A 57,671-nucleotide genomic window follows, 5' to 3' on the forward strand; every position below is an offset into this window, starting at 1 on the left:
CTGATGGGGATCCCGGTGACCTTCACCGGCGAGCTGACCATGCAGCAGGAGCGGCTGGCGAAAGCCGCGTCGATGACCGACTATCTGCTGCTGGCGCTGCCCTGCCATGCCCAGCTTAATGCGGAAGAGTTGAAAAACGACGGTGCGGCCGCGTGCCTGCTTAAACCACTCACCGCGACCCGCCTGCTGCCCGCCCTTACGGAGTATTGCCGTCTTAGCCAGCACGCACTGCCGTTGATTAACGACGAGCAAAAACTGCCCATGAGCGTGATGGCGGTGGATGATAATCCGGCAAACCTGAAGCTAATCGGCGTATTGCTGGAAGACCAGGTTCAGCATGTTGAGCTGTGTACCAGCGGCGCCCAGGCGGTTGAACTGGCTAAACAGATGCAGTTCGACTTAATTCTGATGGATATTCAGATGCCGGGCATGGATGGCATTCGTGCCTGCGAGCTGATCCACCAGCTCCCGCATCAGCAGCAAACCCCGGTGATTGCGGTCACAGCGCATGCGATGGCCGGTCAGAAAGAGAAGCTGCTGAGCGCCGGGATGAATGATTACCTGGCGAAACCTATTGACGAAGAGAAGCTTCATAACCTGCTGTTACGCTATAAGCCGGGGCACATTGGCGGAACATATACGGTTTTCAGCGAGCCGGTTGAGGTAAGCGTTAATCAAAATGCGACCTTTGACTGGCAGCTGGCGCTGCGCCAGGCGGCAGGGAAACCCGATTTAGCGCGAGAGATGCTGCAAATGCTGGTCGCGTTTCTGCCGGAGATCCGTAATAAGGTTGAAGAACAGCTGGTGGGCGAGAACCCGGAAGAGCTGCTGGAAGCGATCCACAAGCTGCATGGCAGCTGCGGCTACAGCGGCGTACCGCGGCTGAAAAACCTCTGCCAGCTGCTAGAGCAGCAGCTGCGCGCGGGTACGCCGGAATCGGAGCTTGAACCGGAGTTCCTGGAACTGCTGGATGAGATGGATAACGTGACGCGGGAAGCGATGAAGGTGTTGGGGAGCTGAGGTAAAAGCCCGGTGGCGCTACGCTTACCGGGCCTACAGGTGCGCTAACGTAGGCCGGGTAAGGCGAAGCCACCACCCGGCAATCACAGTTAAAATGCCTGCCCTACTTTCAGCACCGCCGCGATATTCCTTGCGGCCATCTGTACATTCGCGCTGGCATTTTCCAGCGCGTCCTCCAGCGAGCAGATGGTGTAGATCACGCTAAACACCGCGTCTAAGCCGTGATCGTGTACCACGCCAACATCCGCCGTCAGGCTACCTGCAATGCCGATAACGGGCTTATTAAAGCGTTTCGCCACTTTCGCCACCCCTACCGGCACTTTGCCGTGGATCGTCTGGCTGTCGATACGGCCTTCCCCGGTGATCACCAGATCCGCATCGGCCACCTGGTCGGCCAGGTGTAGCGCATCGGTCACAATCTCAATGCCCTGGCGCAACTGCGCGCCACAAAAAGCGTACAGCGCCGCGCCCATGCCACCCGCCGCACCGCCGCCAGCAAGGTTGAGCACATCAATGTCCAGATCCCGGGCAATGACTCTCGCATAGTGCGCAAGCGCGTTGTCCAGGGTGACGATCATCTCGGGTGTGGCCCCCTTTTGCGGGCCAAATACCGCTGACGCGCCATCCTTACCGGTGAGCGGATTCGTCACATCGCAGGCGACTTCTATCCGGCACTCCGCCAGACGCTGGTCGAGGCCGCTCAGGTCAATCCGCGCAAGCTTATCCAGCTCGCCCCCGCCTTGCCCCAGCGGCTGTTCATTGTCGTCCAGCAGCTTCGCCCCCAGCGCCTGAACCATCCCGGCGCCGCCGTCATTGGTGGCGCTGCCGCCGATACCGATGATGATATGCTTAACGCCCGCATCCAGCGCGTGCCGGATAAGTTCCCCCGTGCCCCAGGAGGTCGTTTTCAGAGGGTCACGCAGTGAAGGGGCTACCAGTTCCAGACCGCTTGCCGCCGCCATTTCAATAAAGGCGCTCTGCTCGTCACCGGATATTCCATAAAATCCGTCCACGCGCTCGCCCAGCGGACCGGTCACCGGAACGTGCACAATGCGTCCCCGGGTTGCCGCGATCATCGCCTCAACCGTGCCTTCACCGCCATCAGCGACTGGCAGTTTGACGTACTCCGCCTCAGGGAAAATCTCGCGAAAACCGCGCTCGATCGCTGTCGCAACCTCAAGCGCACTCAAACTTTCCTTATACGAGTCCGGTGCGATAACAATTTTCATAAGCCATCCTTACGCATAGTCGTTACGTTAAGCATACACCACGTAGGAAACCGCTCATGGGAGCGGTCCCAATGCGTTTATCGTACCATGCACGGACGTTTATTGTCGAATGTCCAGTCAGGGATCAGATACTGCATCGCCATCGCGTCGTCGCGCGCGCCCAGACCGTGTTTTTGATACAGCTCGTGTGCTTTCATTACCTGATCCATATCCAGCTCGACGCCCAACCCCGGCGTGGACGGCACCTGCACCATGCCACCTTTGATCTCAAACGGCTCTTTGGTGAGGCGCTGATTACCCTCCTGCCAGATCCAGTGGGTGTCGATAGCGGTAATAGTGCCCGGCGCGGCGGCGGCAACGTGGGTAAACATCGCCAGCGACACGTCAAAATGGTTGTTGGAGTGCGAGCCCCAGGTCAGGCCAAACTCGTGGCACATCTGCGCCACGCGAACCGAGCCCTGCATTGTCCAGAAGTGCGGGTCCGCCAGCGGGATATCCACCGATTGCAGAGAGAGCGTGTGCCCCATCTGACGCCAGTCGGTGGCGATCATATTGGTCGCGGTCGGTAGCCCCGTAGCGCGACGGAATTCCGCCATGACTTCGCGGCCCGAAAAGCCTTGCTCAGCCCCGCACGGATCTTCCGCGTACGCCAGCACGCCTTTCAGCCGCTTGCCAATATCGATCGCTTCATCAAGCGACCACGCGCCGTTCGGATCCAGCGTCACGCGCGCCTGCGGGAAACGTTTTGCCAGCGCGGTAATGGCTTCCGCCTCCTCTTCCCCCGCCAGCACGCCGCCTTTCAGTTTGAAATCATTGAAGCCATATTTTTCATACGCGGCTTCTGCCAGCCGCACCACCGCATCCGGGGTCATCGCTACTTCGTGACGTACGCGGTACCAGTCGCATTGCTCATCTGGCTGGCTCTGATACGGCAGCGGCGTCAGCTTGCGGTCGCCGACAAAGAACAGATAGCCGAGCATCTCCACTTCACTGCGCTGCTGGCCCTCGCCCAGCAGCGACGCGACGTTAACGCCCAGGTGCTGGCCCAGCAGATCCAGCATCGCGGCTTCAATGCCGGTCACCACGTGGATAGTGGTACGCAAATCGAAGGTTTGCAGACCGCGGCCGCCGGCATCGCGATCGGCAAAGGTGTTGCGCACGGTGTTGAGGACATTTTTGTACTCACCCAGCGTTTTGCCCACCACCAGCGGAATGGCATCCTCCAGCGTTTTGCGGATCTTCTCCCCGCCCGGAATTTCACCCACGCCGGTATGGCCGGCATTGTCTTTGATAATGACAATATTGCGCGTGAAGAACGGCGCATGCGCCCCGCTCAGGTTCATCAGCATGCTGTCATGACCTGCGACCGGAATGATATGCATGGAGGTGACGACAGGGGTCGTAAAAGTACTCATCGTGTAATCCTTTTATCAGTGACGTCCAAAAACAGGGCGCTTACGGTCAAATGTCCAGCCGGGGATAAGGTACTGCATCGGGCCCGCGTCGTTACGCGCGCCGCCCGGTAGCTTTTTATACGCCTCATGGGCTTTATGAACCTGATCCCAGTCAAGCTCCACGCCCAGCCCCGGCGCATCGGGTACGGCAATTTTACCGTTTTTGATCTCCAGCGGATTTTTCGTCAGGCGAGCTTCGCCTTCCTGCCAAATCCAGTGGGTGTCGATGGCGGTCGGGTTACCCGGCGCCGCCGCGCCAACGTGGGTAAACATTGCCAGCGAGATATCGAAATGGTTGTTGGAGTGGCAGCCCCAGGTCAGGCCCCAGTCATCGCACAGCTGCGCCACGCGCACCGCGCCGGAGAGCGTCCAGAAGTGCGGGTCTGCCAGCGGAATGTCGACGGCGTTTAGCATCACCGCGTGGCCCATTTCGCGCCAGTTGGTGGCGATCATATTGGTCGCAACCGGCAGCCCGGTTGCGCGGCGGAATTCGGCCATCACCTCGCGGCCTGAGAAGCCCTGCTCGGCGCCGCACGGGTCTTCCGCGTAGGTCAGCACGTCCCCGAGACCTTTACACAGCCTAATCGCCTCATCCAGCAGCCAGGCGCCGTTCGGGTCAACGGTGATGCGCGCCTCCGGGAAGCGTTTTTTCAGCGCCCGGGCCGTTTCAATCTCCTGCTCGCCGGGCAGCACGCCGCCTTTTAGCTTGAAATCCTTAAAGCCGTAGCGATCCTGAGCAGCTTCAGCCAGCCGGACCACCGCCTCGCCGGAGAGCGCTTCCTGATGGCGCAGCTGATACCAGTCGTGGTCACCCGGTGAACGAGCCAGATAGGGGAGATCGGTTTTATTGCGATCGCCAACGTAGAACAGATAGCCCAGCACGGTGACCGCATCGCGCTGTTTGCCCGGCCCCAGCAGTTCGCAGACCGGAACGTTAAGGGCTTTACCGAGTAAATCCAGCAGTGCCGCTTCCAGGGCGGCGACCGCATTGACGCGCAGTTCAAACGTCCACGCGCCCTTGCCGAAGGTATCAAAGTCCGCCGACTGATTGCCCTTATGCACCCGCTGAACCACCTTGTTCAGACGAGCCACTTCCTGGCCCACGACCTGTGGAATAGCCTCTACCAGGGTCTGGTAGATCACTTCCCCGCCGGGGGCTTCACCTACCCCGGTGTTGCCTGCGCTATCGGTCAGCACCACGATATTGCGGGTAAACCATGCGTTATGCGCGCCGCCAATATTGAGCAGCATGCTGTCCTGACCGGCCACCGGGATAACTTTCATTTCCGTGACGATAGGGCTTGATTGTGTTGTCATCATCCGCGCTCCACAACAGGTTTAAGTTCGACGCGTTTAATATCCCCCACCAGCACCAGGTAACTCAGCACCGCCACCAGGGCATGCACACCAACGTAGATTAGCGCGCCGTTGAAAGACCCCGTGGTGCCGACGATGTAACCGATAGCGATAGGCGTGACAATCCCGGAAACGTTGCCGAACATATTGAACAGACCGCCGCTCAGGCCGCTGATCTCTTTCGGTGCCGTATCCGCCATCACCGCCCAGCCCAGCGCGCCAATCCCTTTGCCGAAGAAGGCCATCGCCATAAAGCCGATAATCATCCACTCGGCACTGACGTAGTTACAGAACACCATGGTCATGGAGAGCAGCATGCCGAGCACAATCGGCGTTTTACGCGCGATGTTCAGCGAACCCGTGCGGCGCATCAGCCAGTCGGAAATGACCCCGCCAAGCACGCCGCCGATGAAGCCGCAGATTGCCGGGACCGAGGCAACAAACCCCGCTTTGAGGATCGACATGCCGCGCGCCTGCACCAGATAAACCGGGAACCAGGTGATAAAGAAGTAAGTTAAGGCGTTGATACAGTACTGACCGAGATAGATACCGATCATCATGCGCGAGCCGACGAGCTGCTTGATCTGCGCCCATTTCTGGCTGAAGGGGACTTTTGCTTTGTCAGATTTCTGATCCATATTGATCAGCGCCCCGCCCTCAGCAATGTATTCCAGCTCCTTCTTGTTCACGCCAGGGTGCTGATTCGGTTCGTGGATCACTTTCAGCCAGATAAAGCTGATGACGATCCCAAGCCCGCCCATAAAGAAGAAGACGTGCGACCAGCCCACCTCATGCGTCAGCCAGCCCATAATGGGTGCAAAGATCACCGTTGCGAAATACTGGGCGGAGTTAAAAATTGCCACCGCTGTTCCCCTCTCCTGCGCAGGAAACCAGGCCGCGACAATGCGGCTGTTGCCCGGGAAGGAAGGGGCTTCCGCCAGGCCTACCAGAAAGCGCAGCGTAAAGAGCGCCACGATAATGCCAAAGCCGCTGAAGATATCGACGAAACCCTGCAAAAGGGTAAAAGCAGACCAGATAAAGATGGACCAGAAATAGACGCGTTTAGAGCCAAAACGGTCCAGCAGCCAGCCGCCAGGAATTTGGCCGATGACGTAGGCCCACGAGAATGCAGAGAAAACGTAACCCATGCCCACCGGATCAAGGCCGATGTCTTTTGCCATCTCCGAGCCGGCAATCGACAGCGTGGCGCGGTCACCATAGTTAAAGGACGTGACGATAAACAGCATCACCACTATCCAGTAGCGGGCATTAGTGCGCTTTTCAGCGCTGCTCGCTGCGTGGCTTAATGTACTCATTGTTGCACTCCTGAAACATAGCTTTCGCCTGTTCATTCTGTACAGCACCGGTAGGGTAATCAGAATGAGATAAGTTTTTGTCGTTTTAGTACGGCCTGAAGCCGTTTTATTGTGACCGGAAAAGTATATGAAGGAGTGACAGGTTCGCTCACCGTGCAGAAACACAACATTGAGGAGTGTGGGGAACGTGGTTTGAGGCATAAGCCCAAAGCAGTGGAAGATACTTCACGGAATTGAGGATTTGATGCGGCTTTGTTGCCGGGTGGCGGCTACGCCTTACCCGGCCTACGAAACTATTTAAGAAGCGTTGCCCAGTGTTCAACCCACGGGTTCGACTCGCTTTCGGGTTCAGGATGCTCGCCGGCATCAATCAACAGCATCTCGCCGACGCGCTTGGCGCTCTGTTCCTGAAGAAGCGCATCGAACTGCTTGCCGCCGCCGCAGAAGTTGGCGTAAGAGCTATCGCCGAGGGCAATAATGCCGTAGTGAACGTTCGGCTGGTAGCCAAGCCGATCTTTAATGCCCTGGAAAAGCGGCACGATGCTGTCCGGGAGATCGCCCTGACCGGTGGTGGAGGTCACTACCAGAATGTATTTATCTTTATACTTTTCCCAGTCCGCCAGTTCCGGGTCTTCATAGACCGTGGCTTTATGGCCCTGGCTTGTCAAAATCGCCTCAGCCTCTTCCGCTACCAACAGCGAGTTGCCGTACATCGTGCCGACAAAAATGCCTACTTCAGCCATGCTTTGCTCCCGTAATTATTGCGCTTACCGTTCATCCTGAACGTTGCCTGATACAAACTCAACCCTTTCATTTTCGGGGAGTTGTCCCCGCCAGCCAAACTGTGACAGCGCCTGCATCCAGACGTCGTCCAGCCCGGCACGAATAATCAGTGGTTCACCGGTAAACGGGTGAGTCAGGCTAAGCTCGCTGGCGTGCAGCATCAGTCTGTTACAGCCAAAATGCTCTGCCGCGCTGCGGTTCTGGCGCAGATCGCCGTGCTTGCTGTCGCCAATTATCGGGTGGCGCAGGTGCGCAAGATGACGGCGAAGCTGGTGCTTGCGTCCGGTTTTGGGCAAAAGCTCAACCAGGCTGTAGCGTGTGGTGGGGAATTTGCTGGTTGCTACCGGCATTTCCGTTGTCGCCATGCCGCGATAATCCGTCACCGCGGGCTGCGGGCCTTTGTCATCGCGGGCAAATTTATCGGCGATTTTGTCCAGCTCCTCCACCAGCGGATAGTCCAGCGTGGCGGATTCGGTCAGCCAGCCACGAACGATCGCGTGGTAGCGCTTCTGGATCTGGTGCTGTTCAAACTGCTGCGCCAGCAGGCGGCCCGCCTCGCTGGAAAGCCCCATCAGCAGCACGCCAGAAGTCGGTCTGTCGAGGCGGTGCGCGGTAAACACATGCTGACCAATCTGGTCGCGCACGGTTTGCATCACCACCACTTTCTCATCGCGATCCAGCCAGCTGCGGTGCACCAGCCAGCCAGACGGTTTATTCACCGCCACCAGCCACTCGTCCTGATAGAGGATTTCCAGCGTCATGCCTCTTCACCGGCAAACAGGGCGTCCAGTTTTTCCAGCTCAACCAGCATCACATCGCGCGCAGGGTGCGTCGCCTCAAGCGCCATTTCATAGTAGGGAGAAACGGCGAACGCCTGTGGCAAAGGGTGGCCGCCTTCCAGCAGCGCGTGCATGCGCGGGATTAATACCCACTGGAGCCACTCGAACGGTGCCAGCGTATCCAGGCAGAATGGCTGGGTACTGGCAAACGCTTCCGGATTCGGCGCGGTCTCCTGCCACAGCTGATGCTGGCGCAAAAGGGCTTCGATGGCGTGCAACTGAGCACGAACGCTATCGTGTTGCGTCATAGTAACCTCAACTGAAAAAGTGAACGGCGCGCAGCATAGCATTGCGGAAGACAGAAATAAAAAAGGGAGCACTGTAAAAACAGTGCTCCCGGTTCGTTTCGCAGCATTCCAGCTACAATTCGTGCTCCCTGCTCTTCCGTGACAACTTTTCCTGATGCCCGAAGGCCTGGTCATCCTTATACCTTTTGCATCCTGCACACATCTTCCTGACGTGTTTGTTTCATCCTGAAACGTCCTGGCCTTCCTGACCCACCGACCATCCTGTTCGGTTCTCGTTCTCCTTCCTGGAGGTGTCCCTTACGCGTCCTGCGTTATCCTTTTGCTTCATCCTGAAGCCTTCCTGCAGCGCCATCCTGACGTGTCCTGAGTAAGAAACGCCATCATCCTGATGTTCGTTTCTCGTGTCGGCGTCCTGTCGACGGAGATAGAATCCGCTATTCCGCTTCGTCTTACAACCCACCCTTGCAGCACTGTAAGCCGTAAGAAATCCCTAAAAAAGATGCGATGAACAACTAATTCTTTGAAAAACAGAGTGATATTAATCTGAATTAAATAAGGCAATACTGAATGATCCAGCGATCTCTCACAAACCTTGTAAGAGATCTCTCACACGCGTCGTAGCATCATGGATTACAGAAGTGGCTCAAGACGGGTAAGGAAATCCGCAAGAGAGGGGGCGAGCGTTTCGCGATTGCGGGTACCGATGGTCTCTTTAATCACTTCCCCGGACAGGTTGCAGACGGATATCACATCCAGTTCGCTGTCCAGCGTGGCAATAAAGAGCGTCGGAGAAAGCTTAAGGCGTTTTTGCGTGACCAGATGACCAATCAGGTTTTCCTGAACACGCTGCAGATCGTCTTCGCTCCAGGTCTGCAACAGCGTCAGCGTCAAATCACCCAAGTGCGCGGGCATATCCCCTGCAAACTGCGTGGCATAAAACGCGTGAACCGCTGGTTGTACCACAAGGTCCATAGCCCGTTCAACCGCATTTACATTTTGCTCAGCGGTATTGGGCTTCGGCTGCCAGATAACATAGTCATCCTGCGAAGAGATAATGCACGGCGACGGCACGCCATATAAATCAGCGCTTTGCGGCCATGTTCCGTGCTTTTCATGCCACGCGTCGCAATAGCGGGTTGTGAAGGTAGTAAGGGCATTTGCAGTTTCGATGTCCACCGATTTCTCTCTTCTTGTAAGACAGGATAAACTCTGCCCATAAGTGTACCTGTAAAGTGGCTATGAAACATGTCTTACGAAAATCATCAGGCGTTAACCGGCCTAACGCTGGGTAAATCGACCGATTACCGCGATACCTACGATGCAAGCCTGCTGCAGGGCGTGCCGCGCAGCCTGAACCGCGATCCTCTTGGACTGCATGCGGACGCATTGCCGTTTGTCGGCGGCGATATCTGGACGCTGTACGAACTCTCCTGGCTTAACGCGCGCGGTCTGCCGCAGGTGGCCGTGGGCCACGTTGAGCTGGACTATGCCAGCGTGAACCTGGTCGAGTCCAAAAGCTTTAAGCTCTATCTCAACAGCTTCAACCAGACCCGATTCAACAGCTGGGACGAGGTTCAGCAAACGCTGGAGCGGGATTTAGCCGCCTGCGCGCAGGGGAACGTGTCCGTCTCGTTATACCGCCTGCACGAGCTGGAAGGACAGCCCATTGCCCACTTCCACGGAACCTGCATCGACGAGCAGGACATCGAGGTGGAGAATTATGAATTCAGCGCCGATTACCTCGAAAACGTGGCGGGCGGAAAAGTGGTTGAAGAGACGCTGGTCAGCCATTTGCTGAAGTCCAACTGCCTGATTACCCACCAGCCGGACTGGGGTTCGGTGCAGATCCAGTACCGAGGCCCGAAAATTGACCGGGAAAAACTGCTGCGCTATCTGGTGTCGTTCCGCCATCACAACGAATTTCACGAGCAGTGCGTGGAGCGTATTTTTAACGATATTCAGCGTTTCTGCCAGCCGGAGAAACTGAGCGTTTACGCGCGCTATACCCGCCGTGGCGGGCTGGACATTAACCCGTGGCGCACCAACACCGATTTTGTGCCAGCAACGGGCCGGCTGGTGCGTCAATAATATAAATATTTTCACAATATGCGTGCGGTATTCCGCCGAAGTGTTGTGAAACGTCACGCGCCAGGGCTATTGTAATCAAAGGGAATGACGATAATCGTCCCATAAGGAGCTCACTTGATTACACATATTAGCCCGCTTGGCTCAATGGATATGTTGTCGCAGCTGGAGGTGGACATGCTTAAACGCACGGCCAGCAGCGATCTTTATCAACTGTTTCGTAACTGTTCACTTGCCGTACTGAACTCCGGAAGCCTGACAGATAACAGTAAAGAACTGCTGTCCCGCTTCGAAAGCTTTGATATTAACGTGCTGCGCCGCGAGCGTGGCGTGAAACTGGAAGTGATCAACCCGCCGGAAGAGGCCTTTGTCGACGGGCGTATCATTCGTTCCCTTCAGGCCAACCTGTTTGCCGTCCTGCGCGACATCCTGTTTGTTAACGGGCAGATTCACAACGCGGGCCGCTTCCAGCATCTCGACCTGGAAAGCTCCGTTCATATCACCAACCTGGTGTTCTCTATTCTGCGCAACGCCCGCGCCCTGCACGTTGGCGAAGCACCAAACATGGTCGTCTGCTGGGGCGGCCACTCGATTAACGAAACCGAATATCTCTATGCCCGTCGGGTCGGAACGCAGCTTGGCCTGCGCGAGCTGAATATCTGTACCGGCTGTGGTCCGGGTGCAATGGAAGCACCAATGAAAGGTGCAGCCGTGGGTCATGCGCAGCAGCGTTACAAAGAGGGGCGGTTTATCGGCATGACCGAGCCGTCAATCATCGCCGCTGAGCCGCCTAACCCGCTGGTCAATGAGCTGATTATCATGCCGGATATCGAGAAGCGTCTTGAGGCGTTTGTTCGTATCGCTCACGGGATTATCATCTTCCCGGGCGGCGTGGGAACGGCGGAAGAGCTGCTCTATCTGCTGGGGATTCTGATGAACCCGGCCAACAAAGATCAGGTTCTGCCGCTGATCCTGACCGGCCCGAAAGAGAGCGCCGACTACTTCCGCGTGCTGGACGAGTTTATCGTGCATACGCTGGGAGAAGCCGCGCGTCGTCACTATCGCATCATCATTGATGACGCGGCGGAAGTGGCGCGCCAGATGAAAAAAGCGATGCCGCTGGTGAAAGAGAATCGTCGTGATACCGGTGATGCGTACAGCTTTAACTGGTCAATCCGTATTGCGCCTGACCTGCAGATCCCGTTCGAGCCGACCCATGAAAATATGGCGAACCTGAAACTCTACCCGGACCAGCCGGTGGAAGTGCTGGCCGCCGACCTGCGTCGCGCCTTCTCCGGGATTGTGGCGGGCAACGTGAAGGAGATGGGCATCCGCGCGATTGAGCAGTATGGTCCGTACAAGATCCACGGCGACCCGGAGATGATGCGCCGTATGGACGACATGCTTCAGGGCTTTGTGGCTCAACACCGCATGAAGTTGCCGGGTTCAGCCTACATTCCGTGCTACGAAATCTGCACGTAACGCTCAGTTTCTTCTTCTCAAAGCCGGGGCACCCTGTAGCGGGTCTCGGCTTTTTTATTAGCGAATCACTTCATAGGCCTCACTTATAACTTTAACAAACTTACGGCGAACGCAATCGATTACCTCCATTTAACAACCGTAATTTATCAGCCTTAAACTAAATTACCCGCAAGAAAATCCTAAAAAGCTATATCTTTACAGCGGAAGACACCTATATTGCGGGCCGCTCTTTTAGCCCACATGTCGTTGGTGGTAGCCTTCGCGCCCGTAAATTCTATTTGATGTTTTTTTAACAGATAAATGGTCTAAAGATGCCCACATCATAAGTGGATTATTGCATTTGGGATCGCGATCACTGATAGATTCATAACGAGAATGTATCTTTCCGCCCGCCAACAGTTACGGGCGAAAATTATTAAAAAACCGTCACTGAACGAATTTCATATTACCGTCAGGCACTTTTTCATCGGATTTGACTAAAAACCTGACAATTTGCTTCCTCCAGGAGATATAGATGGAAACCACTCAAACCAGCACCGTTGCTTCGATTGAATCCCGAAGTGGTTGGCGCAAAACGGATACCATGTGGATGCTGGGCCTTTACGGCACGGCAATCGGCGCTGGTGTACTGTTCCTTCCTATCAACGCAGGCGTCGGCGGTCTGATTCCGCTGATCATCATGGCCATCATCGCCTTCCCGATGACCTACTTCGCACACCGCGGTCTTACCCGCTTCGTGCTGTCCGGTAAAAACCCGGGCGAAGACATCACCGAAGTGGTTGAAGAACATTTCGGCGTTGGCGCAGGTAAACTGATTACCCTGCTCTATTTCTTCGCGATTTACCCAATCCTGCTCGTCTACAGCGTGGCGATCACCAACACCGTTGAAAGCTTCATGACGCACCAGCTGCACATGACGCCGCCACCGCGTGCCATTCTGTCTCTGATCCTGATCGTCGGCATGATGACCATCGTGCGCTTCGGCGAGCAGATGATTGTTAAGGCCATGAGCGTGCTGGTCTTCCCGTTTGTGGCTGCGCTGATGCTGCTGGCCTGCTACCTGATCCCACAGTGGAACGGTGCAGCGCTGGAAACCCTGTCCCTGAGCAGCGCGTCTGCGACCGGTAACGGCCTGCTGATGACCCTGTGGCTGGCGATCCCGGTAATGGTCTTCTCCTTCAACCACTCCCCAATCATCTCCTCTTTCGCCGTGGCGAAACGCGAAGAGTACGGTAATGGTGCAGAGAAGAAGTGCTCCAGCATCCTGGCCCGCGCTCACGTGATGATGGTGCTGACCGTGATGTTCTTCGTCTTCAGCTGCGTACTGAGCCTCTCCCCGGCGGACCTGGCGGCAGCGAAAGAACAGAACATCTCTATTCTGTCTTACCTGGCGAACCACTTTAACGCACCGCTGATTGCGTGGATGGCACCGATCATCGCGATGATCGCCATCACCAAATCCTTCCTGGGCCACTACCTGGGCGCGCGTGAAGGCTTCAACGGTATGGTGATTAAATCTCTGCGCGGTAAAGGCAAGAGCATTGAAATCAACAAGCTGAACAAAATCACTGCACTGTTCATGCTGCTCACCACCTGGGCGGTAGCGACCCTGAACCCAAGCATCCTGGGCATGATTGAAACCCTGGGTGGCCCGGTTATCGCGATGATTCTGTTCCTGATGCCGATGTACGCTATTCAGAAAGTGCCTGCCATGCGCAAGTACAGCGGCCAGGTCAGCAACGTGTTTGTGGTTATCATGGGCCTTATCGCTATCTCTGCGATCTTCTACTCCCTGTACACCATGTTCTGATGAACGCCCGCGCCGCCTTCGGGCGGCGCACTCCTCCCCCTCTGACTGAAAGCAATGGACGCATCATGATTAGCGTATTCGATATTTTCAAAATCGGTATTGGTCCTTCCAGCTCTCACACCGTCGGACCAATGAAAGCCGGTAAGCAGTTCACGGATGACTTGATTGCACGCGGCATTCTGCACGACATCACCCGCGTGGTTGTCGATGTGTACGGCTCGCTTTCCCTGACCGGGAAAGGCCACCATACCGATATCGCCATTATCATGGGCCTGGCGGGAAATCTGCCGGATACCGTTGATATAGACGCGATCCCTGGCTTCATCCAGGACGTGAACACCCACGGTCGTTTGCTGCTGGCAAACGGTGAGCATGAGGTTGAATTCCCGGTTGACCACTGCATGAATTTCCATGCGGACAACCTGTCGCTGCACGAAAACGGCATGCGCATTACCGCGCTGGCCGGCGACAAAGCGGTTTACAGCCAGACGTATTACTCCATCGGCGGCGGCTTTATCGTCGACGAAGATCACTTTGGTCAAACCACCACCTCTTCTGTTGAGGTGCCGTATCCGTACAAAACCGCGGCAGATCTCCAGCGCCACTGCCAGGAGACGGGGCTTTCCCTCTCTGGCCTGATGATGAAAAACGAGCTGGCCCTTCACAGCAAAGAGGAGCTGGAACAGCACTTCGCTAGCGTCTGGGAAGTGATGCGCGGCGGCATTGAGCGCGGGATCACCACCGAAGGCGTTCTGCCGGGCAAGCTTCGCGTACCGCGTCGTGCGGCGGCGCTGCGTCGTATGCTGGTGAGCACCGACAAAACGACAACGGACCCGATGGCCGTCGTCGACTGGATCAACATGTTCGCCCTGGCGGTGAACGAAGAGAACGCCGCAGGGGGCCGCGTCGTCACGGCACCAACCAACGGTGCCTGCGGTATCGTTCCGGCCGTGCTGGCGTACTACGACAAGTTTATCCGTGAAGTGAACGCTAACTCCCTGGCGCGCTACCTGCTGGTCGCCAGCGCGATTGGTTCTCTGTATAAAATGAACGCCTCCATTTCCGGTGCGGAAGTAGGCTGTCAGGGCGAAGTCGGCGTGGCATGCTCCATGGCGGCGGCGGGCCTGGCGGAACTGTTGGGCGCAAGCCCGGCGCAGGTCTGCATCGCTGCGGAAATCGGCATGGAACATAACCTGGGGCTAACCTGCGATCCGGTTGCCGGACAGGTACAGGTGCCGTGCATCGAGCGTAACGCCATCGCCTCCGTCAAGGCGGTGAACGCGGCGCGTATGGCGCTGCGCCGCACCAGTGAGCCGCGCGTCTGTCTCGATAAAGTTATCGAAACCATGTACGAAACCGGTAAAGATATGAACGCCAAATACCGCGAAACCTCTCGCGGCGGCCTGGCGATGAAGATCGTAACCTGCGATTAAGCCTCTCAGGAAGCCTCGTTTTGCGAGGCTTCTTCCTGTTTTCCCTCACGCTATTCGTTTCATCCTGCCGACAGTGATACCCTTTACCCATTAGATTTAAGGGAGAATATCTGTGGCTGTTCATTTGCTTATCGTCGACGCGCTCAATCTGATTCGCCGAATCCATGCGGTACAAGGCACGCCCTGCAAGGACACCTGCCTGCACGCGCTGGAGCAGCTTATTCGCCACAGCGAGCCGACGCACGTCGTGGCCGTGTTTGATGACGAAGCGCGCAACAGCGGCTGGCGACATCAGCGCTTGCCCGACTACAAAGCCGGACGCGCACCGATGCCGGACGATCTGCATGCCGAAATGCCCGCTCTGCGTGCCGCCTTTGAGCAGCGTGGCGTCCCCTGCTGGGGTGCACAGGGCAATGAAGCCGACGATCTCGCGGCCACCCTGGCCGTAAAAGTGGCAAGTGCCGGGCATCAGGCCACTATCGTTTCAACTGACAAAGGCTACTGCCAGCTGCTCTCCCCCACGATCCGCATTCGCGACTATTTTCAAAAACGCTGGCTGGACGCGCCGTTTATTGCCAGCGAGTTCGGCGTCTTGCCTGAGCAACTGCCGGATTATTGGGGTCTGGCAGGCATCAGCAGCTCTAAGGTTCCGGGTGTCGCCGGTATTGGACCAAAGAGCGCCGCCCAGTTGCTGACCGATTTTCAGAGTCTGGAAGGGATTTACGCCCGTCTGGATGAGGTGCCAGAAAAGTGGCGCAAGAAGCTGGAGGCGCATAAAGAGATGGCGTTTATCTGCCGCGAGGTGGCGACGCTACAGACAGATTTACAGCTGGACGGGAATTTACAGCAGTTGCGGTTAGAACGTTAAAACGTCAACACGGTTTTGTAGGCCCGGTAAGCGCAGCGCCACCGGGCAAAACAAAGCACGCACTATCGCTCGTCGCGACGTCCGCCTACAGCCGCCCACCAGCGACGGATGTGTACCGTCACCTCTTCGCGGTCGTGGTACAACTGACGCGCCTGGATCTCCACGTTAATACCGTGCTCATCCAGCTGTGCCTGAATATAGGCCAGGTTCTGGGATACCTCCTCGTAGCGCTTTTTCATCGGCAGCTTGAGGTTGAAAATGGTCTCACGGCACCAGCCGTTCACCAGCCAGGAGGCCATCAGCGCGGCCACTTTTGCCGGCTTCTCCACCATGTCGCACACCATCCACGAGATGTTGTTGCGGGTTGGGCGATAGCGGAAACCGTCTTCTCGCAGCCAGGTGACCTGTCCTGTGTCCATCAGGCTTTGCGCCATTGGGCCGTTATCCACAGACGACACCCACATGTTGCGTTTCACCAGCTGATAGGTCCAGCCGCCCGGACACGCGCCAAGGTCGACGGCATACATGCCGTTAGCCAGACGCTCGTCCCACTCATCTGCCGGGATAAAGACGTGAAACGCCTCTTCCAGCTTCAGGGTTGAACGGCTCGGCGCATCTGCCGGGAACTTCAGGCGCGGGATGCCCATAAAGAATGGCGAATTGTTATTGGTGTACGAATAGCCCGCATAGCAGCAGCCCGGTGCGATAAAGAAGATATGCACCACCGGACGCTTCGGCGTTTCGTAGTTTGTCAGTATGCCCGCGTCACGCAGCGCTGCGCGCAGCGGCACGGTGAACTTACGGCAAAACTTCATCAGCTCTTTGCTTTCGTTGGTATCGGCAACCTCAACGCGCAGGTCGCCGCCCTTCTCCACCACGCCCTGCAGCATGCCCACAATCGGCGTGATGCGATCTTCCGGCGGAAGATCTTTCAGCAACTCACCCGCGACGAACATCTGGCGGGCGAAGATCAGCGAGCTGAACGGCAGCTCGCGCGCCAGCTTGTCGGCGTCTTCAGGCTGATAACACTCGAATACCACATAGCCCGCATTTTCTTTTACGCGAGCAAAGCCGAAGACTTCGCGCTTCGCCGCTTTATCGGTAATTTCCGCGGCGCACTCTTTCTCAAACCCCGGGCGACAATATAAAACAACCTTATTCATGAACAACGCCCTTGCGTTTCAGACGGATAGCTCCGATAAACATTAATACCCAACCCGCCAGGAAGCTCACGCCGCCGACAGGTGTAACAAACGCCCACAGGCGCAAATGCGAGAGGGCCAGACAGTAAAGGCTGCCGCTAAACAGCACGGTACCCAGCGCCATAAATACGCTACTCCAGTAAAACCAGATGCTTATCCGGCGCTGCATCGCCACCGCCAGCCCAAAAATAGCCAGCGTATGAAACGCCTGGTATTCAAGGCCGGTCTGGATCCAGCCCATCTCGACGGCGCCCAAAGACTTGCTCAATACGTGCGCGCCAAAGGCGCCCAGTGCAACAAAAATAAAGCCACTCACCGCGGCAAAAATCAGCATGAATCGGCTGGTCATGTTTAAGTCCTGAATTAATGCGTGCCCGGCACACAAACGTTATTGTTCATACCTGAAGCGGAATTTTTCTTGCTCGCTTGCCGCTTTCGCCAGTATCCACTGCCGGAAGGCGGCTATTTTACCCAGTTCTGCCTGACTGTCATGACAAACCAGATAAAATGCATTCTTGCTGACCAGTACATCATTAAAAGGGCAAACCAGACGGCCTGCCTCAATTTCGGACTGCGCCATCACGTTGTTCGCCAACGCCACGCCCTGTCCGTGAATGGCAGCCTGTAGCACCATCGCACTATGGCTAAAAATGGGGCCCTGCTGCACGTTTATATGACTAAGACCTAATTGACGGGTATAAGTTTGCCAGTCGCGGCGAGAGGCATCATGTAAAAGCGTATGCTGCGCCAGGTCAGCGGGTGTTTTCAGCGCCTTGTCGCCTGTTAAAAGCAGAGGCGAACAGACCGGCAGCAGATATTCTGCGTATAATTTCTCGACACGCAAGCCCGGCCAGTTGCCGCGACCATAAAAAATGGCGACATCCACATCATCGGCCAGCTTGTCTTCCTGACGATCCACCGCCTGGATTCGAACGTCGATCCCCGGATAAGCTGAGTTAAAGCTTGAGAGTCTTGGCACCAACCACTGAATGGCAAAACTGGGCAATAAACTAACAGTCAGGGCACCTTTTGCACTGCGGGCCTGCAGCTTACGCGTGGCTTCCGTGAGCTGGGAAAAAATCTCTTTAATATCCTGAAAATAGCTCTGCCCCTCTTCGGTCAACAGCAAGGAACGATTGCGTCGGCGGAATAGCTTAAGGCCCAGGAAATCCTCCAGGGACTTGATTTGGTGACTTACTGCGGCCTGTGTCACAAAAAGCTCATCTGCCGCACGGGTGAAGCTCAGGTGACGTGCTGCTGCATCAAAAACGCGTAATGCATTAAGGGGTGGCAATCGCTTTGACATGGTTATCTGGCTTAGATGTTAACGGAATTTAACAAACAGGAAACAACGTTTAACCTATTAGTTTTTTTTATCTGAGCCATTATAATTTGTCCGTTGAGGAACTACCAGCAAATACCTATAGTGGCGGCACTTCCTGAGCCGGAACGAAGAGCTTTTTTCGGAATGCGTGTTCTGAAGGGCTTTTGGCTTACGGTTGTGATGTTGTGTTGTTGTGTTTGCAATTGGTCTGCGATTCAGACCACGGTAGCAACGCTACCAATTTTTCACTTCCTGTACATTTACCCTGTCTGTCCATAGTGATTAATGTAGCACCGCCAATTTGCGGTGCTTTTTTTTCCCCTGCGATCGGTTAATGCTCGATCTCTTTCATCTCTTTCACGTCCGTGCGGTTGATCTGCTGCTTGTTCCCGTTAGCATCTTTGTACGAAATCATCCCGGTATCGTTATCGGTAGTCGGTTTCCCTTCCGAAACGATAGAACGACCATCGTTTGTGTGCATCACGTAGTTGTTACCAGAACAGGCGCTCAGGGCAAAAGTAAACGCACAGGCAGAAATGATTGCAGCTGTCTTATTCATGATTATTCTCCTTTAGCAATTAATGCTATTCAAACCTCGATTTATAACAGGCTAAAACATCCGCCTAACACTATTTAGCATAACCTGCTTTTTCGAGGTCGCCAGGATAAGCAGACAAATCTGATAGATATCAACCTCCTTGCCCTGCCGCTGAAATTGCGCGACGATCTCTCTATCGACACGAGGAATTCCATGAACGCTTTCAGTCCTGCGCAGTTTCGCGCACAGTTTCCGGCGCTGGCCGATGCCGGTATTTATCTTGATAGCGCCGCCACGGCCCTGAAGCCCAAGGCGGTGATCGAGGCCACGCAGCAGTTCTACAGCCTGAGCGCCGGCAACGTACATCGCAGCCAGTTTGCCGAAGCGCAGCGCCTGACCGCGCGCTATGAAGCCGCACGCGATCAGGTTGCACGCCTGATCAATGCCGAAAGCGGGAAAAATATCGTCTGGACGCGCGGTACGACTGAAGCCATCAATATGGTGGCCCAGAGCTATGCCCGCCCGCTGCTGCAGCCAGGGGACGAAATCATTGTCAGCGAAGCAGAGCACCACGCTAACATGGTGCCGTGGCTGATGGTGGCTGAGCAAACGGGCGCGCGCGTTATTAAGCTCCCGTTGAGTGCAGACTTTCTGCCTGACGTGGCCCGTCTCCCTGAGCTGATTACCCCCCGCAGCCGTATTCTGGCGCTGGGGCAGATGTCCAACGTCACCGGCGGCTGTCCGGATCTGGCTCGCGCCATTGAGATTGCCCATGCCAGCGGCGTGGTGGTGATGGTCGACGGTGCTCAGGGCGTGGTTCATTTCCCCGCTGATGTGCAGGCGCTGGATATCGACTTCTATGCCTTCTCCGGGCACAAACTCTACGGGCCAACCGGGATTGGCGCGCTGTACGGTAAGCCAGAACTGCTGGCAAAAATGACGCCGTGGCTCGGCGGCGGCAAAATGATTACCGAGGTGACCTTCGACGGTTTTAAAACGCAGGAGGTGCCTTACCGTCTGGAAGCGGGCACGCCGAACGTGGCCGGGGTCATCGGCCTGAGCGCCGCACTTGAATGGCTGGCGGAAACGGACGTGGTTCAGGCGGAAAGCTGGAGCCGAGGGCTGGCGACGCTGGCTGAGGAAGAACTGAAAAAACGCCCGGGTTTCCGCTCGTTCCGCGTTCAGGATTCCAGCCTGCTCGCCTTTGATTTTGCTGGTGTGCATCATAGCGATATGGTGACGCTGCTGGCCGGGTACGGCATTGCCCTGCGCGCCGGACAGCACTGCGCCCAGCCGCTGCTGGCGGCGCTCGGCGTAAGCGGTACGCTGCGCGCCTCGTTTGCGCCGTATAATACCCAAAGCGATGTCGACGCGCTGGTTAGCGCCGTTGACCGCGCCCTTGAAATACTGGTGGATTAATGACTAGCGCTGCTTTAGCCGGACATCCGTTTGGCACGGTCATCACTGAAGAGACCTTAAAACAGACCTTCGCCCCGCTCCAGCAGTGGGAAGATAAATATCGTCAGCTGATCCTGCTGGGTAAACAGCTGCCAGCTCTTTCCGACGATCTTAAAGCGCAGGCGAAAGAGATTGCGGGCTGTGAAAACCGCGTCTGGCTGGGCGTGAGCGTCTCCGGCGAGAAGCTGCATTTCTTCGGCGACAGCGAAGGGCGCATCGTCCGGGGCCTGCTGGCGGTCCTGTTAACCGCCATTGAGGGGAAAAGCGCGGCGGAATTGTTAACGCACTCGCCGCTGGCGCTGTTCGACGAGCTGGGGCTGCGCGCGCAGCTTAGCGCCTCGCGCGGTCAGGGCCTGATCGCGCTCAGCGACGCGGTGCTGGACGCCGCACGTCAGGCTCAGGCCTGACGTTCCGCCTTCGCCATCATCTTCTTCAGGGCGTGAGAGACCGCCACAAAGCCAAAAGAGGCGGTTACCATGGTGGCCGCCCCAAAGCCTGACGCGCAGTCCATGCGTTTTGGCCCTTCCGCCGTGCTTTTCATCGCACAAACTGAACCATCCGCCTGCGGGTAGACCAGCGCTTCGGTGGAGAACACGCAGTCGACACCCAGCTTGCCCTTGCTGTTCTTCACCACATTGAAGTCGCTCTTCAGGCGTTCACGCAGCTTGGCAGCCAGCGGATCCTGAATGGTTTTCGCCAGATCGGCAACCTGGATCTGCGTGGGATCGATTTGCCCGCCCGCGCCGCCGGTCGTGACCAGCGGCACCTTGTAACGACGGCAGTATGCGATCAGCGCCGCTTTAGGCCGCACGCTGTCGATGGCGTCAATCACATAGCTGTAGCCTTTGCTCATGTACTCCGCGACGTTATCTGCCGTCACAAAGTCGTCGATCACCGTCACCCGACACTCCGGATTGATGAGGCGAATGCGCTCCGCCATCACCTCGGACTTCGCCAGACCGACGTTATCACGCAGGGCGTGGATCTGACGGTTAGTGTTGGTCACACAAACGTCATCCATATCAATCAGCGTGATTGCGCCAATCCCGGTTCTCGCCAGCGCTTCCGCCGCCCAGGAGCCGACACCGCCAATGCCCACGACGCAGACGTGCGCATCCGCAAACAGCTGCAGGGCTTTTTCACCATAGAGACGTGCCGTGCCGCCAAAACGCTGGCGCCAGGCATCGCTGATTACCACAGACATAAAACCTCAGATGTAAAAAGGGTGAGGTTTTCCTCACCCTGAACAGTAATCCGTATTGCGCTCAGAATACCACAATCAGCCGCTGAATACGTTTCCGGTGCCCGGCGCGGCCTTCAGCACCCATACGCGTCCGTAGTGGTTATACCAGCCTGCACGGTGACCGGCATCCGGGCCAATGCCCTGATAGATATCAAAGTGCTGTCCCTTAATCGCTCCGCCCACATCCAGGGCTACCATCAGACGCAGCTCATATTTGCCGTTAAACTTGCCGTTGTTGTCGAGCAGAGGGACTTCCGCCAGCAGCGTGGTTCCCGCAGGAATGATAGAACGATCCGATGCCACCGACGCGCGGCCAATCAGCGGCACAGCGCTGGCCCCTTTCACCGGGGCGAAGTTTTGCGGCTTGAAGAAGACGAACGATGGGTTCTGCTCCAGCAGCTCGCGCACCTCGGCTTCACTGTGCTTTTCGCCCCACTCGCGGATCGCCTGCATCGACATATCTTCTTTTTTCACTTCGCCGCGGTCAATCAGCACCTTACCGATGCTGCGGTAGGCATGGCCGTTTTTCCCGGCATAGCTGAAGAAGTTAAGCGGTGAACCGTCGCCAAAATCAATGTAGCCGCTGCCCTGCACGTCCATGATGAAATTATCCATCAGGGAGTTGCTGTAGGCCAGGACGTAGTTTTCGCTCAGCGCACCGGCGTAGATTTCGGCACGGGACGGCAGACGGCCGCGTTTTGGCGGCATACGGTAGATAGGGTACTGGAACTCGCCCTGGCGCGTGTGTCGCGCCTGAACCACGGGCGTGTAATAGCCGGTGAACTGGACGTTGCCGTAGTTATCCGCCCCTTCCATTTGCCAGGCATCAATACCAAACTGGCGCATGTTGCGCGTATCGCCGCCCGCCTTCAGCCAGTCCTGTACCGCGCTATAAACATTGTTCTGTGAGCTATACAGACGCGGCGACGCATTGCGGATCTGGTAGACCTGCTCGGAGAAATCACCGGCGTTGATCGGCGCGCCAACGGCGTCAGGCTGATTAACTAAAGAGAAAGGCTGGGATAACTTCCCGTCTTTATACTGCTGACCGCGATCGGTCGGTTTGGAAGAACAGGCCGCAAGAATCGCTACCATTGCGCCCGCCATCAGATATTTCGCCCAACGTCCTTTCATTATATCTCGTCTTTAAGTTGCCCATTTCCGCGTGATGAAGATAACAAACCGACAAAGCGAATGAAATGCGATCGCATGCCCTTTGGCAAATTCAGAGCAAAAAATAGTCTAAATGTCGCAATGCCGTTCACTTTACATACAAAGTTAATGATTTATGTGAAAAAGGGGTTGCATCACAAACCTATCCGAGTATAGTGCGCTTCCACGGACGCGGGGTGGAGCAGCCTGGTAGCTCGTCGGGCTCATAACCCGAAGGTCGTCGGTTCAAATCCGGCCCCCGCAACCAACACTTCTAAAAACAATAAACACCCTTAAGGGTGTTTTTTTGTATCTGCCGTTTGTGAATTTGCCGGGCATTTCACCCGGCTAAAAACCTACCCGCGCCGCGCCAGCGTCGCCCCGTCTGAGAAATACGCCCGTATCCCCGCCAGAATCGACTCCGCCACCTCCTGCTGGAACTTTGCCGTCTTGAGCTTACGCTCTTCTTCAACGTTACTGATAAACGCGGTTTCTACCAGAATGGACGGGATATCCGGTGCCTTCAGCACCGCAAACCCGGCCTGCTCAACGCTGTTTTTGTGCAGCTTATTGATGTTCCCCAGCTTGCCCAGCACCGCTTTACCAAACTTCAGGCTGTCGTTAATGGTCAGGGACTGCACCATGTCGAACATGGTGTGGTCGACGTAGCGGTCGCCGCTTTTGCTCACGCCACCGATCAGGTCCGAGGCGTTCTGGGTGTCCGCAAGGTATCGCGCCGCGGTACTGGTCGCGCCCTTGGTTGAGAGCGCAAACACCGACGAGCCGCTCGGCTGGCGACTGGTAAAGGCATCCGCATGGATCGAGACGAACAGATCGGCACGCTGCTTCTGCGCTTTCGCCACCCTCACCTTCAGCGGGATAAAGACATCCTCATTGCGCGTCATGTAGGCGCGCATATTGCCCTCTTTATCAATTAACGCCTTCAGACGACGGGCAATTTGCAGCACCACGTCTTTTTCGCGCGTATGGTATTTCCCCACCGCACCGGAGTCTTCGCCGCCGTGGCCGGGATCGAGCATGATCACAATCGGACGATCGCGCCCTGCTTTCCCCGGTTGCGGGCCGCTTTGCGCAGGCGGCACCTGACGCTGAAGATCGCCTTTGTTGTAATCCTCCAGCAGGGCGAGAAGCGGATCCTGAATATCCGTCGCATTCGCCGGGTAAAGATCCATCACCAGACGCTCTTTAAACGTCGCGACGGGCGCCAGGGCGAACAGTTGCGGCTTAACGTTCTGCTTAAGCTCAAACACCATGCGCACGGTTTGCGGATCAAACTGACCGACGCGCGCCGATTTAATAAACGGATCGTCACCGCGGATCTGCGCCGCCATGCCTTTCAGCACGGAGTTGAGGTTCACCCCTTCGAGATCCACCACCACGCGTTCAGGGTTGCTGAGGGCAAATTGCTTATATTTCAGCACGCGATTGGATTCAACCGTCACGCGCGTATAGGTCGACGACGGCCAGACGCGCACCGCCACCACCTGACTCGTGGCGGCAAGACCGACCTGGCTGACGCTAAGCAACCACATTGCCCCGGCCCCTTTTAACAAACGGCGGCGGCTTATTGCTGAATTGGATCCCGACATGCTTCTCCCGAGCAAGAAAACAAACTGATATACAAAAGTGCAGATTGACCGAAAACTTTAACGAATGACGCATAAACTGTCATCTATAAAAGGGTAAACAATCATACGTTAACGCACGGATTACTTATTAATTTCTGTAGGTCGCAGAAAATTTGCACTTGCACACGCGCCCACAATCGAATAAAAATACATAAATTACGAATAAACATTCATTAAGGGTTGTGCCATGGTGAAGGAACGTAGAACCGAACTGGTCCAGGGATTCCGCCATTCTGTTCCCTATATCAACGCCCACCGGGGAAAAACGTTTGTCATCATGCTGGGCGGCGAAGCCATTGAGCATGAAAATTTTTCCAGCATCGTCAATGACATTGGCCTGCTGCACAGCCTCGGGATCCGCCTGGTGGTGGTCTATGGCGCGCGCCCGCAGATCGACGCCAACCTGGCCGCTCACCACCACGAGCCGATTTACCACAAACATACCCGCGTCACGGATGCCAAAACCCTGGAACTGGTGAAGCAGGCGGCGGGTCTGCTGCAGCTGGATATCACCGCTCGCCTGTCGATGAGCCTGAACAACACGCCGCTACAGGGCGCGCATATCAACGTCGTGAGCGGCAACTTTATCATTGCCCAGCCGCTCGGCGTGGACGATGGCGTGGATTACTGCCACAGCGGCCGCATTCGTCGTATTGATGAAGAGGCCATTCACCGTCAGCTCGACAGCGGTGCCATTGTGCTGATGGGGCCGGTGGCGGTTTCCGTAACCGGTGAAAGCTTTAACCTGACGTCCGAAGAGATTGCCACCCAGCTGGCGATCAAGCTGAAGGCGGAAAAAATGATTGGGTTTTGCTCCTCCCAGGGCGTCGTAAACGATGAAGGGGTGATTGTGCCGGAACTCTTCCCGAATGAAGCGCAGGCCCGCGTTGAAGCGTTGGAAGCCGAAGGGGATTACCACTCCGGCACCGTCCGCTTCCTGCGTGGCGCCGTGAAGGCCTGCCGCAGCGGCGTGCGCCGTAGTCACCTGATCAGCTATCAGGAAGACGGAGCTCTGCTGCAGGAGCTGTTCTCCCGCGACGGTATTGGCACCCAGATTGTGATGGAAAGTGCAGAGCAGATTCGCCGCGCGACCATCAACGATATCGGCGGCATTCTGGAGCTGATCCGTCCGCTGGAACAGCAGGGTATTCTGGTTCGTCGCTCCCGCGAGCAGCTGGAGATGGAGATCGACAAATTCACCATTATCCAGCGCGATAACCTGACCATTGCCTGCGCCGCCCTCTATCCGTTCCCGGAAGAGAAAATCGGAGAAATGGCCTGCGTGGCGGTGCACCCGGATTACCGCAGCTCTTCACGCGGCGAAATGCTGCTTGAGCGCGTGGCGGCACAGGCGCGTCAGATGGGGCTGAGCAAGCTGTTCGTCCTGACGACGCGCAGCATTCACTGGTTCCAGGAACGCGGGTTCACGCCGGTGGATATTGATTCTCTGCCGGAAACGAAGAAAGAGATGTACAACTATCAGCGCCGTTCGAAAGTGCTGATGGCCGACCTGGGGTAATCCTTTCTTTGCCGGCGTCGTTCAGAGGGAGTCAAATATCGCGCTCAGCCCGCTTCGGCGCTCCGTGCGGGTGGCAATCGCCTGTACCAGCACCCGTTCATCGGTATACAGCGACAGGCGCTGACGCGCGCGCGTAATGGCGGTATAGATCAGCTCGCGGGTAACGACGGGGGAAAGCTGTGTGGGCAGGATAAGTGCCGCATGGTTAAACTCAGAACCCTGGGATTTATGCACCGTCATCGCCCAGGCAGTTTCATGCTCGGGCAAACGGCTCGGCTGGAAGGACTTCACGCTACCGTCCGGCATCTGGAACCAGACGCGGAGCCCCTGCCCGCGATCGAGCGCAATCCCGATATCCCCGTTAAACAACCCCAGCGCGCTGTCGTTGCGGGAGATCATCACCGGCCGGCCTTCATACCAGCGCGAGTGCGGAGTACGGTTGATTTTACGCTTTTGCGCCAGCAACTGTTCCAGCCTGTCGTTCAGGCCGCTGACGCCAAAGGGCCCTTCCCTCAACGCGCAGAGCAGCTGGTATTCGCCAAACGCGGCAATGACCTGCTCCGGCGTGTTTTGCTGCTGTACGCCCGTCAGAAAATGTTGGTACCCCAGCAGGGCGTCATCCAGCATCGCCTGATACTCTTCCCCGGTTTGCAGCGATTTTTTCTCAATATCGGTAAAGGTACCGTCAAATACCGCACAGGTAGCGTGCCGGTCGCCCCGGTTCACCGCCGCCGCAAGCTGACCAATGCCGGAGTCGCTGCCAAAACGGTAGCTTTTTTGCAGCAGACACAGGCTGTCGCGCAGCGCCCCCGCAAGTAAATGGTTTTCAGCCGCGAGCGAACATCCGGTCAGGCGCGCCAGCTCCTCAGCGCGTTCAGCGGTATACCCCAGGCTGGCATAGGTGCAGATATCGCCCAGCACGGCCCCGGCCTCAACGGAGGCAAGCTGATCGCGGTCGCCGAGGAAAATGACGCGCGCGTGCGGCGGCAACGCATCAATCAAACGCGACATCATCGTCAGGTCAATCATCGATGCTTCATCCACCACCAGCACGTCCAGATGCAGTGGGTTACCGGCATGGTAGCGCAGACGCTGGCTACCCGGCTGCGCGCCGAGCAAGCGGTGCAGCGTGCTGGCTTCGTTAGGGAAAAGCGCAAGCCGCTCCCCGGTAAGCGGCAGTTTTTGCAGTGCGCCGCCTAACGACTCCGTCAGACGTGCAGCCGCTTTACCGGTGGGTGCCGCCAGGCGGATACGACACTTTTGCTCACCCGATAACTCAATCAGCGCGGCAAGCAGCTTAGCCACGGTGGTCGTTTTACCGGTGCCCGGCCCGCCCGAAATCACCGATATCCGCCGCGTTAACGCCACTGCTGCCGCCACTTTCTGCCAGTCTGTCTCGTCGTCAGAGGTAAACAGCGTATCCAGCGTTTGCCGGAGCAGTGCTTCATCGCACGGGAGCGGAGTATTGGTCTCGCTGAAGAAGCGCGCCACCGTCAGTTCGTTACGCCACAGCCGGTTCAGATACAAACGTTCGCCCGTCAAAATCATTGGCGTACCGGTATCGGCGCTGCTGACGGCGGGCGAGCGGAGTAATATTTCTTGCCAGTCCACTGCCTCACCCAGAAGCGCGAAACACGCCTGTAAAGCCGGCGGCATTTTCTCATCCACCACCAGACGTGAAAGCGGCAGACAGACATGCCCTTCTCCCGCATCTTTACTCAGGATCGCCGCGGCAAGCATAACGGCAGGCTCTTCACCCGCCACCATCATGGCAAATTGTACGTCCAGGTGGCGAAGTGCACGTTGTTCAATTGCGTCCAGCAGTAGCGCCTGCATCGTCATGCTACCTCCTCCGTGCTTGCAGCAAACAGGTTATCCATCTTTTCAATCAACTCCACAGCCGGGCGGGTGCTGAAGATACCCGAACGCGGGTCGTTAGCATCCACGCCGCGCAGAAACAGGTAAATGACGCCGCCAAAATGATCTTCATAGCGATAATCGGCCATGCGATGGCGCAGGTAACGGTGCAGCGCCAGGGTGTAAAGCTGATACTGCAGATCGTAGCGATGCATTTGCATCGCTGAGGCCATCGCCTGCTGGGTATAAGCTTCGCTGTTTGCCCCCAGCCAGTTCGATTTGTAATCCAGCAGGTAGTAGCGCCCTTCGTGGCGGAAAACCAGGTCGATAAAGCCTTTCAGCATCCCCTGCACCTGGCGAAAATTCAGCGGCGGACACCCGGCGGATAACGGATCGTACTCGCGGATCAGCGCATCAAGCGCCTCGGCCCTGAGCGGGCTGGCGATGGGGAGGTAAAACTCCATCTCCACCTGCTTATCTTTGGCGGTCAGCTGGCTCAGCGAGATCCCCTGCGCCGTGAGCGGCGCGTGCAGAACAGCGCGGATCCATTCAGTGAGAACCGGCTGCCACTGTGCGTCGTAGCCGCCGCTCTGTAACATCTTCAGCACCCACTCTTCTGATACCGGCTGGGTAAAATCCAGCTCTTCAAACAGGCTGTGCAAAAACGTGCCCGGCGAGGCGCCGCGCGGAAACTGATGCGGCGTGAGCGCCGGCTCGACGGGCACGCTCCCGGCCCCAGCGGCATCCACGTCCAGTTTTGGCATCAGATCCTGCGCAATACTCTGTCCGTGCTGCTGTAAACCGGAGTAACTGGTGACGCGCCAGTCGTCAGCGATTGTGCGAGCCACCTCGCGGGCATGCAGCGCTGACTCTCCCTGCTCCGGCGTCTGCCAGCGGCTGCTGTCGGGCTGGGAGGGAATATGCAGGGCAACATGCTCTGAGCAAAGTGATTCGATGCACTGGCGCAGCCCTGCGGCATCTTTAGGCTCGCCGCGCTGAATAAGCCGCCCCAGCGCGCTCAGATGAAAATCACTCTCGCCGCTCTTTTCGCCACGGCGACGGAACAGCGGCGCGACGCCCAGGGAACAGTGCCAGACCGAACGGGTCAGCGCCACATATAGCAGGCGCAGGTCTTCCGCGAGACGCTCGGCTTCGGCCAGCTCGACGCTGGACTCCGCATTGCTGAGGTCGAGTACCGCTTCGAACGACTCGCGATCGTGGTAAAAAGCCTGGTCCTGCACGCGATAATTGGCGATAAACGGCAGCCAGACCAGCGGATATTCCAGGCCTTTCGACTTGTGAATGGTGACGATCTGCACCAGATGTTTATCGCTCTCGAGGCGCATCTGCTGGCTGGAAGAATTGCTGTTAGGGTCGGCAATCTGCTGGGCCAGCCAGCGCACCAGAGCATGCTCGCTCTCCAGCTGCGTACCCGCTTCCTGGAGCAGCTCGCTGATGTGCAAAATATCGGTCAGACGGCGCTCGCCGCCCGCTGTCGCCAGCATGTTTTCCGCAATGTGACGCTGTGCCATGAGCTCGCGCACCATCGCCATCACGCCGCGCTTCTGCCATTTTTCACGGTAGCGCACAAACTCTTCTACCACAGCATCCCACGCGGATTCGTCAGTATTAAGCGCATCAATGTCACGCGCGTTCAGCCCGAGCATCGCGCTCGCTAAGGCGCTGCGGAGCGTGCTTTCACGCTCCGGGGCCAGCACAGCCTGCAGCAGCCATAGCATCTCGAGGGCTTCCAGCGTTTCAAAAACGCTGTCGCGGTTGGAGAGGTAGACGGACGGTATATTCAATAGCGTCAGGGCGTCGCGGATAAGCGCGGCCTCCTGACGACTTCGCACCAGCACCGTGATATCGGATGCCTTTACCGGGGCTGGTTTATCCTCCTTCCACAGCAGCGCATCGCCGCGCGCGCCTGCGCTGAGCCAGTCCCTAATTTGCGCCGCACAGTGCTGGGCCATAGCATTTTGATAGTCCGCGACACCCCAGCCTTCCCCGTCAAGTAGCCAGAAGTTCATGGCTGGCTGAGTTTCGCCATTAACCTCGAAGCGCAACGCGGTATTTTTAGGGGCGAACTTGACCGGCTGGAAAGGGATCTCCCGGAACATAAACGCCGTATCCATGCGGCTGAAGAGCGCATTGACGCTTTCCACCATGCCGGGAGAAGAGCGCCAGTTGGTGTCGAGCGTGTAGTGCGCGTCAACCTCGCTGCGGGCTTTCATGTAGGTAAAAATATCCGCACCGCGGAAGGCGTAAATGGCCTGCTTAGGATCGCCGATTAACAACAGCGCGGTGCCGGGCTGCTGGCGCCAGATACGGCGGAAAATGCGGTACTGCTGTGGGTCGGTGTCCTGAAATTCGTCAATCATCGCGACCGGAAAGCGGGTGCGAATCGCGGCGGCAAGCGCTTCGCCATTCTCACTGCACAGCGCCGCATCAAGTCGGCTCAGCATATCGTCGAACCCCAGTTCGCCCCGGCGACGCTTTTCACGCGCGACGGCGTCGCGGATCTCCGTCATGGCGCGGACGATCATCAGATCGTTGAGCGTCAGGGGCTCCGCCAGCAGGGTTTCAATCGCCAGAAACAGGGGATGTTCAGGCACGATACCGTCGGCTTTGGTCCGCTCAACCAAGAAACGCCGGGAGAATTTCTCCAGCGCATCCGGGAGCTGGTAACCGCGCGTCTCTTCCTGCGCCCACGCGCTGATCTTCTCGATCCATTTGCCCTGGTTGCCGCGATTGAACTTACGTCGATCGATCCCGGAATTCTCGATAATCGCGTCAATCTCACCGACTGACTCAATCCATTTTTGTTTGATGTCGGCAATTTTAGCGATGATTTTTTCATGGCGTGAGGCCAGGGTTTCATCCGCCGGGGGCGGAGATTTGATAACCGGCGCTTCCCCCTGAAGATAACGATCGATGGCGCGCAGCAGTGCTTCGGGCCCCTTCCACAACGCATGTACAGCTTCCGCAATATCCCGCTGTAACGGATAGCAGTGGCGACGCCAGAAATCCGCGCAGGCCTGATAGCGAAGCACGGATTCATCTTCAATAAGCTGCTGCTCAAACAGCATGCCGGATTCAAACGCATTCAGGCTAAGCATGCGCTGGCAAAAACCGTGAATGGTGAAGACGGACGCTTCGTCCATCTGCCTTTCTGCGAGGAGCAGCCACTGGGCTGCCTGTTGCTTATCGGCAATCTCTTTCAGAAGGCTCGCGTAAAGAGGGTTATCCGTGCTCTGGCGCAGACAGGCGATGCGCAGTTCGTGGATATTGGTCCGAATACGGCCGCGCAGCTCAGCGGTGGCGGCCTCGGTAAAGGTAACAACCAGCAGCTCTTCAACGCTCAAAGGACGAGGAAAAGCGGCGTTACCGCCAAGCCCTAACAGCAGGCGCAGATAGAGCGCGGCGATGGTGAAGGTTTTTCCCGTTCCCGCTGAGGCTTCAATCAATCGTTCACCCTGCAGAGGTAAACGTAAGGGATCAAGGGACTCAGCGGTATCGGTCATTCTTTCTTACTCCAGGGCATAGATTGCTGCAACGCGCTGACGCTCTTCCAGACTTTCCAGCCTTTCGGGTTCACGTAGTCCGTTTTCCCGTTCTGGCTACCGGAAACCTGAGACAGGATAGTGATGCCCTGCGGCTTAATCACGGCCTGATGGAAGAAATCGGCAGCCTTCTGCGGCGTCAGCTGTTTTATCTCGGCCACTACTTTATCACGCGAATCAAATTTCAGATTACCGCGATCGAAATCTTTGCTCAGCTGCGACGCCTCTTCGCCCAGCGTCTGCGGCGGCTGCATCACCTGCGCGATGACGGCCTGCTGGATCTGAGCAAACTCTTCCGGCTTCATGGCCCGCAGTTTTGCTTCCACCTCCGGGAAGAACGCCTGATAGCGGTGCCAGAGATAGGCCGGCTGTTTGTCGCTGCTTTGCAGCAGGAAGCCCAGCCCCCATTGACGCCCCACGTTCATTGAGAAAGCAAATACCGCATAGCCAAGCTGCTCTTCTGTGCGCAGCTGGTTATAGAACCACGGCTGAATAATCTGACCCAGAACGGCGCTCTGCGCAGAGCTTGCGAATTCATCATAGCCCGTTGGCACAAACACCGCGGCCAGCGCGGAATCGGTGCTGCTCCCCGCTTTTTCAAAGATCACATTCTGTTTTTTCTCAACCAGCACGTCCTGGTTACGGCACCACTCGTCCCCTTTCGAACCGAGCTGCGTGCGAACATTTTCTGCCAGCGTTTTGGCCTGATCTTCGCTCATGTTGCCGACGATAAGAAACTCCGGGCGCGTGTTGGTTTTTAGCGAGTCACGGTAAGCCAGCACCTCTTTTAATGAGATTGATGGCAGCAAGGCACGGCGTTCTTCACGCTGGAAATAAGGTATTTGCGACAGCATTTGTGCCGGCATAAGCGCCTGATCGTAAGCTTTGCCCTTTTCTGCAGAATCCATCATCTGCGCATACCAGGATTTAGCCTGCTCAAGCTGCTCTTCCGTTGGCGTGTAGCTGAAGTACCCCTCGAGCAGTGCCTTGAAAAGCTGAGGCAGACGCTGAGTATAGCCATTTGCATTAAGCATCAAACCGTTGTTGGCGTTGGTGGAGAAACTGATCCCGCCCACGGCCGCCTGGTTGCTGAGCTGATCGAGCGCGATACCGGCCAGATAGTCATTGAGCGCGAACATCACCTGATTTTTGGCGCTGTTCATCGCTTTCGGGTTACGCAGGACCACGCTGACATCGGCCTTTGGCTCGCTCGCAAAATAACGGCTTGGGGTATACACCACGCGCAGCGTCGGTTCATCAATAATGAGCTCCGGGTGCGGATAATCCTTAGTCGTTTTGATCAGCGAGAAATCATCCGGGATATAGGGGTTCAGCTCCGGCAGCTTCAACGCAATCTCACCGGCCTTCTTCTGCCAGTCGGCGAAGGTCTGGTCGCTGATTTTGTCGACCTGATAAGGGGCATCAACAAAGTATGCCGTCTTGTTATGCGGTTCGTTCGGGCTGATGTACCAGATACGGGCATTTTGCGGCGTCATCATCGCCAGGCGCGCTTTTACCGCCTCGGCATCATAACGATCGGCAATATTGACCGCGTCGAGCGTGTGCGCCACCGGCACGCGGATCATGGTATCCGCCAGCCACTCCACGTAATCCATATCGCGGGTAATGGACGGGTAACGGAAATCGAGATCCAGCACGTGCGCCAGTTCATCAAAATAGCGCTTATCGACGCCTTTCTCGCGCAGTAAAGAGAGGTAGCTAAAGATAGCCGCCACCACTTCATCACGGTTGGCCTGACCTTTGTCGGTCAGGGTGGCGGAGATCGCCAGCACGCCGCTGTTGCCGTTTACCACGGGATCGGAATCGGCGCGGATCCCTTCCACCAGCCCCTGTTTTTGCAGCCAGTCAGATAAGGTTCCCGGGCTGCGGTTACCAATCAGGTAGGTCACCAGCTCGTCGGTTTTACTGCGAAACTGGGCTGTGTTGTTATCAATGCGGAACTCAACGCGCAGCACTTTGCGGGGCATGGCAGGAACGTAGTGGATGACGATCCCTTTTTGCGCGTCCGTGACAACCGGTACGTCTATCTTCGGCAGGTCAATATTTTTATTCGGCACCCGGCCAAACGTTTGTGCCGCCAGTCCGGCAAGCTCCGGCAACGGTTTGTTGCTGTAAATAACCGCCTTCATCAGGTTGGCGGAGTAGTATTTGTCACGAAACGCATGCAGGGCGTCAATGACCGGGCTTCCCGGTTTATCGCTCAGCGTCTCCAGGTTACCGCCCGAGAAACGTGAGCCCGGATGCGCCGGGTTGATGGTCTCGGCGCTGACCTGCGCCATACGCATACCGTCCCGGGTACGGGCCATGGTCAGCTCCGCATTGACGGCATTGCGCTCGCGGTCGGCGTATTTTTTATCCAGCAGCGGCGCGGCGATAGCATCGGCAAGACGATCAACCGCCCCTTCCAGCGCGTCATTTTCGACTTCGAGATAAAAGGCCGTGCGGTACGGTGCCGTGCTGGCGTTGTGGCTGCCGCCGTGCATTTTCAGGAATTCAGAAAGGCTATCCGGCTGCGGATATTTTTTAGAGCCCATCAGCGTCATGTGTTCGAGGTAATGCGCCAGCCCCGGATGCGCCTCAGGATCTTCGAGCGATCCAACCGGCACCACTAACGCCGAGAGGGATTTCACCGCCTGCGGATCGGAAACCAGCAGCACGGTCATACCGTTATCAAGGCGGATAGCCTGATACTGACGGGTATCTTTTTCGCTCTTACGGATAGTTTCCTGAACGGGTTGCCAACCGGAGTCTGCCTGAGTGACGGGAGCCCAAAGGGCGACAAACAAAACAAACGCTTTGAACAAGGTGCTGCCTGGCATTACGACCTCTTTATCACGGCTATCCCGTCATACTTCAAGTTGCATGTGCGTCGGCTGCATGCGTTCCCCCCAGTCACTTACTCATGTAAGCTCCCGGAGATTCACGCCCTTGCCGCCTTCCTGCAACTCGAATTATTTAGGGTAAACATCATTAACAAACTGCGTGCTGGACACGCCAACATCTCTTTATTTAGGTACATCAGTCCGTGATAAGAAGTGCATCATAAATGAACACCCCATACTGCGCAATTTTTATACAGCACTCAGGACTGATTAAACTTAAACAACGGTAACAGGTAGCGCTGTGCCTCTTCCGTAATAGCCTCGAAGTATTCTGGTTCAAGCGTTCGCCATAAACGTTGATACCAGACATCCTCACCTTCACCGCGCACCATCATGTTTCCTTCATAGGCCTGCATAAATTTACTGCGTGCTTTCTGCAGCGAAGCCTCATCCGTTAACATCGCATCATTCTGCGCGTCATAACAGGCTTTTATCCACGCACCGCCACTTTCGGGCAGTAACAGGAGGGGTTTGTTCATTCCCTGAAGATAGCCCTCAATATACAAGGACAGATAGCGTAACGCCTGTTCTGATTCCATAGGTGGGAAGCGCCATTCGCCCTCTTTGCGCACGAAGATCCGGCTTTCACCTTTATTCCCACCCGCACTGTAGACAAGATGTTCCAGCCAGAGTTGCAATCCTTGTGAAACGCTGAGCAGAGAAGGCCGCCAGCGCAGTAGCCCATCTGGCTGAACCTGGGTTAGCCAGCCCGTGAGCTGTATGCCCTTGCAGCTGAGATCGATTTCGATGCTGTGTCCGGGCTGGCGGTGCTCCCTGACGCGCTCCGCCAGAGCGGTCATCTCCTGGCACTGCGCCTCCCAGACGATTTCCCCAAACGCACCGTAAGGTAGTTGCCCTGCGGCACGGTAGCGGCGGTAAAGTTTGTCTGCATCTTCCTCTTCAACCAGCGCATTAAGCAGTTGAAGGTTTAGCTGATAGCGCTCCAGCCCTTCCAGAGTAAAGGGTTCTGCATCAGGAATTTCGCTCTCTTCAGAGCGGAAGTTGACCTGTAATCGCTGCTGGAAGAAGGCGCGCACCGGATGCGCCCAAAACCGCTGAAGCTGTTCGAAAGTCAGAGTGTTAATGGGCAGCGGATCAAGCGGCTGAATAAAATCCGTATGGGCTCTCCCCTCTTTTTTCGCTGCTGGCAGCCATTCGCGGGCATAGCTCTGCTGTTCGCTGACAATATAGTTTACCGGGTCAAACGGCATGCGGCTGTGGATACAGGTAATGTGCGCCTTCACCCGCTGCTCGCTTTCATCGCAGTTAAGCGCCTCATCCCCAGCCAGATAGTGGCTCTGGCCGATATAGTCCACCAGTTCCTGCACCAGAACGGAGGGGAAGCGCTCGCTGTTGTCCTGAATGGAACGACCGATATAGCTGATATAGAGCTTACTTTGAGCGGAGATGAGCGCTTCAAGGAAGAGATAGCGGTCATCATCACGACGGCTACGGTCACCCCGCTTTGGATCTGCGTTCATCAAATCGAACCCCAGCGGTGCCAGGGCCCGAGGATAAATACCGTCGTTCATGCCGAGCAGGCAGACCACCTTAAAGGGAATTGAGCGCATTGGCATCAGGGTACAGATATTGATGGGGCCTGCCAGGAAACGCTGGCTGATTCGCTCCTGGTCAAGGCGCTGCGTCAACTCATCTCTCAGCAGCGACAAAGGAATCGCTTCGCGATAGTGGGAATTCACGCCCTCGTCAACGATAGCCTGCCACTGCGTTTCAATGAGCGCCATCGCCGCTTCGGTGTCGTTGTCTGGCAGGAAGAAATCATTAAGTAACGCCCTGCACACCGGGAGCCACTCTTCAAGCGGACGCGGCTGCATTAGCTCACGGCGCCAGCGGTTAAGCTGCATCAGCAGAGAAGCTAAATGCCCTACCAGATCAGCAATCAAACCGCTGGACTCATCGTAAGGCAGCACTTCGTTCCACTCGCCCTGGCTGCTCTCCATGGCGTAGCCCAGCAGCATACGCGTCAGGCCAAACCGCCAGGTATGCTGGCCGGTTGGGGGAAGCTCGAACTCCTGAACGTTATCGTCATCGATGCCCCAGCGAACGCCTGATTCGTTTACCCACTGGCGAAGGTAGCGCAGCCCTTCTTCATTGATGTTGAAGCGGGCTGCCAGCACGGGAACATCCAGTAACGCCAGAACATCTTCGGAGATAAACCGGCTATCCGGCAGTGAAAGCAGGGTGATAAATGCCTGCAATGCCGGGTGCGACTGACGGGCACGACGGTCAGAGATGGCGTAAGGCAGATATCGCTCACCCGTCGCACTGCCGAAGACGGCCTGAATAAAGGGACTGTAGCTGTCGATGTCCGCCACCATCACCACGATATCGCGCGGCGTCAGTTCAGGGTCGTCCTGCAGCATCGCCAGCAGCCGATCGTGAAGCACTTCGACCTCACGCTGCGGGCTATGACAAACATGGATCGTGATACTGCGATCCTCAGCGTCCAGCTTCCGCTTGCTGTCGCTGCGCTCAAACTCTTTCGCCGTCACGCCCATGACGGCGCGGTTCTCCAGATCCAGAATATCTAACTGAATATTATGCAGCAGACTATCCGGGGCGATCTCGACAAAGGCGTCAACGTCACCTTCGCCTGATGACGTAATATCGGAGAGCATGTGAATGTAATCACGCCCCAGCTTCCCCCATGAGGCAAGCAGTGGATTTGGCAGGTTCTGGATGCCGTCTTCATCAAAAAGCTGCCCGGCAGTCGAGCCGTCTTTAAACAGCGGGACGGATCGTTCTTCAAAAAGGCGCTTTCGCTGGCGAGTCACCAGCCGCGCAAGCCAACGTTCGTCGAGGATATCCCCCCAATACTGTCGGCAAGGGTTGGTGAACAAAATATGAATATCGATATGTTTACCCAGCGCATTCAACGCTTTCAGATAAACAGGCGGTAATGCGGATATCCCACAGATAAAAACGCGTGACGGCAGTCGGGCTGGACGCGCCGACGCATTCTCGAGTATTGAGATAAACCGATCGTACAGGTTGGCACGGTGCCACTTAGGTTGCCCAAGTTTCTCCGTATGCTCGACCAGCGCTTTCCAAAGCGGTGCCTGCCATATTTGCGCCTCCGGTAACCCTTCAACCAGTTCGCCCGCTTCCCAGCGAATTAACCAGTCAGAACGGTAAACAAGGTATTGGTCGTAGAGATCGGCGGTGCGCGACGCCAGCTGGAACAGCTTGCGCTTATCGGTATCGTCATTAAGGTAGTGGCGCAGCATGGCGAATTCATCGTGCTGGAGCATTTCCGGCAGCAGCGCCATCAGCTTCCAGCTCATGCCCTGCTTGTTGAAGGCGCTCTGCTCGGGGATGTCCGGTAACACGCGAACAAACATCTCCCAGATAAAGCTCGCGGGCAGCGGGAAATCAATATTCGCGGCAATGCCAAACTTACGGGAAAGCGACATTTGCAGCCACTGTGCCATACCGGTGCTCTGCACCAGCACCATTTCAGGCTCAAAAGGATCGTCGAGCCGCTCGCGCTCAACGATAAATTCCATCAGTGCTTCCAGCACATCCAGACGATTTGAGTGGTAGACCCTTAACATAGACGCTCCCGACTACTGGCTAACCGGGCAATGCAGACGCGTGATTTCACCGCGTCGCCCCAGAGGAGAAATAAGTGTAACCGTGATGCTGACACATCCTGCGTGCGTTGTCTGCACCCGACTGGCCTGCCAGCCTGCGGGCAGAACATTTGTTGAGAGCTGAGCCTGATTCCAGGCGTGGTGCCAGAGCTGACGATACTGGTTAAACAGCGTAAACCGCGCCGCCAGCGCCCGATGATAGCCGGCCAGTGCCGTGACGATGATGACCAGCAGCATCATCGCCAGCAGAACCTCAACCATGCTAAATCCTTTTTCTTTGCTTACGGCAGCTGGCATAGCGAACGTTCCTTTAGCGGGCAAAAATCACTCCAGCCGTGAGGCGAAAAGCGAATATTACCGTCAATAATCTCTCCTGAACGCCAGAGCAGCAGGTCGTTGACTCCGGCAATCAGTAATACAGTGGTCTCACTCAGCCGCCGCAAACACACTTGCCAGGCGGGTGCCTTTTTGCACTGGACTTCAGGATCGGGTGACCAGCTCTGAACGCGTCCCCACTCAAGCGCTGACTGTACAGAAGCCTGCTGCTGCAGCGAACGGCTCTCACCGCCAACGAGCGCGCTGAATGTTGTCAGTTGCTGGTTAAGGCCGGTGAGGATCAGCGTACCAAGCACCAGTAAAAGTAGAACCAGCGCCAGCGAAGACATACCGCGTTGACGGTTCACAGGTTGTACCCCGTGACCGTATACAAAGCCTGATAAGGCTCTCCTTGATCGCCGTTGCGCAGGGCGGACAGTTCGATATTCAGCTCCGGCGCAAACCCGGTGTGTATTACTTTCCTCACCACAAAATGCGCGATGGCGAGCCTGTCCGGGTCCGTGAGCTTTTCCCATCCCTGACCTTCACACGAGGTTGCCCCACGAAGCGTTTCCAGCGCGCCCGATTCCAGACGAAAACCGGTGCTGTCGTTTTCTGATGCACTGCGATCCCAGCGACCATTACTGTTGGCATCCCACCGAACAATGACGCAACTGCCCTGCCTTGCGATCGCCAGCCCTTGCCCCTGGCAGTTCCCCGCACAGTAACCCGCACGCTGAAGCTGTTTGCCGAGAGCAAACAGGCGCTGCCAGACCTCTTCTTCCAGCTCTCTCTGGCCGGATTGCAGTAATACCGCCTGCTGCAATCCGGGTAGAAAGCGCGATGCGCCAATCAACAACAGGCTACTGATGGCCGTAGCAATCAGAACTTCTGTCAGCGAGAAACCGCGTTGTCTCATCGACATGAACCTCCTTGTGAGACCTTACACATTCTGATGCGCCCTCCGTCTGAGACCAGGATAAGCCATTCTCCGGCACGGCTTTGCAGGCGTATCCGCCCTGCCCATGCCGTATCCCTTAACCCATAGAACCCTAATGACGGTGTGACCTCGCTCACCGCGACCTCTGGCCAGAGTGGAATCAGAACAAAGGGGCTGCCCTTCTCACAGCCTTGTACGGCAGCGCTCACGAGACACTCCTGTCCCCCAACCCGCAATTGGGTTATGTGATGATCGCGGTTGTACCTGTTGGCATCATTTCGCAGAAATACCAGATAGTCGCGCACCTGGCTGGCGGTTTGCCACAGCCGCTGCTGCCGCTGCCAGCTGTCCCAGCCGTACAGACCTGAGGCGCTGAGTATGACAACCAGCGAGACTGCCACCAGCGTTTCGATAAGCGTAAAACCGTTCTCTTTTTTCATGCGGGAAGTGTGGCGATTCGCCGTGGGCGTGGCGAGCGGTGAATAATGGTTTTACGAGGCGTTATCCGAAGTATCAGGAGAGTTGCAGCGCGTTGCACGTTTTCTGGATAACGCCTCGGAAAAGGGGAAATAGATGAAAAAAAACCGGCGCTAAACAGCACCGGTTATGTCACGCTTTACCGCATCAGATAGCGACAGGCGCTTTGATGCCAGGGTACGGGTCGTAGCCCTCAATCTCAAAATCATCAAAGCGGTAATCAAAGATCGATTCCGGTTTGCGTTTGATAATCAGCTTCGGCAGCGCGCGCGGTTCACGAGTGAGCTGAAGATGCGTCTGTTCCATATGATTGCTGTAAAGATGGGTGTCTCCACCTGTCCAGACGAAATCACCCACTTCCAGGTCGCACTGCTGCGCCATCATGTGGACTAACAGCGCATAGCTGGCAATGTTAAACGGCAGGCCGAGGAACACGTCACAGGAGCGCTGGTAGAGCTGGCAGGAGAGCTTGCCGTCTGCGACATAGAACTGGAAGAACGCGTGGCACGGAGCCAGCGCCATTTTATCCAGCTCGCCCACGTTCCAGGCGGAAACGATGATTCGGCGCGAGTCCGGATCGTTTTTCAGCTGGTTCATCACGGTGGTGATCTGGTCAATATGGCGGCCATCAGGCGTTGGCCATGCGCGCCACTGCTTGCCGTAAACCGGGCCCAGGTTGCCGTTTTCATCTGCCCATTCGTCCCAGATGGAGACGTTATTTTCGTGCAGATACGCAACGTTGGTGTCACCTTGCAGGAACCAGAGCAGTTCATGAATGATCGAGCGCAGGTGGCAGCGCTTCGTCGTCACCAGAGGGAAGCCTTCTTGCAGATTGAAGCGCATCTGGTGGCCAAAAATGGAGAGCGTACCGGTACCGGTACGGTCGTTTTTCGGCGTGCCCTCATCGAGCACTTTTTTCATCAATTCAAGATACTGTTTCATGGTTCCTCAGGAAAGTTGTTGCTGTGGACGACGACGATACGCCCAAATCATCATAATGGCACCCGCGACAATCATCGGAATGGAGAGGATCTGCCCCATGCTGATGTACTGTACCCATTCGCCGGTAAACTGCGCATCCGGCTGGCGGAAGAATTCAACGATGATGCGGAACGCGCCATAGCCAATCAGGAACAGTCCGGAAACAGCTCCCATCGGGCGCGGCTTGCGAATAAACAGGTTGAGGATGATAAACAGCACCACGCCTTCCAGCGCCAGCTCATACAGCTGGGACATATGACGCGGCAGCACGCCGTAGGTATCGAAAATGGACTGCCACTCCGGGTGCGACGGCAGCAGCGCGATATCTTCCGCACGGGAGCCCGGGAAGAGCATCGTGTACGGTACGCTTGGGTCAACGCGGCCCCACAGCTCACCGTTAATAAAGTTGCCCAGACGACCCGCCCCCAGACCAAACGGGATCAGCGGTGCGATAAAATCAGACACCTGGAAGAAGTTACGTTTGGTGCGTTTGGCAAAAATCACCATCACCAGGATCACCCCAATCAGGCCGCCGTGGAAGGACATGCCGCCGTCCCAGACGCGGAACAGGTAGAGGGGATCGTTCAGGAACACCGGGAAGTTATAGAACAGTACATACCCAATACGGCCACCGAGGAACACGCCGAGGAAGCCCGCGTACAGCAGGTTTTCAACTTCGTTTTTGGTCCAGCCGCTGCCAGGACGGCTGGCGCGACGGCCCGCGAGCCACATGGCAAAAATAAAGCCCACCAGGTACATCAGACCGTACCAGTGAAGCGAAACAGGTCCTACTGAGAAAATGACCGGATCAAACTCCGGAAAATGCAGATAACCACTGTTCATCTGTCACCACAAGATGTTGTTATTCCGCTGAAAGTGGACAGCGGTAGACATGCGATTCTGCCTTAAGCAGAGGCTCCAAAGTTGCGAATCATAGCATAAGGTGGGCGCGGAGGATGCGCCAGAGATGTAAAAGATGTGTATAGGGTTTTGTGCGCACTGGCGCCCTCTCCACAAGGAGAGGACGAAAGACGATTAGCGACCACCGCGGATCAGGCCGCCCATACCGCGCCGTTCCATAAATGCCGCCACCTGGTGACGAACCTCTGCGGCCAGCTGCGCCCCAAGGCTGCGCTCAGCCAGCTCGCGGGCATCATTGATGTCGATATGCCGCAACAAATACTTCACGCGCGCTACTGCGCGGCCGTTCATTGACAGATGGCGATACCCCAGACCAATCAGGATCGCGACGCACATCGAGTCTCCGGCCATTTCACCGCACAGGCGGAGATCAATACCGTACTGTTCAGCCTCACGGGCAATCATCGCCAGCGCGCGAATGATCGCCGGGTGCAGGCTATCGTAGATACTGGCGACGCGGGTGTTGTTCCGGTCGACGGCCAGAATATATTGCGTCAGGTCGTTGGTACCGACAGAGATAAAATCAACGCGATTTGCCAGCTGCGGCAGCATAAAGACCATAGATGGCACTTCGAGCATGACGCCGATCCGTGGTTTCGGGATCGCATAGCCAATCATCTCTTCCACTTCACGACCAGCACGTTCGATCAGGCGCCGCGCTTCGTCGATTTCATCTATGCTGGTGACCATCGGCAGCAGGATACTGAGATTGCCCGTCGCGGCGTTGGCGCGCAGCATCGCGCGCACCTGAATCAGGAAGATCTCCGGCTGATCGAGCGTAATGCGGATCCCGCGCCAGCCCAGACACGGGTTCTCTTCGCTGATGGGCATATACGGCAGCTGTTTATCCGCCCCGACATCCAGGGTTCGCAGGGTGACAGGCTTGTCGTTGAACATCTGCAACATTCCCTGATACTGCGCCACCTGCTCCTCTTCGGAGGGGAAACCGCTCTGCAGCATGAAGGGGATTTCAGTGCGGTATAAACCGATTCCGTCGATGCGGCTGCCAAGCTTCTCTTCGTGCTCGGGGCTTAAGCCGGCGTTGAGCATGACTTTGATCCGCTCTCCGCTTTTCAGCTGCGCGGGCAGGTTAACGTCATCTTCCGCCAGCTTGCTTAATTCATTCTCTTCGCTGATGAGACGCTGATATTCCTGGAGCAGAACCGGCTCAGGATCGACCAGCAGTTCACCGCGGTAACCATCAACCACCAGCGTGCGGCGGTGCAGCACCGAGGGCTGAATATCCGCCCCCATAACGGTAGGGATACCGAGCGCGCGCACCATAATGGCGGCATGGGAGTTCGCTGCACCATCACGTACGACAACCCCGGCGAGTCTGTCCTGCGGCAGCTCGGCCAGCGTTGTTGCCGAAAGTTCATCGGCCACCAGCACAAACCGTTTTGGCCAGGCATTCGGCCCCTGAATGGTGTCATCGAGGTGGAACAGCAGGCGCTGTCCCAGCGCGCGCAGATCGCCAGCCCGCTCTTTCAGATAACCGTCGGTCAGGGCAGCGAACTGCTCGGCAAATTTTTCGATGACCTTTTTAACCGCCCACTCCGCGACGGCGCCTTTATCAACCTCAGCAAAAAGCTCACGGCGCAGACGCGCGTCGGAAAGCAGGTGCGAGTAGAGGTCGAAGATGGCCGCCGTCTCTTTTTGCGCACCAGCGGCAAAGCGCTTGCTGTAGCGACGGAACTCATTGGCCGCCTCTTCCAGCGCGGCGGTAAGACGCTCGCGCTCCAGCGCTTCATCAAGCGTAGAGGCTTCGTAGACCTGCTCCATCAACGGCAGCGTGGCGTCCATCCAGCCTTCCGCAATCGCCACCCCTGGCGAGGCCGGAAGGGCGCGAATGCGCGTATGGCGGTACTGACCAAAGAGCGCAGCAAGCTGAGACTGGGAGAGGATCGCCGCCATCTGTGTCGCCAGCGTGACGAGGAAGGACTCTTCGCTTTCATCATACTGACGCAGCTCGCGCTGCTGGACGACCAGCACACCGAGTAGCTGACGACGCTGAATAATCGGCACACCCAGAAACGCGCGGAAGCGTTCTTCTTTTACGGAAGGGATGTATTTAAAGCTGGGGTGTTTTTGCGCGTCGGCAAGGTTGATAGGTTCAGCCAGCCGCCCAACCAGACCAACGATACCTTCATCAAATGCGAGCGTTACGGTGCGCCCCCGCGGCTTTTTCAAACCGCGGGTCGCCATCAGGTAATAGCAGCGCCGATCGTGGTCGGCCAGATACACCGAACAGACCTCGGTCTCCATCGCAAGACAGATGTCAGTGACCAAAATATTCAGCGCCTCGTTGAGGCGCGGAGCGCTGGCCACCTTCTCGACTATTTCTCGCAAGCGGGTGAGCATGATTTGCGTAGCTTAACCTCTTTTACGTCGCCAGGCAGGTGCGCTCTGCGGCTTAGGCGGGATCTCCTGAAGCTGCATCACCACACTTGCAAACTCTTTCATCACCCTACGGTAAACATCGCGCTTAAATGACACGACCTGACGAACAGGATACCAATAGCTCACCCAGCGCCAGCCATCGAACTCCGGCGTACTGCTGGTTTGCATATTGATGTCCGAATCGTTGCCCACCAACTGCAGAAGAAACCACTTCTGTTTCTGGCCGATACAAACCGGCTTTGTGTCCCAACGCACCAAACGTTTCGGTAACTTGTAACGCAACCAGTTGCGGGTCGAGGCAAGGATGCGAACATCTTTTCGGCTTAAACCGACCTCTTCAAAAAGCTCCCGGTACATCGCTTGTTCTGGGGACTCTCCCGGATTGATCCCGCCTTGCGGGAACTGCCAGGAGTGCTGACCATATCGACGGGCCCACATGACCTGGCCCTGACGATTACAAATTACTATTCCTACGTTCGGGCGGTAGCCATCGTCATCAATCACCGGACTACCCCAAACTAAACCTTATATATGAATGATTGTTTCACACTACAGTGAGGCGGTAAACCACTCTCTTACAGGCCTGCAACCTAATAACATTTGAATAACTCACAAATAAGCGCAGAGTTATAAACAGATGTGCGTTCTCAAGGGCAATTTTATTCACCTTTTCTGTGGATATAGTTGTGAAGAAGTGTCTGATTACCGATGAACAACCTGAAATGGCCTCTGCCCTCCCGTTTCTCGCCTTCAACATAAGGCCATATTTTTCATTATCTTATATTCATATCGACAAACAAAATGCAGAATAGCGTGACGATCGTCACAGCAGGGATCGTCGTGCTGATGAAAGATCGAACAGCGTCGGTTTTATCCACAGATTGTGCCAATAAGTTAGGCACAATTTGTCTGAAATTTGGATTTTCGTCGCACGTCAAGGCTGTAAATTGAAACAGTAGTCAGGGTTATGCCCAGTTATCCCATTTTTCTGTGGATAACATGGTGTAAGATCCTGTTTATTGTCAGTGACCAGATTTGAACAACCCGTTTTGCGTCCCTGATGAAACCGTGAAAAATTCATAAAAAAACCTATAAATCATGCACATGGAATATTGGTACAGAAAAAGTTAAACTCTATCCACAGGGGACTGTTTCTTCGTTTATTTTTTAATCAAAAGGTTATCGTCATGCATCCGCTTTCACCCTTGCTCTCACCGCCTTCGAGCGAAAGCCAGTTGCTACAGCAGGCTCAGCGCCTTGCAGGCTTCTCGCTGGGCGAACTGGCGGCGATGGCAGGGCTACAGATCCCGAAGGATCTGAAACGAGATAAGGGCTGGATCGGCATGCTTCTGGAGCTGTGGCTGGGGGCAAGCGCCGGGAGCAAGCCAGAGCAAGATTTCGCGGCCCTTGGCGTAGAGTTAAAAACTATTCCTATCGACCGCCAGGGTCGGCCCCTGGAGACTACCTTTGTCTGCGTTGCGCCCTTAACCGGCAATACCGGCGTAACGTGGGAAACCAGCCACGTGCGCCATAAGCTGAATCGCGTGCTTTGGGTTCCGGTTGAAGGCGAACGGCAGATCCCGTTAGCTGAACGCCGCGTTGGCGCGCCGCTGCTCTGGAGCCCGGATGAAGAAGAGGAGCATCAGCTGCGCCTGGACTGGGAAGAACTGATGGACATGATTGTGCTCGGTCAGGTCGAGCGAATTACCGCCCGGCACGGAGAAGTGTTACAGCTGCGCCCGAAAGCGGCAAACAGCAAAGCGCTTACCGAGGCGATCGGCGCGATGGGCGAACCCATACTGACGCTGCCGCGCGGTTTTTATCTCAAAAAAAATTTCACCGGCGCGCTGCTTGCTCGTCATTTCTTACTTAAAACATAGTTTTTTACTTATTTTGCGAGCTCACAAACATAATCGCCTGGTTTTTAAGATTTTACCGCTTCACCCTGTAGCTATAACGGGTTAATACTACACTATGATTTGATACGAGCCAGATGAGGACGATAACGATGAAAAAATGGGCGGTGTTAATTTCAGCAGTCGGGTTGGCGTTTGCCGTTTCGGGCTGCAGCAGTGATTACGTCATGGCGACGAAAGACGGCCGGATGATCCTGACTGACGGTAAACCTGAAGTCGACGATGATACCGGTCTGGTCAGCTACCACGACCAGGCAGGCAATAAAATGCAGATCAATCGCGACGAAGTCTCGCAAATTATTGAGCGATAACAGTCGGAGGTCAGTAGCCTACTGGCCTTTTTGATTTTTTTCTTCCCCTTTTGCTTCCCCTCTGCCATGTTTATATTCCTTTGTCGGGAGGTTCCTGACGCGGTCTACATGTCTATTGAAGGAAGCCGGCTATGCATTATCACCGTATCCCCCACAGCGCTCTGGAGATAAGTCAACTGGGGTTGGGCACGATGACATTTGGTGAACAAAACAGCGAAGCCGATGCCCATGCACAACTCGATTATGCCGTCAGCCAGGGGATTAACCTGATTGATGTTGCAGAGATGTACCCTGTGCCTCCACGCCCTGAAACGCAGGGACTTACCGAAACCTATGTCGGTAACTGGCTGGCAAAACGCGGTAACCGAGAAAAGCTGGTTATCGCCTCGAAAGTGAGTGGCCCCGCGCGAAACAACGATGCCGGGATCCGCCCAAACCAAATCCTCGATCGCAAAAATATCCGCGCCGCGCTGGACGCGAGCCTGAAGCGCCTGCAAACCGACTATCTCGACCTTTACCAGGTCCACTGGCCGCAGCGTCCAACCAACTGTTTTGGCAAGCTCGGGTATAGCTGGAACGAGAGCGCCCCCGCCGTTACGCTGCTGGAAACGCTGGAGGCGCTGACCGAATGCCAACGCGCGGGAAAAATCCGCTACATTGGCGTGTCCAACGAAACGGCCTTTGGCGTAATGCGCTATCTGCACCTGGCGGATAAACACGATCTGCCGCGCATCGTCACCATCCAGAACCCGTACAGCCTGCTTAACCGCAGCTACGAGGTGGGGCTGGCTGAAGTGACGCAATATGAGGAAGTGGAACTGCTCGCCTATTCATGCCTCGGTTTCGGCACCCTGACGGGGAAATACCTGAACGGTGCGAAACCGGCCGGGGCGCGTAATACCCTCTTTAGCCGCTTTACCCGCTACAGCGGCGAGCAGACGCAGAAAGCCGTTGCAGCCTATGTGGATATCGCGAAGCGCCACGGCCTGGATCCGGCGCAGATGGCGCTGGCCTTCGTGCGCCGTCAGCCGTTTGTTGCCAGTACCCTGCTTGGCGCGACGACTATGGAACAGCTGAAAACTAACATTGAGAGTTTCCATCTGAACCTGAGTGAAGAGGTGTTAGCCGAGATTGAAGCGGTCCATCAGGTTTATACCTATCCTGCGCCGTAGCTGATGCTTTTGCCGGGTAAGGCGAAGCCGCCACCCGGCTACTTATTAACGGCGACGCTGCCAGATCCACAATCCCGCAATCGCCGCCGCGAACAGCCCACCAAATCCGACGCCAATCGCCACCACCGGGACACCCACTTTTACCGCCAGCGAGTAGAGCCCCAGCATTAACAGCATGGCCAGGTTTTCACCGAGATTTTGAACCGCAATGGCATTCCCCGCCCCGACGGTCTGCTTGCCACGCTCCTGGAGTAACGCATTCAGCGGTACCACGAAGAAGCCCCCCAGAATACCAATCAGGATCAGCAGAGCATAAGCGGGCAATAACGCATGTTGCAGCGAGAAAATAAGCACCACGAGGCCAATCAGGATCCCCGCTGGCATGCAGCGTGCAACCGTTTCAAGCGTCACCAGCTTCGCCGCCGCGCCCGCCCCAGCCACAATCCCGATCGCCACCATCGCATTCAGATAGGTCGGCGTCGCGTTGTCGGTGATCCCCAGCGCCACCGGTACCCACAGAACCAGCAGGAAGCGCAGCGTGACGCCCGCCCCCCAGAACATACTGGTTCCCATCAGGGAGAAACGCGTTTCCCCGTTACGCCACAGCACGCGGCACGCGTTAAAGAAACTGCCGGTCATCGGTTTAAAGCGCCAGGACTGGCCCGGGCGAGCCACCGGCAGCTTCGGAATAAACAGGTTAGCCACAACCGCCCCACCATACACCACTGCACACACGCCCAGGGCAGCCAGAACATGCCAGTCGGCCAGCACGCCGCCCGCGACGGAGCCGAGGAGGATAGCAGCGATAGTCGACGACTCCATCAGACCGTTGGCCTTCACCAGCTTATCGCCCGTAGTCAGTTCTCCGAGAATGCCATACTTCGCTGGGGAGTAGGCGGCAGCGCCGATGCCCACCAGCGTATAGCCAATAAACGGATTGAAGCCGAAGCAGATACTGGCAGCGCCCAGCAGCTTGAGACCGTTGGCAAACATCATCACCCGGCCTTTGGGGAAACTGTCCGCCACCTGCCCCACAAACGGGGCAAAGATAATGTAAGCGCCCACAAACACCATCTGCAGGATCGGCTGACTCCAGTCAGGGTAAAACTCGGCTTTCAGCAGCGCCAGCGTGGCAAACAGCAGCGCGTTATCACCGAACGCAGAGAGAAACTGCGCGGCGATGACGGCCATCATGCCTTTCGACCTGAGGGAGGTGTTAGTGTGTACTGACTCACGCATTTTGCTGTTCCGCCTCTTCAACCATACCTTTCAGGGTCACGAAATCGGGCTTGCCGCTACCCAGCACCGGAAGCTGCTTCAGGTAGCGAATATCGCGCGGCACGGCCAGCTCTGGAATGCCATGCTCACGCGCATAGCTCAGTAACCTGTCGCGCTTAAGCTCAGCATCAGTGGTAAACAGCACCAGCGCCTCGCCTTTGCTGGCATCGCTCTTCACGACCGTGGCGTGCATCTTCTCGGCGGACACGGCCGTCGCCAGCTGTTCAACCATTTCCAGAGAGACCATCTCACCGGCGATTTTGGCGAAGCGTTTTGCGCGCCCCTGAATCTGTACAAAGCCTTGCTCATCGAAACGAACGATGTCACCGGTGTCGTACCAGCCGGTTTCAATCTCGCCGTTGACGTTTTCCGCCGTTGGCGCTTCCAGCACGCCTGGGTTTTCCACGCGCAGGTAACCGTTCATCACGTTCGGCCCTTTCAGCTGCAGGCGGCCACCGTCCTCAATGCCCGGCACCGCCAGCAAGCGCGCATCCATCCCCGGCAGAATTCGCCCCACCGTTCCCGGTTTCGCCGCCATCGGCACGTTAATCGAGACCACGGGCGCGCACTCGGTAACGCCATAGCCTTCGAGGATGCGCAGGCCAAACTTGTCCTGCCAGATCTGACGCGTGCTCTCCTGCAGCTTTTCCGCACCGGCCACCACGTACCGAACGCGGAAGAAATCATACGGATTGGCGAAACGGGCATAGTTACCCAGGAAGGTTGAGGTCCCGAACAGGACGGTGCAGTTACGGTCATACACCAGCTCCGGCACAATGCGGTAGTGCAGCGGGCTGGGATAGAGGAACACCTCGGCACCGGTCAGCAGCGGCGTGAACAGCCCCACCGTCAGGCCAAAGGAGTGGAACAGAGGCAGCGCCGACATAAAACGGTCATTCGCGGTAAAGTCGGCAATGCTTTTGATCTGCTCAACGTTCGCCAGAATACTCTTGTGGCTGTGGACGACGCCTTTCGGGTTACCCTCCGAACCCGACGTGAAAAGGATAATCGCGTCATCTTCCGGCTGCTGTTTGACCTGAGCCAGATGCGGCACCAGCAGATGCGCAAAAATCCACAGCTTGTCGCCGGTGGTCACGTCCGCTTTTAGATCTTCCAGGAAGACCCAGCGTACCTGGGTCAGCTGTTCCGGCAGATGCCACAGCTTGCCTTTGTCCAGAAACTGTCGGGAGGTAAAGATGGTATTGATTTGGGCGGCGGTAATGGCGCTGGTCAGCCCTTTCACGCCCGCCGTGTAGTTCATCATCGCCGGTATACGGCCACGGGAAACCGCACCAAAAATCACCGCCGCGCTGATGCCCGCGTTTGGCAGCATCAGGCCGATCTTTTCGCCCTTTTTGCTGTACTTCTCAAGAATGCGGCCCACGAACAGCGTCTTGGTCAGCAGTTTACGATAGGTATCAGGGGTAAAGTTGATGTCTTCAATGCAGTTTTTCTTCGCGCCGTAGCGGTACTGCGCCGAAAGCAGGGATTCATACAGCGTTTCGCGCGGACGAACGGCCATGCGCGCTTCCATCATAATCTGGTGCAGCATTTCCCCGGCGATTTTACGGCGATCGCGGGCACGCGGCGCTTCCGGCATCGGTAACGACGTTGGCGGCATGATATGCAGCGTGATTTTGGGGAACAGACGCTGCTTCACCAGCCCCTTAAGGCGGCTGAAATGGGTCAACTCTGCGCCTTCAATGCGCAGCGGCACTACGGTCGCGTTTGATTTCGCCGCGACAAATCCCGCGCCGTCGTAGATTTTCATCAGCGAACCGGTCACTGAAATGCGCCCTTCCGGGAAAATGACCACCGGACGCCCCTGCTCTACCAGACGTACCAGGTGTTTAATCATCATCGGCTTTGTCGGGTCAAGCGGTACGAAATCGATCAGTGGGGTGAGCCAGCGCATATACCACTGCTGGCTGATGGAGGTATAGACCGCAAACACCGGACGCACGGGCAGAAACAGCGCAAGCAGGATGCCGTCTATAAAGGAAACATGATTGGGTGTGATAAGAACGCGCTCGCCACGAAGCGCCTGGGCATCGCCAGTGACGCGGATGCGAAAAAGAATACGGAACAGTGTACGGAAAAACCCAAATAGCATCTCAACTCCCTTTGCCAGACAGTGTGGTGGGTTGACAGTAAATGGTGGCAGATTACACGAGAAGTGATACGGGAGCGACAGCAAAAGTGGAGGCGAAAAAAAACCTGCGCATCCGCGCAGGTTGGTGCAAGAGATGAGTACGAAACCGTACTAAGAATTCTCACCAATCAATACCTCTGGGATCTTGATTGTGGCTGTTGAACCTGCGCTTCGCCAGCAGGAAAACGCAAGGGAATGAGCCGAAATGCAACCAGGTGTGAATATTCTCTTTTGCTGTTACAGGTTGAACGATCAGGCAAAAAAAAACCTGCGTAAGAACGCAGGCTGGTGTAAGTCGTGTTAATCAACCGGAGTTGATTCCACCTATCAATACCTCTGGGATCTCGACTCTACCAACCTCTTTAACGTCATCGCCACCGGACAATCGCAACAGCCTGAGGCAAAGTGTAACTAAAGGTTCAGAATGACATTCTTCTGACATGACCAGGCGTGTAACGATTACACTACCAGGGTTGGTCTGCGTCACGTTTGTGGCGCGCGGAAACCGGCTTCCCTTGAATGGACGTCACTTTTCCGCAACACTATTCAGTGTGTAAACGCTTACCCCAAATAAGAAGGTTATAAATGGCGACAATAAAGGATGTGGCTCGTCTGGCAGGTGTGTCGGTAGCCACCGTCTCCCGCGTGATTAATGATTCACCCAAAGCCAGTGACGCATCACGCCAGGCGGTACAAAGCGCCATGGAAACCCTGAACTACCATCCGAATGCCAACGCCCGCGCGCTCGCCCAGCAGTCAACAGAGACTATTGGGCTGGTGGTGGGAGACGTTTCCGACCCCTTTTTCGGTGCCATGGTAAAAGCGGTTGAACAGGTCTCTTATCAGACGGGTAATTTTTTGCTGATCGGCAATGGCTATCATAATGAACAAAAAGAACGCCAGGCCATCGAGCAGCTGATCCGCCACCGCTGCGCTGCGCTGGTGGTACACGCCAAAATGATCCCGGATGCCGAGCTAATACACCTGATGAAGCAAATGCCCGGCATGGTGATTATCAACCGTATTATCCCCGGCTTTGAAAAACGCTGTGTAGCCCTCGACGACCGCTACGGCGCCTGGCTTGCGACCCGTCATCTGATTCAACAGGGTCATACCCGGATTGGCTATCTCTGCTCCAATCACCCCATTTCTGATGCGGAAGACCGCCTGCAGGGCTACTACGACGCCCTGCGCGAAAACGGTCTGCCGTGCAATGACCGTCTGGTGGCCTACGGTGAACCGGATGAGAGCGGCGGCGAACAGGCCATGACGGAGCTGCTGGGTCGCGGACGGAATTTCACCGCGGTCGCCAGCTATAACGATTCGATGGCCGCCGGGGCAATGGGCGTCATGAATGACAACGGGATCGAGGTGCCGGCGGAAATCTCGCTAATTGGCTTCGACGATGTTTTGGTCTCCCGGTACGTGCGCCCGCGCCTGACCACCGTACGCTACCCCATCATCACGATGGCCACCCAGGCCGCAGAGCTGGCGCTGGCGCTGGCCGAACAACGCCAGCCGCCGGAGATTACCCATCTCTTCAGCCCAACGTTAGTGCGCCGTCACTCCGTTGCTGCGCCCGCTGACGCGCAGAGCGAATAGCGATACAGGTGTACCGTTTTATCCGGATACTCCAGCCCATCGCCAATATACTGCCAGCCGTAACGTTCATAGAAGTCACGGCAGGCAGACCAGAGATGAAGTTCCTCGTACCCGGCCCGTGCGGCGAAGCGTATAACATGCTGCTGTAACTTTCCTGCCAGCCCCTTGCCGCGCGCCGCGTCGTCAACGTAGAGCGCCGCCAGCCACGGACAGAGATCCTGACGGGTAATCAAATCACAGCGCCAGAGTCCCACCGTCCCGAGAAGCCGTTCATCCTCTACGGCGATAAAGGTCAGCGGCAGGGCACCCGGCGTCTGGCTGTGCTCGACGATGCTATGGAAAAAATCCCGCGCAAGCCCCTCGCCAAAGGCCTGCCAGAGCCAGTCGGTGACCTGCTCCGCATAGCGCGGTGCCTCGTAAAGCGGGAGAATGACGGTCTTTTTCACGTTTCACCTGCGTTTTTAATGAATATGCTGGCCTGACGCCTCCAGCCCGGTTTGGCGATTATTTTACCAGAGTCAGACTATTTAGTTTTACTTCCGGCAGGCCAGGCGAATCGTGACCAAAAAGCGTGATCGTGGCAGAAGTTTTGCGCTTCCCGCATCGCTTATACGCTGTCAGGTCTGTGTTAAACTGCAAACCATTACGTGGAAGCAGGAATGTAGAATGGCAACAATGCTGGATGTCTCACTGCGCGCGGGCGTGTCGAAGGCTACCGTCTCGCGCGTGCTGAACGGCACAGGTCAGGTTAAAGAGAGCACGCGTCAGCAGGTCTTTGCTGCGATGGAAGAGCTGGGCTACCGCCCAAACTTTCTCGCGCGTTCGCTGGCTAACCAGACCAGCAACAGCATTGGTCTGGTCGTCTCTACCTTCGACGGCTTTTACTTTGGTCGTCTTTTGCAGCAGGCGTCGCGGCAGACCGAAACCCACGGGAAACAGCTGATCGTCACCGACGGTCACGACGCGCCAGAGCAGGAAGAGCAGGCGGTGCAAATGCTGGCCGACCGCCAGTGCGATGCCATCGTGCTTTACACGCGCTATATGAGCGAAAAAGCGATCATCAAGCTGATTAATACCGTGCAAACGCCGCTGGTGGTCATCAACCGTGAAGTCAGCCAGGCACCGGAGCGCTGCGTGTTCTTCGAACAACAGGATGCCGCGTTTAAGGCGGTGAATTACCTGATCAATCAGGGCCACCGGGAGATCGCCTGCATTACCGTTCCGATCCACACCCCCACGGGTAAAGCGCGGCTGATGGGCTACCGTAAGGCGCTGGAAAAGCACGGCATTCGTCTGGACGAGCGTCGAATAAAGTACGGTGATGCGGGAATGACGCGGGGCTATGAGCTGTGTAAGGAGCTGATTGCTGAAGGGGTGTCGTTCAGCGCGCTGTTTGCCTGTAACGATGATATGGCGCTGGGCGCGTCCAAAGCGCTGCATCAGGCAGGGCTTAAGATCCCGCAGGATATCTCCCTGTTCGGCTTTGACGATGCCCCAAGCGCAAAGTGGCTGGAGCCTGCGCTGTCGTCGGTTTATCTGCCGATAGATAACATGATCGTCACGGCTATCGATCAGGCGATCCGGCTGGCGAAGAACCAGCCGGTCGATGCGATCCCGCCATTTACCGGCACGCTGGTATTACGCGATTCGGTCACAACGGGGCCGTACTTTAATCAAACGAGTTCCAGCGCCAGCAGTTCCTGAATGGTCTGGCGACGACGGATCAGCCGCGCCTTGCCGTTATCAAACAGCACTTCCGGCAGCAGCGGACGGCTGTTGTAGTTCGAGGACATAGACGCCCCGTACGCCCCGGTGTCGTGCAGCACCAGGTAATCGCCCGGCTTCACCTCGGGCAGCGCGCGGGTTTCAACTTTGCCACCTTCCTGCTGGGTAAACACATCACCGGATTCACACAGCGGGCCTGCGACCACCGTCTCGCGGCGCGGCGCGTGCGTTAAATCGCGGCCATCGGCAGCCAGGGCGGTAATGTGATGGTAGCTGCCGTACATGGACGGACGCATCAGGTCGTTAAAGCCCGCATCAATCAGCACGAAGTGGCGGGAGCCCATCTCTTTGACGCTGCGTACCTGCGCCACCAGCACGCCGGCTTCGGCTACCAGGAAACGACCCGGCTCAATTTCCAGCTTCACGGCATGGCCCAGATGCGCGGCAATTTGATCGCGCGCGGCGCTCCACAGGCCGTAATAGTGATCGGTGTCGATCGCCTCTTCCCCTTCACGATAAGGAATGGAAAGACCGCCACCGGCGGAGATCGCCTCCAGATCCTGACCGAAGTCGACAACCTGGCGCACCATCGCCCCGCACACCTGCTCCAGGTGGCCGTAATCGACGCCGGAGCCAATGTGCATATGAATACCGACCAGCTTCAGGCTGTAGCGCTGCAGTACCTCAAGCGCGGCAGGCATATCGGCATACCAGATCCCGTGCTTGCTGTTTTCGCCCCCGGTGTTGGTTTTTTGGCTATGGCCATGTCCAAAGCCCGGGTTGACGCGCAGCCAGACGCGATGGCCGGGTGAAACCTGCCCAAGCTGCTCCAGCATATCCACAGAACCGGCGTTCACCGGCACCTGCAGTTCATGCACGCGCGCAAGCGTGGCGTCGTCGATCACATCCGCGGTAAAGACGATCGCGTCAGGATCGGTTTTCGGATCAAAGCCTGCCGCCAGCGCACGCTCGATTTCACCCAGCGACACGGAGTCAACCTTCACGCCCTGCTCACGCATCAGGCGCAGAATATGAATATTGGAGCAGGCCTTCTGGGCAAAACGCACCACGTCAAACTGATGCAGGGCGGCGATCTTCTCGCGAACGATCTGCGCGTCGTAGACCCATACCGGGCAGCCAAACTCGGCGGGCAGGCGCAGCAGGTTTTCAGCGTTCAAATCGGTATCCGTCTGGTTGAGCGGGCGTGGCATGGTCTTCTCCGGTTCAATTCATTTTTAATGATTACGCCACAGCGGAAGCAGAATAAAAAATATCGTTTTATCGCGAGTCTATGCAAAAATGATATGGACAGTTCCTTGCCTTCAGGTGCCCTATGCCCGCCGTCAATTTACGCCACATCGAGATTTTTCACGCCGTGATGACCACCGGCAATCTCACCGAAGCCGCGCAGATGCTGCATACCTCGCAGCCGACGGTCAGCCGCGAGCTGGCGCGCTTCGAGAAAGTGCTGGGGCTGAAGCTGTTCGAACGCGCCCGGGGCAGGCTTCACCCGACGGTGCAGGGGTTGCGCCTGTTTGAGGAAGTGCAGCGCTCATGGTACGGGCTGGACAGAATCGTCAGCGCGGCGGAAAGCCTGCGCGAGTTTCGTCAGGGCGAGCTGTCGATTGTCTGCCTGCCCGTCTTCTCTCAGTCCTTCTTACCGACGCTGCTCCAGCCTTTTCTGGCCCGCTATCCTGAGGTCAATCTCACCATCGTCCCGCAGGAGTCGCCTCTGCTTGAAGAGTGGCTGTCGGCACAGCGGCACGATCTCGGGTTAACCGAAACCCTCTCGACACCCGCAGGAACGGCGCGCACGGAACTGCTCGCGCTGGATGAAGTGTGCGTTCTGCCCGCCGGGCATCGGCTTGCCCACAAAGCAGTGCTGACACCCGCGGATTTTCATGGTGAAAACTACATTAGCCTGTCGCAAACGGACAGCTACCGGCAGCTGCTGGATACGCTTTTTTCTGAGCATCAGGTGAAGCGGCGGATGGTCGTTGAAACCCACAGCGCGGCGTCAATATGCGCGATGGTGCGCGCGGGCGTTGGCGTTGCGGTCGTCAATCCGCTTACGGCGCTGGACTATGCAGGAAGCGGGATCGTCATCCGCCGTTTTAGCGTTTCCGTCCCGTTCACCGTAAGCCTTATCCGCCCGCTGCACCGTCCGGCTTCCGCGCTGGTGGACGCATTCACCGAACACTTAGTTGAGCATGCGCGTCAGGTGGCGCTTCGCTTACCTGACCTGCAAAACCCGTTATGACAGCATAAATTCCACGGCATCTGCCGCGTGAATGGCCGCGGTATCAAACACCGGGATGGGGCTTCGTTCGGCCGGCACCAGCAAACCGATCTCCGTGCAGCCGAAAATCACCCCTTCAGCCCCCTGCTGCGCCAGTTTATCTATTACGCTGACGTAATATGCGCGGGAGGTTTCGCTGAAGGTTCCGAGGCAGAGCTCGTCGAAGATAATCTGATTGATGCGCGCCCGGTCCCCCTCATCCGGGATCAGGCTTTCAATCCCAAACTCGCTGTGCAAGCGCCCGCGATAGAAATCCTGCTCCATGGTGTAACGTGTGCCCAGCAAGGCCACGCGCGACATTCCCGAAGCGCGAATGGCGCGTCCGGTGGCGTCCGCGATGTGCAGGAACGGCAGCGAACAGCGCGCTTCAATGTGCGAGGCCACTTTGTGCATCGTGTTGGTACACAGCAGAATGCCCTGCGCCCCCGCACGCTCCAGCCCCAGCGCGGCATAAGCCAGGATTTCTCCGGCTTTATCCCATTCGCCGCTCGACTGGCAGGCTTCGATTTCATGAAAATCAACGCTGTGCAGCAGCAGGCTCGCGGAGTGCAGGCCGCCCAGACGCTGCTTTACGCCTTCGTTAATCAGGCGGTAATAAGGGATTGTCGATTCCCAGCTCATCCCACCTATCAGGCCAATCGTTTTCATCATCGCTCCTTATCTGTTTAAGCCAGTGAAGCAAACTTGTGATCCTGTTTCCAGTTCTTTATTACGTCGTTTTCTTTTTAAGCTGGCCAATGTAAATTAAATAAAACACTGTTTTATTATGAAGGGCAAAGCCATGTTTATGTTCCACAAAGAGACCGCGTCTGAAGATCTGGGGAACGGCGTTAAGCGTCGCGTGCTGGCCCACGGCGGCAGGATGATGGCGGTTGAAGTACAGTTTGAGCAGGGCGCGATTGGCCCACTGCATAACCACCCGCACGAACAGTTAACCTATGTTCTCTCTGGTGAATTTGAGTTTACCATTGGTGAAGAGAAGCATGTCGTAACGGCGGGAGATACCCTCTACAAACAACCACATGTGATGCACGGCTGCGTCTGCCTCAGGGCCGGCACGCTGCTGGACACCTTTACGCCTGTGCGCGAGGATTTCCTGAAATAAAAAAGGCGCTGTAGCAGCGCCTTCATGTGTGCAGAATTTATTCCGTTACCGGCTCTGGCAATGGGTTTCGGCTGAGCATGGCCTCACGGAGTAATACGCTGCCGCAGGCAAACAGAGCGCCAAGGATCGCCG

49 protein-coding genes and 1 tRNA gene (2 of these 50 cut by a window edge) are annotated in these 57,671 nt (G+C 56.5%); 17 read left to right on the forward strand and 33 right to left on the reverse strand.

What is annotated here, in order from left to right; genetic code table 11:
- Positions 1 to 1,020, forward strand: partial view of a two-component sensor histidine kinase BarA gene (gene barA / locus IM271_RS03335; RefSeq protein WP_048998526.1) — the 3' portion only. 1,740 nt of this gene lie to the left of the window's left edge; only the last 1,020 of its 2,760 coding nucleotides appear in the window; the start codon falls outside the window, past its left edge; the stop codon is at positions 1,018 to 1,020.
- 89 nt (positions 1,021 to 1,109) lie between these two features.
- Here the strand turns inward: barA and IM271_RS03340 are convergent, their stop codons facing one another.
- From IM271_RS03340 to syd, 8 genes are all read right to left on the reverse strand, one after another.
- Positions 1,110 to 2,249, reverse strand: coding sequence for a glycerate kinase (locus IM271_RS03340; protein ID WP_028014259.1), 1,140 nt, complete (start codon positions 2,247 to 2,249; stop codon positions 1,110 to 1,112).
- A gap of 77 nt (positions 2,250 to 2,326) precedes the next feature.
- Positions 2,327 to 3,664, reverse strand: coding sequence for a glucarate dehydratase (gene gudD, locus IM271_RS03345; protein WP_193052168.1), 1,338 nt, complete (start codon positions 3,662 to 3,664; stop codon positions 2,327 to 2,329).
- A 15-nt stretch (positions 3,665 to 3,679) separates the two neighbouring features.
- The gene (locus tag IM271_RS03350; RefSeq protein ID WP_193052188.1) at positions 3,680 to 5,020 is read right to left on the reverse strand and encodes an enolase C-terminal domain-like protein; all 1,341 of its coding nucleotides are present in this window, start codon (positions 5,018 to 5,020) and stop codon (positions 3,680 to 3,682) included.
- Positions 5,020 to 6,375, reverse strand: coding sequence for a galactarate/glucarate/glycerate transporter GudP (gudP, locus tag IM271_RS03355; protein ID WP_041908405.1), 1,356 nt, complete (start codon positions 6,373 to 6,375; stop codon positions 5,020 to 5,022). The genes IM271_RS03350 and gudP overlap by 1 nt, the downstream gene beginning before the upstream one ends.
- 293 nt (positions 6,376 to 6,668) lie before the next feature.
- Positions 6,669 to 7,118: a flavodoxin gene (locus IM271_RS03360; RefSeq protein ID WP_193052169.1), complete on the reverse strand. Its 450-nt coding sequence runs from the start codon at positions 7,116 to 7,118 to the stop codon at positions 6,669 to 6,671.
- 24 nt (positions 7,119 to 7,142) lie between these two features.
- Positions 7,143 to 7,919, reverse strand: a complete 777-nt coding sequence (truC, locus tag IM271_RS03365; RefSeq protein WP_028014264.1) for a tRNA pseudouridine(65) synthase TruC — start codon at positions 7,917 to 7,919, stop codon at positions 7,143 to 7,145.
- Positions 7,916 to 8,245: a YqcC family protein gene (locus IM271_RS03370; protein ID WP_028014265.1), complete on the reverse strand. Its 330-nt coding sequence runs from the start codon at positions 8,243 to 8,245 to the stop codon at positions 7,916 to 7,918. Before IM271_RS03370 ends, truC begins: the two co-directional genes overlap by 4 nt.
- 630 nt (positions 8,246 to 8,875) lie before the next feature.
- Complete coding sequence (gene syd / locus IM271_RS03375) at positions 8,876 to 9,421, reverse strand: SecY-interacting protein (RefSeq protein WP_063943196.1); 546 nt, start codon at positions 9,419 to 9,421, stop codon at positions 8,876 to 8,878.
- 69 nt (positions 9,422 to 9,490) lie between these two features.
- On the opposite strand from syd, the gene queF reads away from it, so the two are divergent.
- From queF to xni, 5 genes are all read left to right on the forward strand, one after another.
- Positions 9,491 to 10,333 (forward strand): NADPH-dependent 7-cyano-7-deazaguanine reductase QueF, encoded by an 843-nt coding sequence (gene queF / locus IM271_RS03380; protein ID WP_193052170.1) that lies wholly within the window; start codon positions 9,491 to 9,493, stop codon positions 10,331 to 10,333.
- Positions 10,334 to 10,447: 114 nt separating this feature from the next.
- Positions 10,448 to 11,812, forward strand: a complete 1,365-nt coding sequence (gene ppnN, locus IM271_RS03385; protein ID WP_023309027.1) for a nucleotide 5'-monophosphate nucleosidase PpnN — start codon at positions 10,448 to 10,450, stop codon at positions 11,810 to 11,812.
- Between the two features lie 514 nt (positions 11,813 to 12,326).
- Positions 12,327 to 13,622 carry an HAAAP family serine/threonine permease gene (locus IM271_RS03390; RefSeq protein ID WP_028014268.1) on the forward strand — a complete coding sequence of 432 codons (1,296 nt, stop codon included), beginning with the start codon at positions 12,327 to 12,329 and terminating at the stop codon, positions 13,620 to 13,622.
- A 65-nt stretch (positions 13,623 to 13,687) separates the two neighbouring features.
- Positions 13,688 to 15,055 carry an L-serine ammonia-lyase II gene (gene sdaB, locus IM271_RS03395; RefSeq protein WP_028014269.1) on the forward strand — a complete coding sequence of 456 codons (1,368 nt, stop codon included), beginning with the start codon at positions 13,688 to 13,690 and terminating at the stop codon, positions 15,053 to 15,055.
- Positions 15,056 to 15,167: 112 nt separating this feature from the next.
- Positions 15,168 to 15,923 carry a flap endonuclease Xni gene (gene xni, locus IM271_RS03400; protein ID WP_028014270.1) on the forward strand — a complete coding sequence of 252 codons (756 nt, stop codon included), beginning with the start codon at positions 15,168 to 15,170 and terminating at the stop codon, positions 15,921 to 15,923.
- Between the two features lie 62 nt (positions 15,924 to 15,985).
- Here the strand turns inward: xni and rlmM are convergent, their stop codons facing one another.
- From rlmM to IM271_RS03420, 4 genes are all read right to left on the reverse strand, one after another.
- Positions 15,986 to 17,086 carry a 23S rRNA (cytidine(2498)-2'-O)-methyltransferase RlmM gene (gene rlmM, locus IM271_RS03405; protein WP_028014271.1) on the reverse strand — a complete coding sequence of 367 codons (1,101 nt, stop codon included), beginning with the start codon at positions 17,084 to 17,086 and terminating at the stop codon, positions 15,986 to 15,988.
- Positions 17,079 to 17,474, reverse strand: coding sequence for a DUF423 domain-containing protein (locus IM271_RS03410; RefSeq protein WP_028014272.1), 396 nt, complete (start codon positions 17,472 to 17,474; stop codon positions 17,079 to 17,081). Before IM271_RS03410 ends, rlmM begins: the two co-directional genes overlap by 8 nt.
- Before the next feature lie 39 nt (positions 17,475 to 17,513).
- Complete coding sequence (gene gcvA, locus IM271_RS03415; protein WP_014885066.1) at positions 17,514 to 18,431, reverse strand: glycine cleavage system transcriptional regulator GcvA; 918 nt, start codon at positions 18,429 to 18,431, stop codon at positions 17,514 to 17,516.
- Positions 18,432 to 18,780: 349 nt separating this feature from the next.
- On the reverse strand, positions 18,781 to 19,008 hold the full coding sequence (locus tag IM271_RS03420; RefSeq protein ID WP_008499648.1) for a YgdI/YgdR family lipoprotein: 228 nt from the start codon (positions 19,006 to 19,008) through the stop codon (positions 18,781 to 18,783).
- Between the two features lie 192 nt (positions 19,009 to 19,200).
- Between IM271_RS03420 and csdA the strand changes: the two genes are divergently transcribed.
- Together csdA and csdE are read left to right on the forward strand one after the other, a co-directional pair.
- A complete protein-coding gene (csdA, locus tag IM271_RS03425; protein WP_193052171.1) occupies positions 19,201 to 20,406 on the forward strand; it encodes a cysteine desulfurase CsdA in 1,206 nt (401 codons plus the stop codon).
- Entirely contained in the window at positions 20,406 to 20,852 is a 447-nt protein-coding gene (gene csdE / locus IM271_RS03430; RefSeq protein ID WP_047364461.1) for a cysteine desulfurase sulfur acceptor subunit CsdE, read from the forward strand. Before csdA ends, csdE begins: the two co-directional genes overlap by 1 nt.
- Here the strand turns inward: csdE and tcdA are convergent.
- Positions 20,843 to 21,649 carry a tRNA cyclic N6-threonylcarbamoyladenosine(37) synthase TcdA gene (gene tcdA / locus IM271_RS03435; RefSeq protein WP_006811804.1) on the reverse strand — a complete coding sequence of 269 codons (807 nt, stop codon included), beginning with the start codon at positions 21,647 to 21,649 and terminating at the stop codon, positions 20,843 to 20,845. The genes csdE and tcdA overlap by 10 nt on opposite strands.
- 75 nt (positions 21,650 to 21,724) lie before the next feature.
- Positions 21,725 to 22,822, reverse strand: a complete 1,098-nt coding sequence (mltA, locus tag IM271_RS03440; RefSeq protein WP_028014275.1) for a murein transglycosylase A — start codon at positions 22,820 to 22,822, stop codon at positions 21,725 to 21,727.
- Positions 22,823 to 23,031: 209 nt separating this feature from the next.
- On the opposite strand from mltA, the gene IM271_RS03445 reads away from it, so the two are divergent.
- Positions 23,032 to 23,108, forward strand: a tRNA-Met gene (locus IM271_RS03445).
- 88 nt (positions 23,109 to 23,196) lie between these two features.
- Here the strand turns inward: IM271_RS03445 and amiC are convergent.
- The gene (gene amiC / locus IM271_RS03450; protein WP_014885071.1) at positions 23,197 to 24,450 is read right to left on the reverse strand and encodes an N-acetylmuramoyl-L-alanine amidase AmiC; all 1,254 of its coding nucleotides are present in this window, start codon (positions 24,448 to 24,450) and stop codon (positions 23,197 to 23,199) included.
- Positions 24,451 to 24,676: 226 nt separating this feature from the next.
- Between amiC and argA the strand changes: the two genes are divergently transcribed.
- Positions 24,677 to 26,008 carry an amino-acid N-acetyltransferase gene (gene argA, locus IM271_RS03455; protein ID WP_014885072.1) on the forward strand — a complete coding sequence of 444 codons (1,332 nt, stop codon included), beginning with the start codon at positions 24,677 to 24,679 and terminating at the stop codon, positions 26,006 to 26,008.
- 21 nt (positions 26,009 to 26,029) lie between these two features.
- Here the strand turns inward: argA and recD are convergent, their stop codons facing one another.
- The 12 genes from recD to rppH form a co-directional block, all read right to left on the reverse strand.
- A complete protein-coding gene (gene recD, locus IM271_RS03460) occupies positions 26,030 to 27,850 on the reverse strand; it encodes an exodeoxyribonuclease V subunit alpha (RefSeq protein ID WP_192971669.1) in 1,821 nt (606 codons plus the stop codon).
- Positions 27,847 to 31,389, reverse strand: coding sequence for an exodeoxyribonuclease V subunit beta (gene recB / locus IM271_RS03465; RefSeq protein WP_193052172.1), 3,543 nt, complete (start codon positions 31,387 to 31,389; stop codon positions 27,847 to 27,849). Before recB ends, recD begins: the two co-directional genes overlap by 4 nt.
- A complete protein-coding gene (gene ptrA, locus IM271_RS03470; protein ID WP_193052173.1) occupies positions 31,386 to 34,268 on the reverse strand; it encodes a pitrilysin in 2,883 nt (960 codons plus the stop codon). The genes recB and ptrA overlap by 4 nt, the downstream gene beginning before the upstream one ends.
- A 263-nt stretch (positions 34,269 to 34,531) precedes the next feature.
- Positions 34,532 to 37,906 carry an exodeoxyribonuclease V subunit gamma gene (gene recC / locus IM271_RS03475; protein WP_193052174.1) on the reverse strand — a complete coding sequence of 1,125 codons (3,375 nt, stop codon included), beginning with the start codon at positions 37,904 to 37,906 and terminating at the stop codon, positions 34,532 to 34,534.
- Positions 37,907 to 37,918: 12 nt separating this feature from the next.
- Positions 37,919 to 38,242: a prepilin-type N-terminal cleavage/methylation domain-containing protein gene (locus IM271_RS03480; RefSeq protein WP_048960720.1), complete on the reverse strand. Its 324-nt coding sequence runs from the start codon at positions 38,240 to 38,242 to the stop codon at positions 37,919 to 37,921.
- Positions 38,227 to 38,628, reverse strand: coding sequence for a DUF2509 family protein (locus tag IM271_RS03485; protein ID WP_047367465.1), 402 nt, complete (start codon positions 38,626 to 38,628; stop codon positions 38,227 to 38,229). The genes IM271_RS03480 and IM271_RS03485 overlap by 16 nt, the downstream gene beginning before the upstream one ends.
- The gene (locus IM271_RS03490) at positions 38,625 to 39,185 is read right to left on the reverse strand and encodes a prepilin peptidase-dependent protein (RefSeq protein ID WP_193052175.1); all 561 of its coding nucleotides are present in this window, start codon (positions 39,183 to 39,185) and stop codon (positions 38,625 to 38,627) included. Before IM271_RS03490 ends, IM271_RS03485 begins: the two co-directional genes overlap by 4 nt.
- Positions 39,176 to 39,613, reverse strand: a complete 438-nt coding sequence (locus IM271_RS03495; RefSeq protein ID WP_370532088.1) for a prepilin peptidase-dependent protein — start codon at positions 39,611 to 39,613, stop codon at positions 39,176 to 39,178. Before IM271_RS03495 ends, IM271_RS03490 begins: the two co-directional genes overlap by 10 nt.
- A 211-nt stretch (positions 39,614 to 39,824) precedes the next feature.
- Positions 39,825 to 40,619: a thymidylate synthase gene (gene thyA, locus IM271_RS03500; RefSeq protein ID WP_047367463.1), complete on the reverse strand. Its 795-nt coding sequence runs from the start codon at positions 40,617 to 40,619 to the stop codon at positions 39,825 to 39,827.
- Positions 40,620 to 40,625: 6 nt separating this feature from the next.
- Positions 40,626 to 41,501, reverse strand: a complete 876-nt coding sequence (gene lgt / locus IM271_RS03505; protein WP_028014284.1) for a prolipoprotein diacylglyceryl transferase — start codon at positions 41,499 to 41,501, stop codon at positions 40,626 to 40,628.
- Between the two features lie 192 nt (positions 41,502 to 41,693).
- Positions 41,694 to 43,940: a phosphoenolpyruvate--protein phosphotransferase gene (gene ptsP / locus IM271_RS03510; protein ID WP_193052176.1), complete on the reverse strand. Its 2,247-nt coding sequence runs from the start codon at positions 43,938 to 43,940 to the stop codon at positions 41,694 to 41,696.
- A gap of 12 nt (positions 43,941 to 43,952) precedes the next feature.
- On the reverse strand, positions 43,953 to 44,483 hold the full coding sequence (gene rppH, locus IM271_RS03515; RefSeq protein ID WP_013098553.1) for an RNA pyrophosphohydrolase: 531 nt from the start codon (positions 44,481 to 44,483) through the stop codon (positions 43,953 to 43,955).
- Between the two features lie 683 nt (positions 44,484 to 45,166).
- On the opposite strand from rppH, the gene mutH reads away from it, so the two are divergent.
- The 3 genes from mutH (at position 45,167) to IM271_RS03530 (ending at position 47,378) form a co-directional block, all read left to right on the forward strand.
- Positions 45,167 to 45,859: a DNA mismatch repair endonuclease MutH gene (gene mutH, locus IM271_RS03520; protein ID WP_028014286.1), complete on the forward strand. Its 693-nt coding sequence runs from the start codon at positions 45,167 to 45,169 to the stop codon at positions 45,857 to 45,859.
- Positions 45,860 to 45,987: 128 nt separating this feature from the next.
- Positions 45,988 to 46,206 (forward strand): YgdI/YgdR family lipoprotein, encoded by a 219-nt coding sequence (locus IM271_RS03525; RefSeq protein WP_014885085.1) that lies wholly within the window; start codon positions 45,988 to 45,990, stop codon positions 46,204 to 46,206.
- A gap of 131 nt (positions 46,207 to 46,337) precedes the next feature.
- Positions 46,338 to 47,378: an NADP(H)-dependent aldo-keto reductase gene (locus IM271_RS03530; protein ID WP_028014287.1), complete on the forward strand. Its 1,041-nt coding sequence runs from the start codon at positions 46,338 to 46,340 to the stop codon at positions 47,376 to 47,378.
- 45 nt (positions 47,379 to 47,423) lie between these two features.
- On the opposite strand, the gene lplT is transcribed toward IM271_RS03530, so the two are convergent.
- Together lplT and aas are read right to left on the reverse strand one after the other, a co-directional pair.
- Complete coding sequence (gene lplT, locus IM271_RS03535; protein ID WP_028014288.1) at positions 47,424 to 48,617, reverse strand: lysophospholipid transporter LplT; 1,194 nt, start codon at positions 48,615 to 48,617, stop codon at positions 47,424 to 47,426.
- Positions 48,610 to 50,769 (reverse strand): bifunctional acyl-ACP--phospholipid O-acyltransferase/long-chain-fatty-acid--ACP ligase, encoded by a 2,160-nt coding sequence (aas, locus tag IM271_RS03540; RefSeq protein ID WP_048999244.1) that lies wholly within the window; start codon positions 50,767 to 50,769, stop codon positions 48,610 to 48,612. The genes lplT and aas overlap by 8 nt, the downstream gene beginning before the upstream one ends.
- Positions 50,770 to 51,393: 624 nt before the next feature.
- On the opposite strand from aas, the gene galR reads away from it, so the two are divergent.
- Entirely contained in the window at positions 51,394 to 52,410 is a 1,017-nt protein-coding gene (gene galR / locus IM271_RS03545; protein WP_028014290.1) for an HTH-type transcriptional regulator GalR, read from the forward strand.
- Here galR and IM271_RS03550 read toward each other — a convergent pair.
- A complete protein-coding gene (locus tag IM271_RS03550) occupies positions 52,371 to 52,856 on the reverse strand; it encodes a GNAT family N-acetyltransferase (protein WP_041908378.1) in 486 nt (161 codons plus the stop codon). The two genes, galR and IM271_RS03550, sit on opposite strands and share 40 nt — an antisense overlap.
- Before the next feature lie 220 nt (positions 52,857 to 53,076).
- On the opposite strand from IM271_RS03550, the gene IM271_RS03555 reads away from it, so the two are divergent.
- The gene (locus tag IM271_RS03555) at positions 53,077 to 54,114 is read left to right on the forward strand and encodes a LacI family DNA-binding transcriptional regulator (protein ID WP_193052177.1); all 1,038 of its coding nucleotides are present in this window, start codon (positions 53,077 to 53,079) and stop codon (positions 54,112 to 54,114) included.
- Here IM271_RS03555 and lysA read toward each other — a convergent pair.
- Entirely contained in the window at positions 54,084 to 55,346 is a 1,263-nt protein-coding gene (lysA, locus tag IM271_RS03560) for a diaminopimelate decarboxylase (protein WP_045629967.1), read from the reverse strand. The genes IM271_RS03555 and lysA overlap by 31 nt on opposite strands.
- Before the next feature lie 122 nt (positions 55,347 to 55,468).
- On the opposite strand from lysA, the gene IM271_RS03565 reads away from it, so the two are divergent.
- The gene (locus IM271_RS03565) at positions 55,469 to 56,395 is read left to right on the forward strand and encodes a LysR family transcriptional regulator (protein WP_048999241.1); all 927 of its coding nucleotides are present in this window, start codon (positions 55,469 to 55,471) and stop codon (positions 56,393 to 56,395) included.
- Here IM271_RS03565 and IM271_RS03570 read toward each other — a convergent pair.
- Entirely contained in the window at positions 56,390 to 57,082 is a 693-nt protein-coding gene (locus tag IM271_RS03570; protein ID WP_192979267.1) for an aspartate/glutamate racemase, read from the reverse strand. The two genes, IM271_RS03565 and IM271_RS03570, sit on opposite strands and share 6 nt — an antisense overlap.
- 133 nt (positions 57,083 to 57,215) lie before the next feature.
- On the opposite strand from IM271_RS03570, the gene IM271_RS03575 reads away from it, so the two are divergent.
- The gene (locus IM271_RS03575) at positions 57,216 to 57,539 is read left to right on the forward strand and encodes a cupin domain-containing protein (RefSeq protein ID WP_192987130.1); all 324 of its coding nucleotides are present in this window, start codon (positions 57,216 to 57,218) and stop codon (positions 57,537 to 57,539) included.
- Between the two features lie 37 nt (positions 57,540 to 57,576).
- On the opposite strand, the gene wzz(fepE) is transcribed toward IM271_RS03575, so the two are convergent.
- On the reverse strand, positions 57,577 to 57,671 hold the end of the coding sequence (wzz(fepE), locus tag IM271_RS03580) for an LPS O-antigen length regulator Wzz(fepE) (protein WP_193052178.1). 1,030 nt of this gene lie beyond the right edge of the window; the window shows 95 of its 1,125 coding nt (coding positions 1,031–1,125); its start codon lies off the right edge, out of view; its stop codon occupies positions 57,577 to 57,579.

This window comes from Enterobacter cloacae complex sp. I3, from assembly GCF_014896175.1.
GTDB lineage: Bacteria > Pseudomonadota > Gammaproteobacteria > Enterobacterales > Enterobacteriaceae > Enterobacter > Enterobacter bugandensis.

Excerpts from the sequence above, each read along its gene's own strand:
- IM271_RS03565 (WP_048999241.1), top strand. The coding sequence starts at position 55,469 with ATGCCCGCCGTCAATTTACGCCACATCGAGATTTTTCACGCCGTGATG.
- IM271_RS03570 (WP_192979267.1), bottom strand. The coding sequence starts at position 57,082 with ATGAAAACGATTGGCCTGATAGGTGGGATGAGCTGGGAATCGACAATC.
- mltA (WP_028014275.1), bottom strand. The coding sequence starts at position 22,822 with ATGAAAGGACGTTGGGCGAAATATCTGATGGCGGGCGCAATGGTAGCG.
- IM271_RS03360 (WP_193052169.1), bottom strand. The coding sequence starts at position 7,118 with ATGGCTGAAGTAGGCATTTTTGTCGGCACGATGTACGGCAACTCGCTG.
- IM271_RS03420 (WP_008499648.1), bottom strand. The coding sequence starts at position 19,008 with ATGAATAAGACAGCTGCAATCATTTCTGCCTGTGCGTTTACTTTTGCC.
- thyA (WP_047367463.1), bottom strand. The coding sequence starts at position 40,619 with ATGAAACAGTATCTTGAATTGATGAAAAAAGTGCTCGATGAGGGCACG.
- tcdA (WP_006811804.1), bottom strand. The coding sequence starts at position 21,649 with ATGTCTGTGGTAATCAGCGATGCCTGGCGCCAGCGTTTTGGCGGCACG.
- recD (WP_192971669.1), bottom strand. The coding sequence starts at position 27,850 with ATGACGATGCAGGCGCTACTGCTGGACGCAATTGAACAACGTGCACTT.
- rlmM (WP_028014271.1), bottom strand. The coding sequence starts at position 17,086 with ATGAATAAGGTTGTTTTATATTGTCGCCCGGGGTTTGAGAAAGAGTGC.
- IM271_RS03575 (WP_192987130.1), top strand. The coding sequence starts at position 57,216 with ATGTTTATGTTCCACAAAGAGACCGCGTCTGAAGATCTGGGGAACGGC.
- IM271_RS03530 (WP_028014287.1), top strand. The coding sequence starts at position 46,338 with ATGCATTATCACCGTATCCCCCACAGCGCTCTGGAGATAAGTCAACTG.
- queF (WP_193052170.1), top strand. The coding sequence starts at position 9,491 with ATGTCTTACGAAAATCATCAGGCGTTAACCGGCCTAACGCTGGGTAAA.
- IM271_RS03390 (WP_028014268.1), top strand. The coding sequence starts at position 12,327 with ATGGAAACCACTCAAACCAGCACCGTTGCTTCGATTGAATCCCGAAGT.
- ptsP (WP_193052176.1), bottom strand. The coding sequence starts at position 43,940 with ATGCTCACCCGCTTGCGAGAAATAGTCGAGAAGGTGGCCAGCGCTCCG.
- gudP (WP_041908405.1), bottom strand. The coding sequence starts at position 6,375 with ATGAGTACATTAAGCCACGCAGCGAGCAGCGCTGAAAAGCGCACTAAT.
- lgt (WP_028014284.1), bottom strand. The coding sequence starts at position 41,501 with ATGAACAGTGGTTATCTGCATTTTCCGGAGTTTGATCCGGTCATTTTC.
- csdE (WP_047364461.1), top strand. The coding sequence starts at position 20,406 with ATGACTAGCGCTGCTTTAGCCGGACATCCGTTTGGCACGGTCATCACT.
- ptrA (WP_193052173.1), bottom strand. The coding sequence starts at position 34,268 with ATGCCAGGCAGCACCTTGTTCAAAGCGTTTGTTTTGTTTGTCGCCCTT.
- recB (WP_193052172.1), bottom strand. The coding sequence starts at position 31,389 with ATGACCGATACCGCTGAGTCCCTTGATCCCTTACGTTTACCTCTGCAG.
- gudD (WP_193052168.1), bottom strand. The coding sequence starts at position 3,664 with ATGAGTACTTTTACGACCCCTGTCGTCACCTCCATGCATATCATTCCG.
- IM271_RS03350 (WP_193052188.1), bottom strand. The coding sequence starts at position 5,020 with ATGACAACACAATCAAGCCCTATCGTCACGGAAATGAAAGTTATCCCG.
- truC (WP_028014264.1), bottom strand. The coding sequence starts at position 7,919 with ATGACGCTGGAAATCCTCTATCAGGACGAGTGGCTGGTGGCGGTGAAT.
- lysA (WP_045629967.1), bottom strand. The coding sequence starts at position 55,346 with ATGCCACGCCCGCTCAACCAGACGGATACCGATTTGAACGCTGAAAAC.
- IM271_RS03480 (WP_048960720.1), bottom strand. The coding sequence starts at position 38,242 with ATGCCAGCTGCCGTAAGCAAAGAAAAAGGATTTAGCATGGTTGAGGTT.
- amiC (WP_014885071.1), bottom strand. The coding sequence starts at position 24,450 with ATGTCGGGATCCAATTCAGCAATAAGCCGCCGCCGTTTGTTAAAAGGG.
- argA (WP_014885072.1), top strand. The coding sequence starts at position 24,677 with ATGGTGAAGGAACGTAGAACCGAACTGGTCCAGGGATTCCGCCATTCT.
- csdA (WP_193052171.1), top strand. The coding sequence starts at position 19,201 with ATGAACGCTTTCAGTCCTGCGCAGTTTCGCGCACAGTTTCCGGCGCTG.
- sdaB (WP_028014269.1), top strand. The coding sequence starts at position 13,688 with ATGATTAGCGTATTCGATATTTTCAAAATCGGTATTGGTCCTTCCAGC.
- IM271_RS03370 (WP_028014265.1), bottom strand. The coding sequence starts at position 8,245 with ATGACGCAACACGATAGCGTTCGTGCTCAGTTGCACGCCATCGAAGCC.
- IM271_RS03410 (WP_028014272.1), bottom strand. The coding sequence starts at position 17,474 with ATGACCAGCCGATTCATGCTGATTTTTGCCGCGGTGAGTGGCTTTATT.
- mutH (WP_028014286.1), top strand. The coding sequence starts at position 45,167 with ATGCATCCGCTTTCACCCTTGCTCTCACCGCCTTCGAGCGAAAGCCAG.
- aas (WP_048999244.1), bottom strand. The coding sequence starts at position 50,769 with ATGCTATTTGGGTTTTTCCGTACACTGTTCCGTATTCTTTTTCGCATC.
- lplT (WP_028014288.1), bottom strand. The coding sequence starts at position 48,617 with ATGCGTGAGTCAGTACACACTAACACCTCCCTCAGGTCGAAAGGCATG.
- IM271_RS03490 (WP_193052175.1), bottom strand. The coding sequence starts at position 39,185 with ATGTCGATGAGACAACGCGGTTTCTCGCTGACAGAAGTTCTGATTGCT.
- galR (WP_028014290.1), top strand. The coding sequence starts at position 51,394 with ATGGCGACAATAAAGGATGTGGCTCGTCTGGCAGGTGTGTCGGTAGCC.
- IM271_RS03555 (WP_193052177.1), top strand. The coding sequence starts at position 53,077 with ATGGCAACAATGCTGGATGTCTCACTGCGCGCGGGCGTGTCGAAGGCT.
- gcvA (WP_014885066.1), bottom strand. The coding sequence starts at position 18,431 with ATGTCAAAGCGATTGCCACCCCTTAATGCATTACGCGTTTTTGATGCA.
- recC (WP_193052174.1), bottom strand. The coding sequence starts at position 37,906 with ATGTTAAGGGTCTACCACTCAAATCGTCTGGATGTGCTGGAAGCACTG.
- IM271_RS03525 (WP_014885085.1), top strand. The coding sequence starts at position 45,988 with ATGAAAAAATGGGCGGTGTTAATTTCAGCAGTCGGGTTGGCGTTTGCC.
- IM271_RS03340 (WP_028014259.1), bottom strand. The coding sequence starts at position 2,249 with ATGAAAATTGTTATCGCACCGGACTCGTATAAGGAAAGTTTGAGTGCG.